Genomic DNA, 57,671 nt, shown 5'->3' with positions numbered 1-57,671 from the left:
ATATTTGAATATAGTTCATCATCTTTTAAACCAATATTTTTAAGTGTTGAGCTAGGTTTCCCAGATGAGCTTGAACAAGCACTTCCACTACTTATGGCTATTTTATTTTCTGACATAAAATTAACAATCTTATAGGCCCTTATAGGCTCAAATATTTTATTTAATAGTAGAAAAGAAATATGACTGGGAAGTCTATGGTTAATACTACCGGTAATCTTTATATGATTATTATCTTTAATTTTTTGAAAAAAATAATTTTTAAGTTTATTAATATTATTAGAAGGAAATTCAGTTATGTAATCATATAGTTTTATTTTTCCTTCAATATTCTTTAGTGATTCATACATTCCAGCGATTAATGGCAAAGCTTGTGTACCTTGTCTAATTGAAAATTCCTGAGTAAGTGATATGTCATTATTTTTTAAAATTTGTCTAGACTTTTCTTTTGTTAAAAGAATACCGATCCCTTTTGGACCTCCAAATTTATGAGCGGATAGACTTAAAAAATCACATTTAAGATCTTTCCAACTGAATATTCCATTACTTAATATTTGAGTTCCATCTAAATGAAACATTATATTTAATTCTTCACATTTGGAACCAATAAATTGGACAGGTTGTATTGTCCCAATTTCACTTTGTCCCCAAATAATTGATACAAGCTTAGTATTATTGTTTAAAAATTTTTCGATATTAGAAATATTTAAAATTCCATCATTATTTACCGTCCATTCGTAAATATCCCAATTTTGTTTTCTTAGTTTATTAGCACAAATAGTTGTTGCTTGATGTTCAACATTTGAAATAACAACCCTACCATTTTTAAATTTCTCATAAATATTATCAAATACAATATATGTCGATTCTGAAGAACCAGATGTAAAAATTATATCCTCTGGATCTGCTTCAAATATACAAGCAATTTTAGATCTAATTTTTTCAAGATATGTAGAGCATTTTATCCCTAACTCATATGTAGATGAAGGGTTATGCCAATAATCCCTATAAGTTGAATTTATTATATTTAAAACATTCTCAGATAATGGAGTTGTGGATGCATTATCTAAATAGATAAAATTATTTTCCATTAACTTACTAACATTGATCCTGAGAAAACCTTTTTAGCATTACCAGTCATCATTACTTCACAATCGTCTTTTGACCAATCAATTTTAAGATTACCTCCTGGTAAGGTTACTATGGTTTGTGAATTACAAAGGCCTAATTTATAAGCTGCCACATGGATAGCACAGGCACCTGTTCCACAAGCTAAGGTTGGTCCTGCACCCCTTTCCCATACTTTTACTTTGATATTATCTCTATTTAAAATTTGACAAAAATGGACATTAGTTTTTTCAGGAAATAATTCATTTTTTTCAAATACAGGACCAAGTCTGGAAAGAACAATTGACTCTATGTCTTTTACAAAGAATATTAAATGAGGATTTCCCATTCCTACTGCATAACCCATATTATTAAAATCTTTCTCAATAAATTCTTGTGAAGGAATTGAATTTATTTTTTTTTCAATTGTTGTTGGAATATTTTGACATTCTAAAATTGGAACTCCCATTTTTACTGTAATTTCATCATTTATATATTTTGCAATTTTTAAACCTGCTTTAGTCTCAATTTTATATTCTATATTTTTATTATTCATTGAATCATTTACGTGGAGATACTCAACTAAACACCTAATTCCGTTTCCACACATTTGTGCTTCAGAACCATCAGAATTAAAAATTATCATTTTTGCATAATTATCTTCATTAGGTTCTTCTATAAAAATTACACCATCTGCTCCAACACCAAATTGCCTGTTGCAAATTTTTTTTATATCAAATATTTTATTTGTCTTGTAATTTTTATATAATTCATTTCCTCTAGAATCTATTATTACGAAATCATTTCCGTTACCTTGATATTTTTCAAAATTTATATTTTTCATTTGTAATTCATATATCTTAAATTTTAATTATAAATTATTCCTTTTAACAATCTATTTCTATTTTATACAATGGATATTAAAATAATAATTTAACAAATAAAAATTAAGTGATTTCTCCCGATAAACAATATGAGGCTGATACCAATTTATATAATCCATCTGAAATAGAAAAAAAATGGCAGTTAATATGGACAGAAAACAATTTATACAAAACCGATGAATTAACTGAGAATAGCGATAAGTTTTATGCCTTATCCATGTTTCCCTACCCTTCAGGTAATCTTCATATGGGACATGTTAGGAATTATGTTATTACAGACTTAATAGCGCGATTCCAAAGGTTTAAGGGTAAATCTGTCTTACATCCAATGGGTTGGGACGCTTTTGGTTTGCCTGCTGAAAATGCTGCGATTGAAAGAGGAATTAGTCCAAGTGTCTGGACTAAAAAAAATATTTCTCATATGAAGTCACAATTAAAGCTTTTGGGACTATCAGTTGATTGGAATAGGGAATTTGCAACATGTGATGAAAATTATTATATTTGGACCCAATATCTATTTTTAGAGTTATACAAGTCAGGTCTTGTATATCAAAAGGAATCAGAAGTTAATTGGGATCCTATAGACAATACAGTCCTAGCGAATGAACAAGTTGACTCAGAGGGTAAATCTTGGAGATCTGGGGCAGTAGTTGAAAAAAAATTATTAAAGCAATGGTTTTTAAGAATTACTAATTATGCGGATGAGTTATTGAAGGATTTAGAAAAATTAGATAACTGGCCAGAAAGAGTAAAAATAATGCAAGATAATTGGATTGGAAAGTCAATTGGTGCAAATATTAATTTCAATATCAATACCAATCCAGAAAAGAAAATAACTGTATTTACAACAAGGCCAGATACTTTATTTGGAGTTACTTATTTAGCAATTTCTGTAAATCATTCCTTAATTAAAAAAATTACTGATCAAGAAACCATACAAGATATAGAAAATCTTAAACAATATTTGAAAGATAATAAAAATAATGAACTTGAAAAAATTGGAATAAAAACTAGCTTAATGGCAATAAATCCAGTTAATTCTGAATCTATACCTATTTGGGTGGCTAGTTATGTTCTTGATGAATACGGTACAGGCGCTGTTATGGGTGTACCTGCTCATGATTTAAGGGATTTTGAGTTTGCTAAGAAAAACAACATAGATATTAAACAGGTAATAGTAAAGGATAAAAGTGAACAAAGTAGTGAGCTTGATAATGCTTATGTAGAAAATGGATATCTAATTAATTCAAATCAATACAATGGTATAGCAAATACTATTGCTAAATTAAAAATTTCAGAGGAGGGAGTAAATAATGGATGGGCCGAAAATAAAATTCAGTATCGTTTAAGAGATTGGTTAATATCTAGACAAAGATATTGGGGATGTCCGATACCCATTGTTAATTGCAAAAAATGTGGAGCTGTTCCTTTAAACCAATCGGATTTGCCTCTTTCATTACCAAAAGATATAGAAATCTCCGCTAACAAGATTAATGCCTTAGGTAATAATAATTGGATAAATACAACATGTCCAAAATGTGGAATAGCGGCAAGAAAAGAAACTGATACTATGGACACTTTCATGTGTTCATCTTGGTATTTTTTAAGATACCCATCTTCAAAATGTTCAACTAAGCCATTTGAAAAGAATGAAATTAATAAGTGGTTACCTGTAGATCAATATGTTGGAGGAGTAGAGCATGCAATATTGCATTTGTTATACGCAAGATTTTTCACTAAAGCTTTGCGAGATAATGAACTATTTGATATTGATGAACCTTTCAAAAAACTATTAACGCAAGGAATGGTTCAGTCCGCAGCATATAAAAACAATAAAACTGGTAAATATGTTTCTCCTTCCGATATTACTGACTTATCAAATCCTACAGATCCAATTGACAATACTAAACTTGAAGTTCTTTTCGAGAAGATGTCTAAGTCTAAATATAATGGAATAGACCCTGAATCAGTAATTAAAAAATATGGAGCCGATACAGCAAGAATGTTTATATTATTTAAAGCCCCACCAGAAAAAGATTTGGAATGGGGAGATACAGATGTTGAAGGACAATTTAGATTTTTAAGTAGGATTTGGAAGCTTTATATAAATTGTGCAAAAGATATAAATAGTAAATCTAATTCCTATCCAGATAAAGAAAAAAGTTTAATAAAGTCAATGAATATTGCTATAAAAGAAATTTCAAATGACATATTAAATAACCAATTTAATACTGCGATTTCAGAACTAATGAAGTTTTATAATTCATTATCAAATTCCATTAATGATGTAAACAATAATTTAAAAATTGATGCTTTAAAAACATTTTGTATTTTGTTGGCTCCATTTGCTCCTCATATTGCAGAAGAAATATGGCATCTTATAGGATTTAAAAAATCTGTACATTTAGAACACTGGCCTTCCTTTAATGCCGAGGCACTAAAGGAAGATTCATATGAACTAGTAATACAAGTGAATGGAAAAGTTAGAGACAAAGTAAATATTAATAATGATATGAGTGAAGATCAAATTAAAGAATTGACTTTTAAAAGACCTAACATACTAAAATGGACTCAAGATAAGGAAATAAGAAAAATAATTATTGTTAAAGGAAAAATAATGAATATTGTTGTTTAAGAATTTATTTTTTGAATAACTAATGAATTTGGATTTGACCAATCGCCCTTAACTAAATAATTATCATTACCGAAACACATTTCACGGAGTATAAAAAATATAGGTTCACTAACTGAATTATCAAATAATGAAGTTATGTCATTTATAGAATATTCTCCACCTTCATCTAATAAATTACTTACTTTTTGTTGATACTCAATAATATTTGCAGCTGCTTTCTTTCCAGCTTCAACTCCAGGTTGATCATATGCATTTATATTTACCAATTCAGCGTAGAAGGATACAGCCCTCTCAAATAAAGCGATTAAGGCACCTAGTGAAAAACAATTTAACTTTTCTAACGTAATAGTGATACTTTGTCTGTTTTCACTAGAGAGTGCTGATCTGGTTCCTTGCAAAAAACCAGAAAGATATTCTTTAGGATTCTCTTTTTCATCAAATATATTAGTAGATGGAGAATCTAATAATTCAATAAAAATACAAAAGAAATTATCAATACCATCTCTAAGTTGCTGAACATAAGCATGCTGATCTGTAGATCCTTTATTACCAAAAACGGAAATACCTTGATTAACTACTTGACCATTCCTATTAAATTTCTTTCCTAATGATTCCATTACTAATTGCTGAAGATATTTACTAAAAACCTGTAACCTATCTCTATAAGGTAATACGACCATATCTCTCTTTCCAGTACCATCCCCAGTTAAATACCATGCGGATGATAATAGTGCTGCTGGATTATTTTTAAAATCACTTATACGTGTGGCCTCATCCATTAATGATGCACCTCTGATAAATTCAGAGATATTTTCATTAATAAGAGCTAATGGAAGTAATCCCACAGAGCTTGTAATACTAGTTCTTCCACCAACCCAATCTTGCAAATTAAATATTTTTAACCAATTTTCAGAAGTAGCTTTTTTAAATAGCTTACTACCTTTCATAGTTATAGCTATAGCATTAGAATTCCATTCAAGAGAATTGTTTTCGCAGTAACTTTTAATAATTTCCATAGCAATTCTAGGTTCAGGCGTACCACCTGATTTGCTTACTACTACAAATAATGTTGTTGATAATTTTTCAGATAACTCTTCTAACTTTTCGCTAATTAAAAAAGGATCAACATTATCGATATAAGAAAAATTTAAGCCTTTAGAACACTTCTGCAGTGACTCTGTAATAAGTAATGGTCCTAATCCACTTCCACCAATTCCTATCCATAGAACATCAGTATAATGCTGATTATTCTTATTCTTAATATCCCCATTTAAAATTTGTTTTCCAAATTCAGAGATTGAATTAATATCTGCTCTAATTTCTTCTCCTATTTTTAAAGAGGGTGAAATTGATGGATTTCTAAGCCAATAATGTCCAACTTGTCTATTTTCATCAATATTTGAGATTGCACCATTTTCTAATTCTTTTATTGATGAAAAAACGTCTTTAAATTTATCTTCTAAATTTTTTATCTCTTTACTTGTGAAATTAATTTTGCTTATGTCTAACCAAATATTTAGTTTTTTATCAAACCAAAGATAATTACAAAATTTATCCCAAGATTTTAAATCTCCATTCATTTTATATATTTGTTTCTTTTATTTATTATTCAATTATATCTATACGGATCGTACATAGATTTGAATCATTTAAATTTGTTTAAATTATTATCTTCAAATAAATATGTTTTTGAATATAAACAATTAACATTGAGGGTTTTTTTTATTTCATATGAATTTATCATTAGATAAAATAAAAAAAATTGGAAAGATCTTTTAATTACATAATTTCGCCTGAGATATCTGAATTTAGAAGATTTTCACCAAAATTAAAAATAGGTGTACTTGCTTCAGGGAAAGGAACAAACTTTCAGGAATTAATTAATCTCTCAGAAAAAGGAGAATTAGATATAGATATAAAAGTTTTAATTACTAACAAAGATGAAGCCGGTTGTATAAAAAGAGCTGAAAGTAAAAAAATACCTCACAAAATTATAAGAGGCAAAGACTTTCTGCAAAAAGAAGCTTTTGAATTAGAAATTGTAAATACTTTAATTCATTACGATGTTGAACTTGTTGTTATGGCAGGCTGGATGAAAATTGTTACTCCATTTTTTATTAATAAATTTAAACATAAGATAATAAATATTCACCCTTCATTACTTCCCGCATATAAAGGTGGTTCTGCGATAAAGGACTCTATATTAAATGGTTCAAAAATAACTGGTTGTTCAGTACATTTTGTAGAAGAGGAGGTAGATAGTGGATCATTGATAATGCAAGCTGCATTATCAATTAGAGATGATGATGATATTGAATCACTTTCCAAAAGGATACAAATGCTTGAGCATAAAATTTTACCTTACTCAATCTCTCAAGCTGGTTTCTTGATAAGAAGTAATCTTATGGAAAATTATTAATTAAATCAAGACCTTCATCCATTGAAAATCCACTCATAATATTTAAATTTTGAATTGCTTGCCCAGTTTGACCTTTTAACAAATTATCAATTGCAGACAAAATAATAATCCTTCCGTTTCTAGTATCAACTTTAACAGAAAGGAAAATTTGGTTTGTATTTTTAACCCATTTTGTTGAAGGGTATGTATCTACAGGTAATACTTTAATATTTTTAAAATTTCTGTAATAATTATCCAAAAGAATTCTGCAATCATCAGAGGTTAATCCTGGATCTCTTAATCTCCCATATATAGTCGAATGCATACCCCTTGAGATTGGAACCAAATGAGGTGTAAAAAGCAGTTCAATTTTATTTCCAGAAATTATAGATGCTACTTGCTCGATCTCAGAGGTATGTCTATGGTTTATCAATCCATATGCTGATAAGCCTTCACCACATTCTGATAAGAGAAGGTTTTGGTTTGGTTCTCGACCTCCTCCAGAGGTTCCGCTTTTAGAATCAATAACTATTCCTTCATTTTCAATAATTCCTTGCGATAGATAAGGAACTAATGGAATAAGAGCAGATGTTGGATAGCATCCTGGACAGGCAATTAATCTTCCTTTTGAAATGGCTTCCTTATTTATTTCAGGAAGACCGTAGACTGCCTCTTTACATAAATCATCATCATTCCTTTTATAAATAGCAGCTTCTTTGGAATATACATTTTTCCATTCATCTAAGGACTTATATCTGTAATCTGCAGATAAATCTATAACTTTAAGTCCTCGATCTAATAATTTTCTTGTCAATGTTGAAGATAAGCCATTTGGTAAGCAAAGCAAAGCAACATCTGCATTTTTTGAAATATTATCTACGGAAATATCTTCTATAAAAGGATCATTATCTAGATAAATAAAAGGAAAATTATCATTCCACTTTGATCCAGATGTTTTATTACCTCCTAAAAATGAAATTTTGTGTTTTTTAATTCTCTTTAAGAGATTTACCGCTTGAATACCGCCGTAACCAGTAGCACCTACTATTGCAACATTCATTTCTTTGAATTGGCAGACTTTGAGATAGGATTATAAAGTGTTGAATTTAAGGTAACTAAAACACTATTTTTCTATATTGATAGGAATAATGAAAGAAACAAGTCCCAAATCAAATAATGGAACAATTTTGGATATAAATGAATCTTTTAAAATTGAATTTGATCCTATCAGCGATGCGTTGGCAGCTATAAGAAATGGTGAATGCATTATTGTTGTAGATGATGAAAGAAGAGAAAATGAAGGAGATTTAATATGTGCGGCTCAGTTTGCAACCCCTCAGCAAATTAATTTTATGGCTACTGAGGGACGGGGTCTTATATGCCTAGCAATGCAAGGTGAAAAACTTGATTCATTAGATTTACCATTAATGGTAGATAGAAATACAGATGAAAATCAAACAGCTTTTACGATATCAATTGATGCTGGTCCTGAAAATAATGTTACTACAGGAATTTCTGCTGAAGATAGGGCAAAGACAATACAAGTTGCTATAAACCCAAATACAAAGCCTGATGATTTAAGGAGGCCAGGACATATTTTTCCATTAAGAGCTAAAAAAGGTGGAGTTTTAAAAAGGGCAGGTCATACCGAAGCCGCTGTAGATATTGCAGCAATGTCAGGCCTTTATCCCGCTGGAGTGATTTGTGAAATACAAAATCCTGACGGTTCCATGTCAAGACTTCCCCAACTAAAAGAATATGCTAAACAGTGGGGAATGAAATTAATATCCATTGCTGATTTAATAAGTTATCGTTTTCAAACTGAGAGATTTGTATTTAGAAAATCTGATGCTGTTCTTCCAAGTATTTTTGGTAATTTTAAAGCATATGGATATATTAATGAACTTGATGGTTCGGAACACGTTGCTTTAGTAAAACAAAAATCATCAAAACTAAGCGAACCTGTGCTTGTAAGAATGCATTCAGAGTGCTTAACTGGCGATGCTTTTGGATCATTACGTTGTGATTGTAGACCTCAGTTAGAGGCTGCCTTATCAAGGATAGAGAAGGAGGAAGAAGGAGTTGTTGTTTACTTGAGACAAGAAGGCAGAGGTATAGGTTTAATAAATAAATTAAAAGCTTACAGTTTGCAAGATGGTGGATTAGACACTGTAGAAGCTAATGAAAAATTAGGTTTTCCAGCTGATCTCAGAAATTATGGAGTTGGAGCACAAATATTAACTGATCTAGGGATAAAAAAATTAAAATTATTGACCAACAATCCTAGAAAGATTGCGGGATTAGGTGGTTATGGAATAGAAGTTATTGAGAGAGTTCCATTAGTGATTTGTCCAAATGATAATAATGCAGAGTATTTGAGTGTAAAAAAAACAAAGCTAGGCCATATGATTGATGAAGATAATTTTAATTCCAGGAATATCGATCCATTTATATCAATTTTTCTTGACGGAAATTATAAATCTATTGATCTAGTTCCAATAAAAAATAAAGTTATTAAATTCTGTAGTGATCAAAAGATAAATATTAAACTAGAAAGTAGTCCAAGATTATTGGCTTTTTGGAACCGACCAAAATTAGTATGGCGAATTTTACACGATCAGAACAGAACCAATTCCAACATTACTGATGAGGAAATAAAGAATATAGAATTATTTATTCAGTTTTTATCCAAATATGAAAATAGTACAAAGATTGGCATTATTGTTTCTAGAAACATTGAGCAAGCATTACACCCAAAAAGTAGCATCAAACTAATCAATACTAAATTCACTATTAATAATGAAATCTTATATTCATCTACAAGAAAATTTAATCTAGATAAAGAGACATTTAGTATTGTTTTTGGTGGCTAAATTACTATTTTAAAGTTGCTTTTAGAATTTTTGATCCATTAGTAAGCTTTAACACTACATCCATATCATCTGTCTTACCAAAAACAGTATGAACTCCGTCGAGATGAGGCTGTGGTTCATAAACTATGAAAAACTGACTACCACCTGTATCCTTTCCTGCATGTGCCATAGAAAGTGAACCTTTTAGATGTTTTTTGGAATTAATTTCACATTTAATATTATATCCAGGACCACCAGTTCCAGGCATACCAGATGCTCCGTCACGGGTATTAGGACATCCACCCTGAGCCATAAATCCAGGTATAACTCTGTGAAATGCTAAACCATCATAAAAACCATCACTAATCAAATTAGTGAAGTTTTTAACTGTATTAGGTGCGTCTTCAGAGAAAAATTCAATATTAATGTTCCCAACTTCTGTTTCAAATAATGCAGTTGTCATGTTTTATTTGTTTAATAATTTATTGTTATTTTAATAGCTAAAGCAACTTTTCAAGGTTTTCCTTAATGGTATTTATATCAATGTTATCCTTATTATTATTATCTTGTTCCCAATTTTCAACTTCTAGATTTTTCTGAGGCGGTGAAATTAATAACCTGTCTTCGGCTGTTTTAGGAACAAAATTTTTCTCTACTAATTTAAATTCATAATCTAACTTAATACAGAAATCTTTTATATCATCTATGTCGATCATTTCAACAGTAGGTAAAGGAAAATCTTGAGCTTCTAGTAAACCACAATATCTTGTTGCATCGTCCTTATCTTCAAACATAAGAACAATTGTCCTTCCTTTAAGTTCGATTGAATGAATTCCTTCTTTATCTGTTCCTGAATTATATAAAAGAACAAATATGTTCATAAGTTGCAATTTTTTCTTTTTATATAATATTTGATTGGGAATCAGAAAGTGATAATTCTTGTAATCTTGTATATAAAGCAATTTCTTCATCATTAATATCGGCAGGAATGACTACCAAAATTTCAACATATTGATCACCTACGTTATCTTCGAATGTTAAACCTCTACCTTTCAAACGTAACATTCTTCCAGTAGATGATTTTGGAGGCACTTGAAGAGTGACATTTCCATCAAGGGTAGGAACCTCAACTGCACAACCGAGAAGAGCATCATGAGGAAATAACTCTAATTTATATAGAACTCTCAAACCATCGATTCTTAGGCCACTTTCCGTTTGAACTTTTAACTGTAGATAATGATCTTTCCCTCCCCTTGCAATATTTTCAAGTCTTAATCTCCAGCCATCTCCAGCAAAAGGAGGTGTGTCAACCTCAACTACTGTTTGATCTTCTAGTTCAATTAAAATTGAAGCTCCATTTAATGCCTCATCAGGTGATAATTCAATAATTGTTTCAATATCCTGGTGAAGTTTTACTGGAGGAGGCTCTTCTGGAGATGTTGTAGGGTATTCATAATTATTAAACTCATCACTATCTATATTTATCGATTCATCTTCTTGAGAATCATTATCATAATCGTTATAATTTCTAGATCTATATTCATATCCAAATAACGAATCTAGATAATCCTGAAAATCAGGAAACCCTGTATTGAAATTATTATTATTCTCATTCTGAATATTTAAATCTGGATTTTCAACTCTTTTGTTTGGATCACGTAGGTATTCGTATGCTTCATTAATTAATTTGAATCTTTCTTCTGCGTTTAGATCATTTTTATTTAAATCTGGATGCCATTTTCTCGCTTCTCTTCGAAAGGCCTTTTTAAGTTCTTTATCGTCGAAATCATAGGATAAACCCAAAATCGACAAATAGTCTTTTTTAGAGGAAGTAGTCATTGTCCCATGGATCATCGTCCCTAGAATTACCATACCTCGAATTTCTATAATTTCTATTCATTTGATTATCCCAAGGGTCTTCGTCCCAATAATCATCTGAGAACAATTCATCTTTTAATGAGCCAAATGTATTTTTAATGCTCTGTAATGGGTTATTCTCAGTTTTTCTTTCTGATGCAAATTTTCTGTTTAAACCAAATAATGCTTCTTGTAATGCACTTACTGAAAATTCTAATTCTCGAGGATCTTCATCATCTATAAATTCTTCAACATCTTGTATGGCTAATTCAACTGCACGTTGTTGTCTTTCAGCCCCATAAGGTCCAAATTCTAATGAAGCATCCCTAAGCCTTCTCTCAGCTTGTGCAATAAGAGTTAAAGCATTATTTTTTCTATCAATGACAGATCGTTTCTTTCTATCTTCATTAGCTTGTGATTTTGCCTCTTCAATTATCGAATTAATTTCTTGTTCATTTAAATTTGAGCCTCCAGAAATTGTTACTGTTTGTTTTCTTCCAGTAGTTCTATCAGTAGCACTAACTTCTAAGAGACCATTTGCATCAATATCAAATGCAACTTGAACCTGTGGAATTCCTCTGGGTGCTGGTGGTATTCCAGATAACCTAAATTTACCAAGTGATTTATTTTCAGCGGCTAATGGCCTTTCACCTTGCCTTACTTGAACGACAACTGATGACTGATTAGCTTCTGATGTACTAAAAACATCAGATTGCCTTACTGGTATTGGTGTATTACGAGGTATAAGCACTTTCATAAGACCTCCAATAGTTTCTAAACCTAAAGAAAGAGGAGTAACGTCATTTAACAGTAAATCTTGTAAATCACCACTTATTATTCCGGATTGTATCGCAGCACCAATTGCTACCACTTCATCTGGATTAACGGATTGACAGGGATCATTAGGAACAAGAGTCTTGACTAATTGTTGAACCATTGGAATTCTTGTGCTGCCGCCGACAAGAACTACCTCATCTATATCTTCTGCTTTCCATCCAGAGTCATCTAGGGCTATTTGAACTGGCTCTAATAATCTGTCTAATAGATCTTGAGATAATGATTCAAATATTTTTCTGTCTAAAGTCTCTTCAATATGTAATGGGCCTTCGTTATTTGTAGTGATAAAAGGTAAGGATATTTTTGTTTTTTGTAATCCAGACAATTCACATTTAGCCTTTTCAGCAGCTTCAGTTAACCTTTGCAAAGCTTGTCTATCCCTTCTTAGATCTATTTCATGTTTAGAAATAAATTTTTCAGCAAGCCAATCTACTATTTTTGAGTCAAAATTGTTTCCTCCTAGTTGAGTATCTCCACATGTGGCTTTAACATCAAAAACACCATTAGAAATTTTTAGTAAGGAAACATCAAATGTTCCTCCACCTAGATCAAAAACCAAAACATTATTTGATGAACTTTTTTCAAAGCCATAAGCTAGAGCAGCTGCAGTAGGTTCATTTAAGATTCTATCTACTTTGATACCAGCCAATATTGCAGAATCCTTTGTAGCTTGCCTTTGAGATTCATTAAAATAAGCAGGGACTGTAATAACAGCAGACTCTACAGTATCTCCAAGATAGGTTTCAGCATCATTTATTAATTTTCTAATTAATGAGCTGACTAATTCTTCAGGAGCATACTCTCTTTTTGTATTAGGACTAAGAACCCGGACACTGCCCGCATCATTCGCCTTAACATTATAAGGAACAGAAATACTTGTATCATCTAAATCGTCCCATTCGCTACCTATGAACCTTTTTAAGTTATAAAAGGTATTCTTTGGATTTAAAACAAGTTGTCTTCTTGCTTGGTCACCTATAACTATTTCTTTATCCTTTGTAAAACCAATTATAGAAGGTGTAGTTCTAGATCCCTCGGAATTTGCAATAACAATTGGACGACCAGCTTCTATAACTCCAACGACAGAGTTAGTAGTACCTAAATCAATTCCAACTATTTGCCCCATGATTTTAGATCGCTAAATTAAAGCAAAATTTACTAATAATTTAATTAATTTTTATCTTAGATATTTACATATAATAGTAAAAATCAAATATTTTCAACTTAATTTAAATAAATAAGATTATTTATTATCTCTCAAAAAGACTAAGGTCTATTTTTAAAAGTTCTATAAATACAATAATGTTGATGTAATTAACCAATATCAATTAATATGAAACGGAGAGAGAGGGATTCGAACCCTCGATAAAGTTGCCCCTATACAGCATTTCCAGTGCTGCGCCTTCAACCACTCGGCCACCTCTCCCAGGATCTCCCCATTTTAACTCTTTATCATCACATTTTTGAGGAAAGTTATTTGAATAAGACTTTCAAAGTCACGATTAAAAACAAAGAAACTGGAAAGGTTTACCAAGAGATGGTTAATTGTGACGAATATATTCTTAAGGAATTTGAAAAGAAAGGTTTTAAGCTTCCATTTTCATGTAGAAATGGTTGCTGTACGAGTTGTGCCGTTAAAGTAAGATCTGGTACATTGCAACAACCTGAAGCTATGGGGGTATCACAAGCCTTAAAAGATAAAGGTTATGCTCTTCTTTGTGTAGCAAAAGCCACTACAGATCTTGAGGTAGAGACTACATATGAGGATGAAGTATACGATTTACAATTTGGTCAATATTTTGGGAGAGGAAATACAAGAGTTGCTCCACCTTGGGAATTTGAGGAAGATTAATTATCATGTTTGAATCAAGTGAAATAGATCAACTTGCAAATCAAGTAAACTTTTCCTTTTTATATGAAATAGCTAAGAAAGCGGCACAAATTGGCAATGAAATTTTAAAAGTTAATTACAATAAAATTCAGAAAATATCATCAAAGGGTAGGAAGGGTGATCTAGTTACCAATGTAGATTTGGAAGTTGAAAATAAAATAAAAGAATATTTATTAGAAGAGACACCAAACATATCTATAAATGCTGAGGAATCGGGAAAATTAACTAAATCTTCTGATTTAACTTGGTGTATAGACCCATTAGACGGTACAACAAATTATTCCCATGGATATCCTTTTTTTGGAACTTCTATTGGTCTTGTATATAAAAATAAGCCAATTATAGGAGCTATATCAGTACCTTACTTAAATGAATTATATTCAGCCTGTATAGGTTTAGGCTCATTCTGCAATGATAGTAAACTTTTAGTATCGAATCCCTATAATCTTTCTGATAGTTTACTTGTAACTGGTTTCTCTTACGACAGATTTGAGACAGAGGATAATAATTATGCAGAATTTTGTTATCTAACACATAAAACTAGAGGAGTTAGAAGAGGGGGAGCAGCGGCAGTTGATTTAGCATTTGTTGCTGCAGGTAAAGTCGATGGATACTGGGAAAGAGGATTAGAAGTATGGGACCTAGCGGCCGGTGCTATTATTGTTAAAGAAGCTGGTGGTATTATTTCTGATTATCCATCAGGCGAATTTAATTTAAGTTCAGGACGAATTTTAGCTTGTTCTCCCAGCCTTGAGAATGAATTAAAAAATGAACTAGATAAAGTCTCTCCATTTAAAAAAAATCTCTATACCTAAAATCCGTTAAATATTAAAATGACAGATATAAAGGAAATTAAATTAGTCGATGTAAAAAATAACTCCAACATCATAAATAATTTAAATAGTATTTATAAACTATGGGGCTATGAAGAGGTTTCACCCTCATTTATTAATACACTAGAGACGATAAAAGGCCGTGGCGTTATTGATGAAAATCAGGTTGTGGGAATAGTGAGTAATAATTCATTATGTCTTAGGCCAGAAATGACAACATCTATAGTTAAATTGTCATCTACTAGATTAATAAATAAGAAAAGACCGATAAGATTATTCACCAATGGAATGGTCTTTGATAAAAAAGATAATAAAAACTCCATTAAGTTACAAGAGAAATTGCAGAGTGGTATTGAATTAATTGGATATGATACAAAATTCCCAGAAATTGAAGTGATTAATATATTGTTTGATGCAATCGATAATATTAATTTGAAGGATGGTTGTAATTTATGTCTACTAGTTAGCACTACAAAAATAATGGACTTGATATTGAACAAATATAAGAATAATGTTGAGGAAATTAAAAAAAGTCTAGTTAACTTTGATCAAGATAAATTATCTAAATTAAGTATTGATGATGATGATAAATATATACTTAAAGATTTATTATTCACACGAGGAGAACCAATTGCAGTATTAAACAAATTGAAAGTTATATTTGGCACTAGTAAAACTCTTGATGACTTAAATTCTTTATTTAAAACATTATCAAAAATATCAAATAAATATGATGTTAAATTGCAACTTGATCCTACATTTCAACCTCATTTGAATTTATACGAAGGAATAGTTTTTCAACTAATAGGGGACGATGGTAAAAATAAAAACGTGATCGCAAAAGGTGGAAGATATGATGAACTAGTAAGATTCTTTAGTCCAAATGAGAAAATCTTAAATGGAATTGGATTTTCAATTTCAATAGACGTCTTAAGAAATCTAATTAAGGACGAACAGGCAGATAAAAAAAGGATATTAGTAATGTTTAAAGATTCTTATTTATTAGAAAAAGGTATGAATGCACAAAAAGAACAACAGAAAATTGGAAATATTGCTGTCTTACACTTAAATCCTTGTGATAACTTGGCTAAAGCTAATCAAATTATGAAAGAAAACAATTGTAGTGAGATCTTATGGATTAAATAAATACTTTTAAAAGTTAATTTAGGTTTTTAAATTTAAATATTGTTCGGACAATACTCCTAATAAAACTTGATTAACTAGTTTTAAGGAAATAATATTTAATATGTTTGATTTTTTAAAATGGAAAAAGGCGAAATTCGTATTAATACCGAAAATATTTTCCCAATCATCAAGAAGGCAGTATATTCTGACCATGAAATCTTTTTAAGAGAACTTGTAAGTAACGGTGTTGACGCAATAAGTAAACGAAGAATGGCATCTATGGCTGGCGACTGTGAAAATACTGAAGAAGCTCAAGTAAAAATATCTATTGACCGTGAGAATAATACACTAACAATTTCTGATAATGGAATTGGAATGAATGATGAAGAAATTAAGAAGTATATCAACCAAGTTGCATTCTCAAGCGCAGAAGAATTCCTTACAAAATACAAAAAAGATAATGATGAATTTATAGGCCATTTTGGACTTGGTTTTTATTCAAGTTTTATGGTGGCAGATAGAGTTGATATATTAACTAAATCAGCAATTGGAGAATCAAAAGCATTCAAGTGGTCATGTGATGGATCGCCAAATTTCACTTTAGAAGAATCAGAAAGAGAGACAATTGGGACAGATGTGATTCTTCACCTACTTGATGAAGAAAAAGAGTTTATTGAGCCTGAAAGGATTAAATCATTAATAAAAAAATATTGTGATTTTATGCCAATAGATGTCTTATTGGAGGGTGAGACAATTAATAAGAAAAATCCTCCATGGAGAAAACAACCTAGCGAATTAAAAGATGAAGATTATATTGAGTTGTATAAATACCTTTATCCTTTTCAGGGAGATCCACTCTTATGGATTCATCTTAATACAGATTATCCATATGACATACAAGGAATATTGTATTTTCCTAAATTGTCTGGTCGTGCAGACTGGGAAAAGGGAGAAATTAAACTATTTTGTAATCAAGTATTCGTAAGCGATTCAATTAAAGAGATTGTACCAAAATACCTCTTACCTCTGAGAGGAGTAATTGACTCTACAGATATACCGCTAAATGTTAGTAGAAGCGCATTACAAACAGATAGAAAAGTTAGATCTATATCTTCATTTATTTCAAAAAAAATCGCTAATAAACTTAAGGATTTGATAAAAAATTCTCCAGAATTTTATGCTGAAATTTGGGATTCAATCTCTGCTTTTATTAAAATTGGCGCTATTGAGGATGAAAAATTTGCTGATTTAGTTGATAACAGTATAATATTCGAAACCATCATCAATTCAGAAAAAGACGTAATTAAAGATATTGAAAATAAATCCCTCATCAAATCCAATGATAAATATTTCACAACTCTCACAAATTACAAAGAACGAAATAATTTAACAGATTCTAAAAAGATAATTTATTGTTCAGATCCAATTGCTCAGTCAAGCGCATTAAATATCTGCTTATCTGATAACAAGGAAGTTATTAAATCAGATCCTTTAATTGATGCACAATTTCTTCCTTGGTTAGAAAGTAAAAACGAAGATTATCAGTTCCAAAGAGTCGATTCTGAAATAAATGAACTAGAAGATAAAGAATCTAAAGAAATTGTAGATAAGGATGGCAAATCAAATACAGAAAATCTTAGAGATACTATTGTAAAAGCACTTAACAATGAGAAAGTAACAGTTAAAGTTCAGTCACTTTCAAGTAAAGGTGCACCACCTGCGATCATCTTGCTTCCAGAGCAAATGAGAAGAATTAATGATATGGGTGCTTACATGGAACAAAAGATGCCTGGCTTACCTGAATATCATGTGCTTTTAATTAACAAGGAACATCCTCTTATCGTAGGTCTTAATAAAATTACAAGCAATAAAATAATTATTGATAAAAAAGACCCTATAGAAAATCCATTGGCATCTAAAATTGCAAATCATGTTTACGATATGGCTAAACTATCAGTGGGTGGATTAGATCAAGAACAGATTATCAATTTACAAAATAATAATGCCGAATTAATGTCAGAATTGCTTAATTCAACAAATTGAGTCGTGTGTTAGAATTTTAAATATATAATTCAAAATTATGTCAAGAGTTTGCGAACTGACTGGAGCAAAAGCTAATAATGGTATGGCTGTGAGTCACTCACACATTCGTACAAAAAAATTGCAACAAGTTAATCTACAAAAAAGGAGACTTTGGTGGGAAGAAGGCAAAAAATGGGTAAATGTAAAAATTAGTACCAAAGCACTAAAATCTATACAAAAAGTAGGATTAGATAAATTTGCTAAATCAAATGGAGTTGATTTAAAAAAATTCTAAATTTGATGAGAAATTTAGTTGTAAGTTTATTAATACCATTCATTCTTTTATTTAATTGTAATTCAGCAATAGCCTTTGACTTTGCTCCTGAAGTGGGAGATACAGCTCCAAACTTTCAATTAGAAGGTTTTAATAAAAACATTAAATCAAAAAAAATATGGGAATTAAATGATTTTCAAGGTAAGTGGCTTGTTATGTATTTTTATCCAAAGGACTTTACAGCAGGTTGCACTCTTGAAGCTAAAGGTTTTTCTGAATTAAAAAAAGATTTTTCAAAATATAATGCCGAAATTGTTGGGATTAGTGCTGATAATCAAGATTCTCATGAAAGATTCTGCAGTGAGAAATCCATAAACTACACTTTATTAACTGACCCTAATGGGATTATTAGTGATAAATATGGTTCTTGGATCCCTCCATTTTCAGATAGAAATACTTTTTTGATTTCTCCAGAAGGAGAAATTTCATATAGATGGATAAGTGTTTTACCTATAAATCATGCCAAGGAAGTACTTAATGTACTAAAGAAAAAAATTTAAATTTTGCACGAACTTTCATTTGGAACTTGGTTAATTCATATCTCTTCAGTCATTGAATGGATTTTTACAATCTTTGTCATATACAAAATTTCTACATTTAAAGAATATAATTTATTTTTTTGGTTATGCTTAGCGATGGTCCCAAACTTAATAGGAGCTATGTGCGCTATAACTTGGCATATCTATGATAATCAAGATGCATTATATGGATTAGTAACGCTTCAAGGGATATTTACATTTATTGGAAATTCAACATTAGCTGTTGCATCATTCACTATTTTTAGAAAGAAAGTGACTTATGAATGACTTATTTATAAAATTTATAGAAAAATTAGCTTTAATTGATAATACAGCTTTGTTCGCAGTATCAATAATTCCATATGCAATATTTTTGTTTTACTTATATAAAATCAAAACTGTTAATAATTTTGTAAAAACAGGATTTTCCTTAACTCTTTTATTTGTATTAATAACTATATTGGTATCATTATTCACACTAAATAATTATGATAAAACCCTTGTTGAGGTTGACTTCCTGCATGGTTTTGCAGAATCCTTCTTAACTCTAAGTGATTTTGTTATTTTGTTTGGATTTATAAAGTTGTTAAATAGTTTAGAAGTAAATAACTCTTAAGACCTTTTACAATTTTGTGTTTTTTAGGTAAAAGTATTAGAGAATATATGAAAATAACGATTTTTTATGTTTACTACATTATTTGCAGCTGCAGATCCAGCAACTTTTTCTTGGTCTCCAAAGTGTGCCGTCGTAATGATTGCATGTAATGTTTTTGCTTATGCTATTGCTAGAGCAACTATCAGAAAACCTAATGAAGGTTTTGAAATACCTAATTCGAAATTCTATGGTGGTTTAAGTCACGCATCTGTCGTAGGTGCTAATTGCCTAGGTCATATTTTCGGAATTGGTGCAATCTTAGGATTAGCCTCACGTGGTGTTTTATAAAAATTTATTTATTAAATTTTTAATTATTGAACTTGAATTTCTTAACAATTTTATCTGCCATCTGATCAGGCATAAGGCCTAATTTTTCTTTACTCTGGTCAGGTGAAGCATGGTCAACTAAAACATCCGGTATACCTATTCTGTATACAGGAATGTTTACTTCATTATCGTTAAGTAATTCAACTATTGCAGAACCAAATCCACCTATTAAAGTTCCTTCTTCCATAGTAACCACTTTTTGGATACTACTTGCTAAGGGCATAATAAGATTTTTATCTAGAGGTTTAACAAATCTTGCATTAACAATACATGCATTAATGTTAATATTTTTTAGGATCTTTGCTGTTTCGATAGCTGATGCAACCATCGATCCATAAGCAATAATTAAAATATCTTCTCCTTCTTCAAGTATTTCAGCTTCACCTATATTCAAAGGTTCCCAACCTTCATCCATTACAGCCACTCCTAATCCAGAGCCTCTAGGTATTCTAAGAGCAGTTGGTCCCTTATGGTTTATTGAAGTTATTAACATTCTCTGTAATTCAGACTCATCTTTTGGCGCCATCAATACAAAATTAGGTATGGATCTCATATAACTGATATCGTACTGACCTTGATGAGTAGGTCCGTCAGCTCCCACTATGCCAGCTCTATCAAGTACAAACGATACAGGTAAATTTTGTATCCCTACATCATGAATTAATTGATCAAAAGCACGTTGAAGAAAAGTACTGTATATAGCTACTACAGGTTTAAGACCATCGCAAGACATTCCTGCCGCAAGAGTAACTGCGTGTTGTTCAGCTATTCCCACATCGATATATTGATCTGGGATATTTTTTTGCAATATGTCTAAACCAGTACCAGTAGCCATTGCTGCAGTAATACCAATAACTTTGCTATCTTGTTCACATATTTTCAATAAGGTTTGACCAAATATTTTACTATAACTAACAGGCTTAGGTTTCTTTGATGGAATAGATTTCCCAGTTGTCAAATCAAATGCAGACTGCGCATGATATCCAACTTGATCAGCTTCTGCATAAGGGTAACCCTTCCCTTTTGTTGTAACAACATGAACAAGTACAGGTTTTTTAAGTTTATGAGCAGCATTAAAAGTATTAACTAAATTTCCAATATCATGACCGTCAATTGGACCCATATATGTGAATCCAAGTTCTTCAAAAACAGCACCAACCTTAGGTACAGATAGTCGTCTAACGCTTCCTTTGATATTTTTTAGTTCTTCTGGAATATCCTTACCAATTAAGGGAATATTTTTTACACTTTCTTGAACACTATCGGATAAAAATTGCAATGGTGGACTAACTCTTACCTTATTTAAGTAAGTTGAAAGGGCTCCAACTGGAGGTGAAATAGACATATCATTATCGTTTAATATCACAACTAGAGGAGTATTTGGTAAGTGACCTGCATGATTTATAGCTTCTAATGCCATTCCTCCAGTTAATGCTCCATCTCCAATAACAGCAACACATTTATAATTCTCACCTTTTTTGTCTCTTGCTATTGCCATTCCTAAAGCAGCAGAAATAGAAGTGCTCGCATGTCCTGCACCAAAATGATCAAATTTGCTTTCACTTCTTTTGAGATATCCAGCTACTCCATTTTGTTGCCTAAGGGAATCAAATTGTTGGAAGCGTCCTGTTATTAATTTGTGAGGATAACCCTGATGTCCTACATCCCAAATAACCTTATCGAAATCTAGATCAAGAGTTTGATATAAAGCTAACGTTAACTCAACTACACCTAATCCAGGTCCAAGATGTCCACCACTAGTAGATACTACTTGAAGATGTCTTTCTCTAATTTGACAAGCAATTTCCTCTAATTGTGAAACTGTTAAGCCATGTAGTTCATTTGGGTGACTTAACTCACTTAAAAGCATTGAAAAAAAATTGTTATCTATCTAATTTAAAACGCCGAGGTGCAAAATGAGTATTTTTTATGAAATAGATCATGTAATGTTTTATTAGATTAATAATTAATGCTAAAAATATATATATGAATGATTATTTTGAAAAAATACTTCAAGCTGAAGTCTATGAAGTAGCAAAAAAAACACCATTAGAGAAAGCTCATAATTTAAGTAATACACTTAATAATGAAGTTTTCCTAAAAAGAGAAGATCTCCAAGATGTATTTTCATTCAAAATAAGGGGTGCATATAACAAAATGAGTAAGCTCTCTAATTCACAGCTTGCTCAAGGAGTAATTACTTCAAGTGCCGGCAATCATGCTCAAGGGGTTGCACTTAGTGCACTCAAGTTAAATTGCCAAGCAACCATATTAATGCCCATAACAACACCTCTAGTGAAAGTTAATGCAGTAAAAAATTTAAAAGCAAAAGTTATATTACATGGTGACAATTATGATGAAACTTACCAAGAGGCACTAAGGATAAGCCACGAAAGAAATTTATGCTTTATTCATCCATTTGATGATCCAGATGTAATTGCAGGACAAGGAACTATAGCTATTGAACTTGAACAGCAACTAAAGGACAAACCTTATGCGATTTATATTGCTGTTGGTGGTGGTGGATTGATATCAGGAATTTCTTTATATATTAAAAAAATATGGCCTGAAGTAAAAATAATTGGCGTAGAACCTGAAGACGCAGACGCTATGACAAAATCGTTGGAGGAAGAAAAAATTGTGGAATTACACTCTGTTGGTCAATTTGCGGATGGAGTGGCGGTTAAAAAAATTGGTAAAAATACTTTTGATATTTGTAGAAAATATATAGATCAAATGATTAGGGTTAATACTGACGAAATATGTGCTGCTATAAAAGATGTTTTTGAGGATACTAGATCAATATTAGAGCCCGCAGGTGCCTTATCAATTGCAGGAATGAAAAAAGATATTTTAAATTCGAATCATTCAAATAGAAAAATGGTTGCGATTGCATGTGGTGCAAATATGAATTTTGAGAGGCTTAGATTTGTAGCAGAAAGAGCAGAACTTGGAGAGTGTAAAGAAGTAATGATGGCTGTTGAAATACCTGAACGTGCTGGTAGTCTAATTGATTTTTGTAAGTTACTTGATAACAGAAATTTAACCGAATTTAGCTATAGGATGGCGAATTCTAAGAATGCCCAGATTTTTATAGGAGTTCAAGTCTATGGGTTAAATGATAAAAATAATCTTTTAAATGAATTTAGAAATTCGGAATACGCATTTATTGACATAAGTGATGATGAACTATCTAAAAATCATCTCAGACATATGGTAGGTGGAAGATTACCAGTGAATTTTAAAGAGATGGATAATAGAAACTTTGTAGAACTTCTATACAGATTTGAGTTTCCTGAAAGACCTGGAGCATTAATAAATTTCTTAAATAATATGAAATCTAATTGGTCTATAAGCGTATTCCACTATAGGAATTATGGTGCTGATGTAGGGAAAATTGTTATTGGAGTTTTAATTGATAGAAATGAAATTTTAGAGTGGAATAAATTTGTAAGAATTCTAGGCTATAAATTCTGGGACGAAACTCAAAACGATACATATAAATTATTCCTTGGTGCAACAGAATATATTTAAGGTAAATTAGGAATGATTTAGGTAAAAAAAATCAATCAATCTGATCTAAATACCACGCCAAAATCTGATATAGATCTAGTTACAAAAGTTGAAGCTGTTCTATATTTGAAAGGCAGACCAATAACAAAAAAGGATCTTTCAGAAATTACTAATTCTGATATTAACTCGATTAATGATGCAATCATAGATCTTAAAAATAAATACTCTAATCCCAACTCAGCTATTGAATTAAATGCAGTTAATAATAGTTATTCTCTCGAATTAAAATCCAGTCTTAATGAATTCGTCGATGATTTACTTCCTTCTGATTTGAAAACATCCGAATTAAGGACATTGGCAACTATTGCGATCAAAAAAAAGATCCTGCAATCGGATCTTATACTTCTTAGAGGTTCAGGAGCCTATGATCATATTAAAGAATTATTAGAAAAGAAATTTATCGTCAAGCGGAAGCAGAAAGATGGTAGATCATATTGGTTATCATTATCAGAAAAGTTTTTTCAAACTTTTGCTGTAAGTAATGAATATCTCTCAAATATAGGTGGCAGTAATAATAAGCAGCAATAATAAGTAAATGTTAGGATGTATTAAATTTCCAAAAATAATGTTATCTGAGATTTTTGCAGTTCTGGGCCAAACTCTATCAATTTATTCATTCATATTGATAATAAGAATTTTACTTACATGGTTTCCAGGTATTGATTGGAGTAACGGTGTTTTATCTGCATTAACTTCTATCACAGATCCTTATTTAAACATTTTTAGAGGTATTATCCCTCCAATAGGTGGATTTGATATTTCATCATTATTAGCTTTTTTACTTTTAAATGTTATTCAAAACTTAATTACAAATCTCCAGTATGCAAGTTTGGGTTATAGCTAAATTTATCTATCGTCCCCAGAACCGCTTATCAACCCTTTAGAAGCTCTTAATTTCAATTTTTCTAGGTTTTGTATAGCAACATCCTCTAAATTAAAATTTAATTCAGTACAAAGATTTGATATGTACCACAAAACATCTCCCAACTCTTTTTTAATACCTAATTTTGATTCTTTATCAAATATTCCATTTTTATCTCTTATAACTTTTTTTACTTTTTCTGCTACCTCACCAGCTTCTCCAACTAAACCAAGAGTTGGGTAAATATTATTTGAACCTAAATCTGGATATTGTGCAGTTTCTCTAGCTTTTTTCTGATAAGTTTTAAAATCCATGACTTAAATAACTAACTTTGGATATGGTAAATTTATTTATATCTAGCAATATTATCTATATATGTCGAATATTGATTTAAAAAGAAGAACAAAAATAGTAGCAACTATTGGCCCTGCAACTCAAACTGAAGAGATAATTACAGATTTAATTAAAGCTGGAGTAACTACATTCAGATTAAATTTCTCACATGGAGATCATAAAGATCATGCTGAGAGGATAAAAACCATAAGGGAAGTATCAAAAAAGCTAGATATTGATATTGGAATATTGCAAGATCTTCAAGGACCCAAAATAAGATTAGGGCGATTTAAAGATGGTCCAGTAAAAGTTAAAAAAGGTGATAAATTCACACTTACATCGAATGAAGTCGAATGTACAAATACTATTGCAAATGTAACTTACGACAAACTTTCTCAAGAGGTTAGCGAGGGAAAAAGAATACTATTAGATGATGGTAAAATAGAAATGATTGTAGAAAAAGTAGATATAAAAGCTAATATTTTAGAGTGCCTAGTAACTGTAGGGGGAGTTCTTTCTAACAATAAAGGGGTTAATTTCCCTGATGTTCAATTATCAGTAAAAGCATTAACAGAAAAAGATAAAGAGGATTTAAAATTCGGATTATCTGAAGGAGTTGATTGGATAGCCTTAAGTTTCGTAAGAAATCCATCCGATATAAACGAGATAAAAGATTTAATTAACAAAAATGGACATTCCACTCCTGTAGTAGCAAAAATAGAAAAATTTGAAGCAATTGATCAAATTGATACAGTATTACCCTTATGTGATGGGGTTATGGTTGCAAGAGGTGATTTGGGAGTTGAAATGCCTGCTGAAGAAGTTCCTCTTTTACAAAAGGAATTAATAAGAAAAGCTAATTCATTAGGTATTCCAATAATTACAGCGACTCAAATGCTTGATTCTATGGCTTCTAACCCAAGACCAACTAGGGCCGAAGTTAGTGATGTTGCAAATGCAATTCTGGATGGTACAGATGCTGTAATGCTTTCAAACGAAACTGCAGTTGGTGATTATCCTGTAGAGGCTGTTGAAACGATGGCAACCATAGCAAGAAGAATTGAAAGGGATTATCCACTTAAGGCTATTGAAAGCCACTTACCAAGTACGATCCCAAATGCTATTAGTGCAGCAGTAAGTAATATAGCTAGACAACTAGATGCAGGAGCTATAATCCCTTTAACAAAATCAGGTTCTACCGCTCGAAATGTAAGCAAGTTCAGACCACCAACGCCTATCTTGGCAACTACTACAGAAAGGAGTGTAGCAAGAAGATTGCAACTTGTTTGGGGAGTTACTCCATTAGTAGTTAAAAATGATGAAAGAACAGCAAAAACTTTTAGTTTAGCTATGCAAATTGCTCAGGATATGGGGGTACTAAATCAAGGAGATTTAGTAGTTCAAACCGCAGGTACATTAACTGGAATAAGTGGCTCTACTGATTTAATAAAAGTCGGTTTAGTAAGAAAAATTGTATCAAGAGGAATTTCAATAGGAGAAATCGGAGTTACAGGTAAAGCAAGAATAATTAAAAATAATCTTGATTTATCCTTGATTTGTCCTGGAGAAATATTATTTGTTCCGAAGGAATTAATGAAAAATATTCCACTTAGTAAAAATATTGCAGGTATTGTTACGAACCAAAATGTAAATGATGTTTATGCTTTGTTTAACAAAAATAATAAAAAGATTTCTACAATTTGTAATTTAGAAAGTATGGATAAACATCAAATCAGTAATGGCGACCTTATTACACTCCAGCTTAATGAAGGTGTTATATACATGGGACAAATTGAAGATGATGATGCAATAGATAAATATAAATATGTCTAGGAATATCTCAATAAAAGAAGCCTTAGGCATGGCCACAAAAACATTAGTTTCGAACAAATTGAGAAGTTCGTTAACAATGCTGGGGATAATTATAGGGAATGCTTCAGTTATTACACTTGTTGGACTTGGTAGAGGTGCTCAAACATTAGCAAAAAACCAATTAAGTAATTTAGGTGCAAATGTTTTATTCATTGTTCCCGGTAATAATGACACAAGAAGAAGAGGTATTTCATTTCCTAAAAATCTAGTTTTAGAAGATGCAGTAGCAATAAACAATCAAGTACCAACAGTTAAAAAAGTAGCTCCTCAAATCTCTGCTAACGAAATAGTGCAGTCAAATTCTAAAAGTTTAAATATATCAATTGCTGGAGTTACTCCTGAATTCCTTGAAGTAAGAAGCTTTGAAGTAGATAAGGGTAGATTTTTATCAAAAAGTGATGTTAATAGTGCAAGAAGTTATGTTGTAATAGGTCCTGATCTTAAAGACGAATTTTTCAAAGATAAATCTTCATCACTTGGAAAAAAAATCAGAATTAAAGACCACACTTATGAAATTATCGGAATATTAAAACCAAAAGGTGCTGTATTTGGAAGTAATCAAGACAAAAATGCTTATATTCCATTAACAACCATGGTCAACAGGATTACAGGGAAGGACCCGACATATGGAGTAAGTTTAAGCTTCATCAGCGTTGAAGCGATAAATAAAAATTCAACTAGCGCCGCTAAATTTCAGATTACTAACTTATTAAGGCAAAGACATAAAATAATCAGAGATGATGACTTTGCGGTTAGATCACAAGAAGATGCATTGAATATAGTAACCAACATAACGAGTGGATTAACTTTTTTATTGGCTGGTATTGGGGCAGTATCTTTAGTGGTTGGAGGCATAGGAATCATGAATATTATGCTTGTTTCTGTAAGCGAAAGGACTGAAGAGATTGGACTAAGAAAAGCAATAGGAGCAAAACAGTCAGATATATTAATTCAATTTTTAATTGAGGCATTGATTTTGTCTACAATTGGAGGATTAATAGGAACAACGACGGGATTGTCGGGTGTTTTTCTTCTATCTCTGATAACACCACTTCCTGCATCAGTAGGAATTACAACTACTTTTTCCACCATGATCATTTCAGGATCAATTGGTTTAATCTTTGGCGTTTTACCAGCAAAAAGAGCTTCTAAATTAGATCCAATTGTTGCATTGAGAAGTTTATAAATAGAATTTATAATAATGCTCAATTTTTATAAATTAATTGAGATACTGGTGAGTCTTCAATCATTAGTAATAACATCAATGTTACCTGTTTATATTCCACTACCTTTTATCTATAAATCTAGTAATAACATTGAGTTTCCTATTACATGGCAAATTCCAGCCATAATTTTATTAACTCTTATATTTCATAGAAGAGTTGTTTTTAGAGCATTATCTATATATTTAATTTTGGGATTGTTTATTTTTCCTGTATTTTATCAAGGAGGTTCAATAGGTTATTTGCTCACTCCAAATTTTGGTTATTTATTAGGTTTATATCCATTAATAAAAATAATTGATGATTTAAATAATAGAAATAAGATAAAAGTTGGAAACTTTTTAAAAAATGGATTTATAGCAATAAGTGCTATGCATTTAACTGGAATAGTTTACAACTTAATACAAATTATATCCTACAGTAAATTTAATTTATTTTTATATAATTTAGGGAAATACTCCTTAGGTAAGATTGGATATCATTTTTTAATGCTTTTTCCACTTTTATTACTTATTAAACCTATAGAACGTTTAAAACGGAGCAATTAATGATCAATAAAATACAAACAAAAATATATTTTTTATCTTTAAGTATTTTTATTGTCCTAATAGATCAATTTACGAAATATTTAATGATTTATAATAAAAAATTATTTATTAATAAAGATTTTCTTTTATTCAAATTAGACTTTGTAGAAAATTACGGGGCAGCATTTAATATATTTAGTGGTAGTAGAATATTTTTATCTTTTATAAGTATTTTGTTTTCAATAATACTTATTTATTTAATATTTAGGAAAAATACTTTAAACTTATTCGATCTGTATTCTTATAGCTTTATTCTTGGCGGAACTATTGGCAATGGCATAGATAGGATATATAAAGGTTTTGTTGTTGATTTTATAAATTTAAATATTGTAAATTTTCCAGTATTTAATATTGCTGATATATCTATTAATATTGGTTTTATTTTTTTAATTTATAACATTTTTAAAAATAATAGATAATATGAATTACTTGAAATTAAAATATATAAAATATACTTTTTTAATATTATTACTTTATATTTTATTATCGATAATTATAAGAATAGTAAATATTTATACCCTTATATTATTAATAATAATAATTTATATCTTTTATAATATTGATAAAAAATTATTTAAGAAAATAGTTTATAAAGTTATATATAAAAATAAGAAAAATACACTTTCATTCAAAAACACATATGGTGCTGCCAAGATAAGTTTAGAAGGGGTCGAGAAAATTAATAAAAAAATTAATGATAAAGTAAAAGTTGAATTGTTAAATTACCAAAAAAATAAACTAGAGTCCCAATTAAAAACAGGAGATTATAAAGTTACTCTTTTTGGAGCAGGTTCCTCAGGAAAAACTTCTATAGCAAGATCTTTATTGAAAAATATTGTCGGACAAACTTCCGCAAAAATAGGTACAACAAAGCAAATTAATAGTTATAAAATTCGCATCCCAATCTTAAAAAGAAATATTAATATAGTGGATACTCCGGGTTTGTTCGAACCATCTAAATTAGGAGAAGAAAGAGAAAAAGAAACGATTATACAAGCATCAAATTCCGACTTAGTTCTTTTTGTGTTAGATCAGGACATAAATAAATACGAAAACTATTTAATTAAAGAATTATTAAAATTAAGAAAAAAAATAATAATAGTTCTAAATAAATGTGATTTAAGGTCTAGAGACGAAAATAACCTCATTGAAGAAAATATAATCTCTATAACTTCCGCTAGAAAAAATAGAATTACAGTTGTTCAAACAATTGCAGTACCTCAACAATCTCCCTATATAAAATCAGATGCTATAAATATAGTTCCAGATGTAGGAAGTTTATTTAGAGAAATAATTGAAACGCTCGATAATAATGGTGAAGAGTTATTGGCGGATAATATTCTTTTTCGATCAAACAAGTTAGGTATTAAAAGTAAAAATTTCGTGCAAGAACAAAGATATTTAATGTCAAATAAAGTGATTAATAAATACATGTGGATTACAGGAGGAGTAATACTAGTTAATCCACTACCAGCTGTTGATTTCCTTACTACTACCTCAGTAAACATTCAAATGATAATGGAATTATCAAAAATATATGAAATAAAGCTTACAAAAAAAGATGCAAAAGATTTGGCAACATCATTGCTGAGTGCATTGGCTAAACAAGGAATACTAAAAGGGGGGCTCGCCATTATTTCTCCTGCTTTAGCTACAAGCTTGACTAAGATATTATTATCTAAATCTATACAGTCAGTTACAGCAGGCTGGCTAATAAGAATAGTAGGACTAAGTTTGATTGAATATTTTAAAAATGGGCAAGATTGGGGAGATGGAGGAATTCAAGAAGTCGTAGATAAAATCTATAGGATAAGTAAAAGAGAGGAAATTTTAAACAACTTCGTAAAAGAAGCCATTTCTAAAATTGAAATGAAAAATTATTTTAAATCAAATAAAAGTTTACCTCCATTTACTATGTAAAATTGGATAATTGATCATTTAGATAAGTTCTGAAATCAAAGATAGTTATTAGGAGTAAATAAGCAATACAAATAGCTATAGATATAAACCCTGTTACTATTGCAATAATTTTTGGTCTACCCATATTCATAAGTTAAGTATCTAAAAGTCTCAAAAGTTCTTCAATATGAGATTCTTTTGTATTGTAATTTCCCATTACAACCCGTAAAAAATATTTACCTTTAAATTTTGGTCTAGAAAGCATAAAATTATTTTTAATTAGTTCATTAACTTTAGTTTGAGTCCATGTATCAGAGTCTTTTGGCTCAAGTTTCTTTGGTATGAATGAAACAATATGAAGAGGACCAGAATATATGTCAAATTTATTTTTACTGATATTTTTTATAAAAAAATCTTTTCTTTTAATTGATGAATTTAATATATTTTCTATTCCATTCAAACCTAAAAAACGTAACCCAAGCCATAGTTTGATAACTTCTGCAGGTCTAGAACCTTGTATGCCTATTTCTCCTCTATTTATAATATTATCTTTAGATGATATATATGGTAGTCCTGTATTATAAGTATTTTCTAAAGTACTCATATTTGAAACCAATAACAAGGATGAAGTCTTTGTAATGCCAATGATTTTTTGTGGATTTATCGTTATCGAATTAGCCTGATTAATATTATTTAAACCTTCTATTGGAAAAGAAGTTATAGCAAAAATCCCTCCAATTGAACCATCAATATGAAACCATATGTTCCTTTGTTTACAGATTTCACTAATTTCTTTAATAGGATCAATGGCTCCTCTTATAGTCGTCCCAAGGGTGGCAACAATAGCAAATATTTTTTTATTTTCTATTGAACATTTTTCTAAAGACTTTCTGAGATCATTTATATCCATTCGACCTTGATTATCAGTTTTAATCCTGACAAGATTAGTAGTATCTAGACCCATCACTCTTATACATTTAACGAAGGATGAATGAGCATCTTCACTAAGAAGTAATACAGAATTAGGATTTGTACCTAATCCAGCATTATTTCTAGCAGCTATAAGTGCATTCAGATTACTTAATGTACCTCCGCTAGCAGCTATACCTCCTGAGAAATCATTAAACCCTATTTTCTTGGCAAACCATTTGCATAATGAATCCTCAAGCAAAGTTACACTTGGTGATAACTCGTAAGCTAAAAGATTATTATTTAGACCAGCAGCAATTAAATCTCCCAAAATAGAGAAAATCAAAGGTGGGGGATCAAGATGAGCTAGTGAGCCAGGATGAACAGGATTAAATGAATTATTTAAAAGAGATTCAATCTCAGGAAACAAATCGTCTTCAGAATTACCATCTTCTGAAGGCATAATATACTTGAAACTCTCATCACAAGGTAAAGGACCATTTTTATCAGCTTTAGAGAACCATTCACAAAGAATTTGACTTGTTCTATTAAGAAGAGTAATCAATTTGTCATTAGTCCCTAAATATGAGGGGAAATATATATCTTTATTATTAATTAAATCTTCAGCCATCAGATAAGATATCTATTAATAATTCTATTCTTAATATTGGTAAATGAGATATATTTTTGAAAATGAAAATAGTAATAAAGATCAACAAAAAAAAACAAATATTGCGAAATACACTTTGTGGATGAATTCGATATTAAGAAGATCCAATGAAATTGGAAAAGTTGAGCTACCAATCTGTGCAATAATTTTGGATGAAAGAGGAAGATGTATCGGGAGAGGGGTTAACAGGAGGAATACAAATAGAGACCCATTAGGTCATGCAGAGATAATGGCACTTAGGCAGGCATCTCTTATAAAAAATGATTGGAGATTTAATGAATGTACTATTATCACAAATTTAGAACCTTGCACTATGTGTTCCTCTGCTCTTATACAAGCGAGGATGGGTATAGTAATTTTCGGGGCTTACGATAAGAAAAGAGGTGGATTAGGTGGCTCAATTGACCTATCAAAACATAAAAGTGCTCATCACAAAATGGAAATTATGGGAGGTATTCTAGAAGATGAATGCAGTAAAATTTTACAACTATGGTTTAAAAAGTTGAGGACTCAAAAATAGAAAATTTCTTTAATTCAGTATCAAAAAGGTTTAATAATCTATCAACATTCTCATCGCTTGAATTAAAACCCATTAAACCTATACGCCATACCTTACCAGACAATTCTCCAAGTCCATTTCCTATCTCTATTCCAAAATTTCTTAAAAGATGGTTCCTAAATCCATCTCCGTCAACAGCTGGAGGAATCTTAACTGTTGTTAAAGTTGGTAATCTATAATCGTTTGCTACATGTAATTCCATGCCTAAACTTTCTAAACCATTCCATAGTTTCATTGCATTACGATTATGTCTATTCCAAATATTCTCTAAACCCTCGTTTGCGATTAATCGTAAACCTTCGCGTATAGCAAAATTCATATTTACGGGCGCAGTATGATGGTAAACACGATCAGAACCCCAATATTTATTTAATAGGGATAAATCTAAATACCAATTAGGTACTTTTGTTTTTCTTGAACTTAGTTTTTCTTCGGCTCTTTTATTCATTGTAAAAGGGCTTAATCCTGGGGGGCAACTTAATCCCTTCTGACTACAACTATAAGCTAGATCAATTTTCCATTCATCAATTAATAATTCTAATGCTCCAAGTGAAGTAACAGCATCAACTAAAAATAAGCAGTTATTTTTTCTACATATATCTCCAATACCATCAAGAGGTTGTAAAACACCACTTGAGGTTTCAGCATGGACAATAGCAAAAATAGCAGGTTTTTTAGTCTCTATTTCATACTTAATTTCCTCATAAGTAAAAGCCTCACCCCATGGTTTATCCATAACAGAAACTTGAGCTTTATATCTAGTTGCCATATCAACTAATCTATTTCCAAAATATCCTTTTTTAGCAATCAAAATTTTTTCGCCTTCTTCAATAAAATTAGCTATTGAAGCTTCCATAGCTGCACTACCAGTACCACTCATTGGGAGTGTAAGACGATTATTGCACTGCCAGGTATACCTTAAAAGTTGCTGTACATCAGACATCAATGAAATATATGCTTCATCTAAGTGACCAATAGGATTCAAAGAAAGAGCGCTTAAGACTTCTGGATGAGCATTGGAAGGCCCTGGCCCTAATAAAAGTCTAGAAGGAACATAAGTCTTTGAAAAATGAGATAGATTCTCTTTATTTAAAACTGGAAAAAGTTTTGCTTCTGTCAAAGCATTATATTCAATTACTTTTAAATTAGACTAATATTGTCACTTAAGCGATGTTTATTTATAGAAATTAATTCAATTTAAATAATTAAGTAAATAATTATTAAAGTTATAACTTGAAACACTGAAAGAAGACATCTAGTGTTCAAAAAAGTTACGGTTGATACAAAATAAGAGTCATCAAGTAATTAATTTCATAGAAGGTATCTCAAAAGTTATGTCTAAATCTCCACAAGATGTTTTAAGTCAAATTAAAGACGAAGGAATTGAACTGATCGATTTAAAATTCACAGACATCCATGGTAAATGGCAACATTTAACTCTTACGTCAGACATGATAGAAGAGGATTCATTTACAGAAGGTCTAGCATTTGATGGTTCATCAATAAGAGGTTGGAAAGCAATTAATGCCTCAGATATGTCAATGGTTCCTGATGCAAGTACGGCATGGATAGATCCTTTTTATAAGCATAAAACTTTAAGTATGATTTGCTCTATTCAAGAGCCTAGAAGCGGTGAGCCATATGATAGATGTCCAAGATCATTAGCTCAAAAGGCTTTAAAATATTTAGAATCTACCGGGATAGCCGACACAGCATTTTTTGGACCAGAGCCAGAATTCTTCTTATTTGATGATGTCAGATATGATTCAAAAGAGGGTTCTTGCTTTTATAGTGTAGATACTATCGAAGCTCCATGGAACACAGGAAGAATTGAAGAAGGTGGAAATTTAGGATACAAGATCCAATATAAAGAGGGTTATTTTCCAGTTTCTCCAAATGATACTGCTCAAGATATCAGATCTGAAATGCTTCTTTTAATGGGTGAATTAGGTATACCTACTGAAAAGCATCACCATGAAGTTGCAGGTGCCGGTCAACACGAACTTGGAATGAAATTCGATTCGTTAATAAATTCTGCTGATAATGTAATGACTTATAAATACGTTGTTAGGAACGTTGCAAAAAAATATGGAAAAACTGCAACGTTTATGCCTAAGCCCGTTTTCAACGATAATGGTACAGGAATGCATGTTCACCAAAGTTTATGGAAGAGTGGGCAACCACTATTTTTTGGTGAAGGAGCATATGCAAACTTATCTCAAACAGCAAGATGGTACATCGGAGGCATACTTAAACATGCCCCTTCTTTCTTAGCATTTACTAACCCAACTACAAATAGTTATAAACGATTGGTTCCTGGATTCGAAGCACCTGTAAATTTAGTTTATTCTGAGGGCAATAGATCAGCTGCAGTAAGAATACCTTTAACAGGTCCAAGCCCCAAAGCTAAAAGATTAGAATTCAGATCAGGTGATGCACTTGCCAACCCTTACTTAGCATTCTCTGTAATGATGCTTGCTGGTATTGATGGAATTAAAAATCAAATTGACCCTGGTGATGGAGTAGATGTAGATTTATTTGAACTTCCAGCTGATGAACTTGCAAAAATTGATACAGTACCTTCATCTTTAAATGATTCACTTAATGCTCTAAAAGCAGATAAGGATTATCTATTAGCTGGTGGCGTATTTACTGAAGATTTTATTGATAACTTTATCGATATAAAATACGAAGAGGTTCAACAATTAAGACAAAGGCCTCATCCACATGAATTCTTCATGTATTACGATGCATAATTAAAAGAACGCAATAGTTTAAATTAATCAATTTGAGAAATATCACAAAATATTCTCAAATTGATTTTTTTTTTGTTGGAATATAGATATATAAATTTAAAAATGGCTAGGGAATCTATTTCAAAAATTGCATATAAAACGCTACAACAAAGTAAAAGCATTGCAGGTTTCGCTCACAAGCAGATCAGTTCAAGATTAATGAATTTTATTCTTCCCGATGCGAAGCTTGAAAATTTTGATATAGATAAGGTTCTTCTAATGCAAATCCAAAATTCAATGGATAACTTAAGAGAAGAAGACTGGAATGATGCAGAAAAAAATATATATCCAAAAAAATTATTGTTTGACGAACCATGGCTTAGATATCTAACTCAATATCCTAAAATTTGGCTCGATATGCCAAATACATGGGATAGGCGCAGAAAACAAAACTTTGATGATCTTCCAAAATCAATTGATAAAGATAATTATCCTCAATATTACTTAAGAAACTTTCATCATCAAACTGATGGTTATTTATCAGATTTTTCAGCTAGCATTTATGACCTACAAGTAGAGATACTATTCAATGGAAGTGCCGACTCAATGAGGAGAAGAATAATTAAGCCAATAAAAGAAGGTCTTAAATTTTTTAACAATAGAAAAAAAAGTTCTATAAATATACTTGATGTGGCTACAGGATCAGGAAGAACATTAAAACAATTAAGAGCCGCATTTCCAAAAGAAAAAATTACAGGAATTGATTTATCTGATTCATACTTAAAAGAGGCAAGTAGATATATTTCAGATTTAGATGGGGATTTAATTCAGTTAATAAAAGGTAATGCTGAAGAATTACCTTTTGAAAATGATAGTTTTCAATGCATTTCTTGTGTTTACTTATTTCATGAATTACCTAGAACAATTAGAGCTAAAGTATTAAATGAATTCTTTAGAGTTCTTGAACCTGGAGGGATATTAGTATTAGCTGATTCAATTCAAATAAGTGATTCACCTGACTTTACATCAGTAATGGAAAGCTTCTATAAATCCTTTCATGAGCCTTTTTATTGTGATTACATAAAAGAGGATATAAATTCCAAAATAGAGGAAGTTGGGTTTAAAAATGTAAAATCAAATTCCTTTTTTATGACCAAAGTATGGTCTGCTGTAAAGTAAATAAAAACATCTATGACCTATTGGGATAAAGATACTATTCAGCTTGTTCAAAGTCTTAATGACAAATTAAAGATAGATCATTCTAAATGGCATAAAGATAAAGGGAATAAATATAAACGATCTGCAGAACTAATTTCGGCGGGATTATGCCATTTAATTATTTCTTGTAATGAGAATCAAACTATTGAGTATATAGAAGAAAGTGTTAAATGGTTAAAAGAAATTAACGTGGATCAACCTTGCCCTAGCAAAAATCACCTTTTTAAAGCTAACTGAAGCCTATTACCTTTACTACTCCATCTAATATCATCAAAACATTCATTAATAATGTATAGGCCACGGCCACTTACACTACTTATTTTTTTTGGTAATTTATACTCTCTTTTTTTAATATCTAAACCATTACCTTGATCTTGAATTTGCCAAACACACCAATTAGGAGTAATTATTCTTCTTACTCTAATATTTTTTTTAGGGTCCAATTTATTTCCATGTTTTACTGCGTTAACTAGAGCTTCATGTAAACCAAGTTTAATAAGATAGCTTGATTGAGAATTATTAATAGGTTCTAATAATTGATCAACAAATTCATTTAACTGTAATGATGATTCGAATTCGTAGTGTGACCAGTTAATTCTTGGTCTTTTAAAAAATTTTTTTAAAATATTTTTGCCCCGAAGTAAGGACATAATAATATTTTGATACTTTCTTAATTTTAACTTATTGAATACCTCAATTTAAAGAATATTATTATGTCTATCTGCTATAGCAGGATGCCGTAGGATGGAGTCCATAAGTCTTACTCCTCTAAGTTGATTTATTAAAGGCATATGTCCATCAGGAGCATCCAATGACCAGCAAAAAGATCCAGGATATCTAGTCCATAAGCCGTCTTTTTTCCAACCTATTTTCGGCCACATTAATTCATATTTTTTACCTACTGATTTTAATATCTTTGCCTGAATTGAGAATCCAAATCTTCCAGTAGAATAAATTGTCCATAATCTATCTATTGTTTCTAGATCTTTACCTGACATATTCTTAACTTCACTATAGAAAACATATCCACGTTTTTCAGCTAATTTACCAGCTAATTTTCGTAAATAGGAACTTGTTAATCTATCTGCCTCTTCAAATTTTTGCTCAACCAACATCAATTGCAAATCATCATAATTAATTTCAATATCTGAATATGTATTAAACCAATTCTTAAATTTTGAGTTTTCAAAGAATTCAGGCTTAGATTTTTTTAAAACTTGTAATATCCACCCAGCAGCCCAGTCATCTCCATCACTATCAAAGATATCAAACAGTGAAGGTCCAAGATTAAAAATATTTTCGACTTCAGATTCTATTTGAGTTAATGAATTTATTCTTTTTCTTTGATTAGAATCTACAAATTTTTTTATAAAATCTAATGTAGCATTATTATAGTTATCTTGTTCTTTGTTATTCATTTTAAAAAATCAATCTAAAAAAATAAAACTATCCATGTATTTCAAAAGAAAAGAACTAGAGAAATTTAGAAGTTTTAAAGGACCACTTATAGATGTTAGAAGCCCGAGTGAATATTATAAAGGACACCTGCCTAATTCTATTAATATTCCACTATTTGATAATGATGAGAGATCTATAATTGGCACGATTTATAAAAAAGAAGGAAGAAAAACAGCAGTCATAGAAGGATTAAAATTTCTTGAAAAAAAAATAAATTTACTTCTTGATATGTTCTTCATGAGTATTGAGTCTTATAAAACTATTCCTAATAGTAAAGAATTTTTTGTCAGAATATATTGCTCTAGAGGAGGAATGCGTTCACAAAGCATTGCTTGGCTTCTAGAAAAATATAAATTAAATCTCATTACACTTAATGGAGGATACAAAATATATAGAAGATGGGTATTAGATAGTTTTACAAAAAAGTTAAAAATTGTTGTTATTGGAGGGAAAACAGGCACTGGGAAGACAAGATTATTATCATTACTAGAGAAAAATAAATATCAAACTATTGATCTTGAAGGATTTGCTTGTCATAGAGGAAGTACATTTGGAGGTTTAGGAATGAAAGAACAACCTTCAAATGAACAATTTGAAAATAAAATTGCAGAAAAATTAAATTCTTTTAAATACTCTAATAATATTTTTGTAGAAGCTGAAAGTGCTAATATAGGAAAATGCAAAATCCCTCATGAATTTTTCAATCAGATGAAAAATTCTAGGAGGATTGAAATTATAAGGAGCGAATCTAATAGGTTAGATGAGTTAATAAATACGTATAGTGTTTTTAAGAAAGAGGAACTCCAAGAATCTGTATTAAGAATAAAAAAAAGATTAGGACCGCAAAGAACAAAAATAGCTCTTGAATCAATTAATACTGAGAAATGGGACTTAGTTTGCAAATCAGTTCTGGATTATTACGATAAATGTTATGAATATGAAAAGGTTGGCAAAAAAAATATAGAGTTAATAGATTTAACAGACAAAAAATATGACGAAAGGATCTTAGAGTTAATAAATAATGTTTTATAAAATAATTACAAACGAATGCGAAAAAAATTTCTTAGTATAAAAAATTATTAACCGAATATTATGACAGCAAATAAAACCGCAAAAATACAATTTTATGAAGGAACTAATGAACCAGTAGTACCTGAAATAAGATTGACTAGGAGTAAAGATGGTACTACCGGCCAAGCATTATTTTTGTTCGAAAAACCTCAGGCATTGTCTTCAATTACAGACGGTGAAATCACGGGTATGCGTATGATTGATTCTGAAGGTGAGATACTTACTAGGGAAGTTAAAGTAAAGTTTGTTGATGGAGAACCCATATTTTTAGAAGCAGTTTATATTTGGAAGAACACATCAGACTTTGACAGATTTATGAGATTTGCAAATAGTTATGCCAAATCAAATGGATTAGGATATTCTGAGAAGAAGTAGAATATATTGAAAATTGAATAGTTCATCATATTTCAAGTTAGTAGTAATTTTAATCACTTCGTTAATAATTTGGACTTTGAGAGATTTTCTACTCTTAATTATTTGTTCTTTAGTAATTTCAAATATCGTATGTAATTTATGTAATCAAATTCAAAAGGGTTTGAAAATTCCCCGATGGTTTTCTTTGTGTCTTGTCTTAACTGTTATATCGGTAATAGTATTTACTATTTTCATTCTTGTATTGCCTCCATTTATAAAAGAATTCAATGAAATTCTGGTTGATATTCCAAATGGCTTATCAAAAATAAATATATTGATAAATACAAATCTGAATAAATTTAATAGTTTTTTTTATGGAGAACAATCAGAAAATGTTATAGACATTTTCAACCTTATAAATAATATAGTTGCTATTCCAGATGCCTCAACGATAGCAAAAGCTATTCAAGAAAGTTTTAAGAATTTAATAAATATAGCTGGAAATCTGGGTTCAGGTCTTTTGAAATTAATATTCGTATTAGCAGTGAGTTTGATGATTTCTATTGAACCAAAACAATATAAAGAAAATATACTTTTATTAATTCCAAAAAATTATCGCAACAAATTTAGAAATATTCTAGAAAAATGCAATATTGCATTAGCAAATTGGACCTTTTCTATGGTGATAAGCTCATTATCAGTAGGTCTATTATCATTAATAGTTTTATCCATATTAGATGTCAAATATGTTGTCTCAAATGCTTTAATAGCAATGGTTCTTAATATAATTCCAAATATAGGTCCAGTTATTAGTGGTATATTTCCAATCTCAATTGCACTACTAGATAATTTTTGGAAACCACTGGCCGTTTTAGGAGCTTATGTAATCATTCAAAATATTGAAAGTTATATAATAATGCCATCTATAATGAAGAAAAAAGCAAACTTACTTCCAGGGTTGACATTAATATCACAATTTGGGTTTACCTTCATTTTTGGTCCATTAGGCTTAATACTATCTCTTCCATTAGCTGTAGTAATACAGGTTTTAATCAAAGAATCATTTAAAGATATTTAAAAACTACTTTGTTAATTTTTTGTATAAATATGGGTAGGAAAAAAGTATAAAGAAAGCTAAAGGATGTTTACCTAAAGCAAAATTTAGTGAACTAAAAGTAAAATGATCAAATAATATTCTTAACTCAGTAGAAAGATCTATCACCACTAACGAAAATAAAATTATCAAATAATAATTAAATTTCATAAAACTAGAAACTTAAACTCAGTCTTTAAGTAACAAACATGGGGCAAGTAAAATACTTGAATAACTTCCAACTATAATACCTAATGATAAGGCCAAAGAAAACCAAAATAGCGAGTACGAACCAAAAAATATTATACTTATTAAAGGGATAAGGGTTGTAATACTGGTAAACGTTGTTCTCCTAAATGATTCGTTTACTGATAGTTGAATAGTTTTGTTATAGTCTTCCATTGATTTTAAATTCTCACGAATTCTATCAAAAATAACGACAGTATCATTTACAGAATAACCAGCAATAGTTAATAAGGACACAGCAAATAAACTATTAACCTCGACAGAAAATATAATACCCAACCAAGAGAATATACCGAAAACAATTAATAAATCATGGAATAAAGCTAATAATGCATATAATGCATATTTTTTATCAAATCTAATAGTTATATATAAAGATATTGCAAATAAAGAAACTAACAATGAAGTAACACAATTAGTAAGCAATCTTTTCCCAAGCTTTGGACCTATTAATCTTGAATCCTTACTCTCATAATTTAGAGGACCAATAATATTATCAAGATTAGTAATAAGATTATTTGATTCTTCGATACTCAAATAAGGTGTTCTTATTGAAATTAATTTATTATTATTTTGGAATTGTAATTTAATATTATTTAAAACTTTTTTATTTTTTGAGATCTCTCTTAAATTTTTTAAAACTGAATCAGGAGAAATATCAGAACATTCTTCTTCACAAACTCTCTCAATTCTTAATTCATTTCCACCAACAAAATCCATCCCTAAATTTATAGGTTTCTTATAAGAAGTATTAAAAGTTGAATATAAAATCCCTAAAAGACTCAACAAAATAAGAACAACTGAAAAAATAATTATCTTTCTTTTATTTTTTATTAGTTCAAGATTGTATTTCATGGAAAAAATTAGAAATTAAAAATTTAATTTGAAAAATTATTATTGGGTAGATAGAGATTTTTTTGTCTTAAAGATTGATATGTTGTAAAAAATCGCAAAATAGTTTTAGAACAATTTAATGAGGTAAACAAGCTTATTAAAACTCCTATACCTAATGTTGCCGCAAAACCTTTAACAAAATTTGTTCCTAATAAAAACAATACAAAACAACTTAGAAGAGTAGTAATATGACCATCAACTATGGATGAATTAGCTCTTTGAAAACCGCTATCAATAGATCTTGTAAGAGTATTACCGTCATATAATTCTTCTCTGATTCTCTCAAAAATTAAAATATTTGCATCAACAGCCATACCAATACTAAGTATAAGTCCAGATATTCCAGGTAAAGTCAAAGTCACAGGAATTAACGAATATAGGGCTAAGTTAAAGAAACCATAAAGTACTAAAGAAAGAACTGAAACAAAACCCAGAATTCTATAATTAAAAATCATAAATATACCAACAAAAATTAATCCGCTAATAGCTGCATAAAGACTTTTTAAAATATTTTTAGATCCCAACAAAGCTCCTATACTATTAGTCTCTACTATTTCAATTGGCAATGGCAATGAACCTCCTTTAAGTTGAACTTCTAATTCCCTAGCATTTTCAGCACTAAAATTACCGCTTATTGTTGCTGCTCCACCTGTGATCCCAGTATTAGCAAACTGATTGCCAACACTAGCTTCACTTATTGATTCGCCATCAAGAATGATTGCCAATAGTTTATTAGTGCCAGCAATTGACTTAGTAATTTCTGCAAACTTTTCACCTCCTGAATTACTAAAAGTTAATAAAACTTCCCAATTACTATTAGTTTGTTCTTGTCTCCTTCCTGCGTTAATAAGATCTTTACCAGATAAATCTGTTTTAATAAATAAATTTGTAATTTCTTTATCAACATACTTTTTAATTTCAATTAATTTTTCATATAAATCAACACTAGTAGATGAGTAATTTAATTCTTGCTCTATCTCTTTAAGATCATCTTGAATAATCTTTAAGAAATTTTCATCATATTGACTTTTTTCTGAAGAGGAATATTGTTCAATTAATTCCTTAATATACAATCTCTTAAGTTGCAAGGTTTTTAATTCTGTAGATGTTCCTTCTTTTTGAGTCCTAAATTCTAATAAAGCAGTCTTACCTAAAACTCTTGAAGCTACTAATGGATTTTGTTCTCCAGGTAATTCTAGAATCAATTGATCTCCACCAAGGGTTTGCAAGTTAGACTCTGAAACCCCCAAATTGTTTACACGTCTATCTATAACCGAATTTACAGCTTCAAGTTCTTCCTTCGTCACCTTACCTTCCTCTTTTATTATTTGTAGTGTAAGTTGAGAACCCCCTTTTAAGTCCAATCCCAACTGTAAGGGATAATTTATTAATAGATAAACAGATAACGTAATTAGAAATATTATAAAAAAAAGCCAGCCTTGCCTTTTTTTCATTGCCTATATACTCCCACTAAATAAATCTTCAACTTTTTCAACTATTTGATGTGGTTGGATTATTGTCAAATTCTCTAGATTTCCATTATACGGAGTTGGAATATCTTGACTAGATAATCTAATTGGTCGGGCGTCAAGATCATCGAAACACTCTTCTGTTATCAAGGCAATTAATTCTGCACCAATACCACCAGTCTTCATACATTCTTCAACAATAATTACTTTATTTGTTTTTCTTATTGATTTTGAGATGGTTTCCATATCAAATGGTTTTAAACTTATTAAATCGATTAACTCAACATCTATTCCTTTTTTTTCTAATTCTTCAACAGCTTTAAGGCAGTGATGTCTCATTCTTGAATAAGTCAATAAAGTAATATCTTTACCATCTTTTACAACGTCAGCCTGATCTAAAGCGCAAGTATAGTCGCCATCAGGTAATTCTTCAGACAAGTTGTACAGAAGAACATGTTCGAAAAACAAAACCGGATTATCATCTCTTATAGCGGCTTTCATTAAACCTTTAGCATTTGTAGGGGTGCTGCATGCCACAATCTTTATACCGGGAACAGCATGAAAATATGCTTCAAGTCTTTGACTGTGTTCAGCACCAAGTTGACGACCAACTCCTCCAGGTCCTCTAACAACTGCTGGTATTTTATAATTTCCTCCGCTTGTATATCTAAGCATACCCATATTATTTGATATCTGATTAAAAGCTAAAAGCAAAAACCCCATATTCATTCCCTCTACTATTGGTCTTAACCCAGTCATTGCTGCACCCACAGCCATACCTGTAAAACTATTCTCTGCAATTGGAGTATCTAATACTCTTAACTCTCCATATTTTTCATATAAATCCTTAGTTACCTTATAGGATCCTCCATATTGACCGACATCTTCACCCATAACGCAAACATTTACATCATTTGCCATTTCTTCATCAATTGCCTCTTTCAAAGCATTAAATAATAATGTTCCAGCCACAATTAATTACCTAATTAATCACATATACAATCCTACCACTTTGATTAATTTAACCTCCTTCAGCAAAGGTAATAAGTAGTAATACTGACAAAATCATTCCTGGTGAAAGCAAAAGTATTAAAAGTCCCAGATCATGTAAAGACATTCAAAGAAAGTATTTACCCAATAATATTGGCAATTTAACTGTTCTTCAGAAAAAAACTGCGAATAAATACAATAAAAAGTCCTATACCTATAAAAGCAAAAGAAAAAGTCAGCAAAAATGATAATCCAATTATTAAGGTATTAATACTAGAAGAAATATTTTGGACTATTTCAGAAGAATTAGATGGTTTATGTAATGAAAAATAAATTGCAATTTTATTACTTAAAAAATAAAAAAATATAAATAATAAAAAACTTGTAAAAGATCCTACAATAAAGTTTAACGGTCCTTTTTCGGGAATGTTTTTTTCAATATTCTCATTACTATTATCAGCCACAATAAATTTTTGTATAAAAAAATTTAAATGAATGTTATTCCCTTTTCAAGGAAAGTGCAAACCCACGAATCGTAACCTTTATTTCTAAATAATTTATAATTAGTAGTTAATTCTTTTTTAGCAATCTCTATATCTTTAAAGAGTGCAAAGCATGTAGGTCCTGATCCACTCATTGAAAATGTGAGACAATTTTTTAATTTAGAAAGTAAATATAATGCCTGCTTTACAGAATCATTTTCATTTTCAACAACTAACTGCAAATCATTTTTAATAGATAAATGTTGATTATTAAAATTTAAGTTGTTTAAACCATTATCTCTTAAATTTTCTCTTATGTTCTCAATCATTTCTCTATCAGTAAGATATTGATCACAAAATCTATTACTATATTTTTTATAAGTTTCAGCTGTAGATACTGATACATCTCGATTTTTTATAAGAATTACTCCATATTCAAAGTTTGAATCTAATTTCTCCAAAATTTCTCCTCTTCCAAAACATAATTGAATACCACCATTTATAAAAAAGGGAATATCAGATCCTAAAGTTGATGCTAATGAACATAATGTTTCTTGATCAAAGTTCAAATCCCATAATTTATTAAGACCAATTAATGTTGCTGCTGCATTACTGGATCCACCAGCTAATCCTGCGCCAATTGGAATATTTTTTCTTAAAAATACATTTGCACCGTAATTTGTATTTGATTTTTTCCTTAATAGATTTGCCGATTTAACAATTAAGTTATCATCAGATAAGCTTAAATCATTACAATCAGACTCAAGTTTAATTAAACCTTCATTATTAATTTCAAATTCTAAATAATCAGAAAGATCGATATTTTGCATAATCATTGCTAACTCATGAAATCCGTCCTCTCTTTTACCAATAACTTCAAGGTGCAAATTTATTTTGGCAGGAGATTTTATATTAATTTTCGTTTTAGCTGAATCTTGCATATACTTAAATTTTTATTTTTTAATTTTAATACAATTTTCTGCAAGCTTAATCCATTGGTCAATTGAAATATCTTGTGGTCTTAAATTAAAACAAACTTTTGAAGATTCAGATAATTCATTTATCTCTTCATTTGAAAGTATTGAATTAAGAGTATTTCTAAGCATTTTTCTTCTTGAATTAAATGAAATCCGAAGAAGTTTATCTATATATTTTTCTAGGCTAATTTCTAATCTTAAATCATTTTTAATTGGTTCGAAAACTACTAAAGAAGAAAAAACTTTTGGAGGCGGACTAAATGATGAAGGCGGAACATCACATATTCTTTTTATTTTTGATAATAGTTGCATCCTTATACTAAGCGCCCCAGCATTGGGACTACCTTCTTTTGACAAAATCCTATCTACAACGTCTTTCTGCATCAAAAATATTATTTTTTCGTAATTATAGTTTCTTATAATGCCCAATCGACCTATGAAAATATCCAATATTGGTCCAGTTATATTGTAAGGAATATTTGCAATCACTTTTGTAATCTTCTTATTAATCGAATCTAAATTTACAGAAAGAATATCTCCCTGCTGCAGCGAAAACTTATCATTATTATTGAATTTATCATTTAATAAATTTATTAAATCTTTATCTAATTCAATTGCATGTAATTTTTTAATTTCTGAATTTAACAACTTAGACGTTAAAGCTCCTTTGCCAGGACCAATTTCTAAAATAAAGTCATTTTCATTAAGAACAGCAATTTCTTTAATTTTTTCTAATATTTTTTTATTTACCAACCAGTGTTGTCCAAATCTTTTTTTTTGATGATAGTTTTTAGAATTCATCTAAAAGATAAATAATATGTTTAAATTAAATATGAATTTATTTAATACTTTATATCATGAGCTTATCAAAAAAAAATTTAGATAAACTCAATAAATTAAAAAAAAAGAAAAATTTAAATAACGAAAGTAAAAATATAAATAATTACACAAATATAACTAATAATGATAATTTAATCCCCAATCCACAAAATTCAGAAGATCCCAATAAAATTTTTTATTCGTTAATTGATAATTCAGAATCTTTAGAAGAGACTTCTAATATTAATAACTCACTAAGAGAAAGTGAGATTAATCAAATTAATATGAATTCTAAAAAACATAATTTATCCAAGAAATTAACAACCGAAGAGGAACTATATGATGAATTTAATTATCTTCTTGATGAATAATTATTTTTAATATTTACTTATGCTTCAGAGTAATAGATTAGCAATTTATGCTATTGGCAAAATAAAGAAACTTTGGATTAGAGATGGAATTAATCAATACAAAAAAAGAATGCCTGAACTTGTCATTAATGAGTTAAAGACTTTTAATTTAAATAATCTTAGATCCAATAACAATATTATTATCTGCCTAAGTGAAGAAGGGAAACAGTTTAATTCAGTTGAACTATGTTCCTTACTCTTGAATTTTAAAAATAAAAAAATTAATTTCTTAATCGGTGATACTGATGGAGTTAGTTCAGATATAAAAGAAAAATCAGATCTTGTACTAAGCCTATCTCCTTTAACTTTTCCTCATGAATTAGCCAGATTAATCCTAATCGAGCAAATCTATAGAGCTATTTCTATATCTAACAACTCCCCTTATCATCGTTCTTAAAAAGATTAGATTCAATCTAAAATTAATCTATAAAAGTTTAATAACTAACTATTTTTTGAGTTTTTGCTATATAGTACATATATACTATTAATTTAACCTTGGATTCCTTTGATTCAACTATTAAAAAATTTAAAATCCCCTTATTAACTGATTCGGTATCAGCAGGGTTTCCTTCTCCTGCAGATGACTATACAGAAGAAAATATTGATTTAAACGAACATTTAATATCTAATCCGTTTAGCACTTTTTTTCTTAGAGTTAAAGGTGACTCAATGATAAATGCAGGAATTAAAGATAAAGATTTAATAATAGTAGACAAGAGCTTAACAGCCAGGCCAGGGAATATCATCATTGCAATGATAGACGGAGAATTTACAATAAAAAGATTATCTATAAAAAATAATGAATTATATTTAAAAGCAGAAAATCATAATTATCCTGATTTTAGATTTAAAAACCATATTGATGTACAGATATGGGGAGTTGTTATTTATTCAATACATAGCTATTTATGAAAATTTCAAATATTGATGCAATAGCTCTTATAGATGCTAATAATTTTTACGCATCATGTGAACAAAATATTAATCCTCATTTGAGAAATAAACCAGTAGTAATTTTATCTAATAATGACGGATGTATCATTGCAAGAAGCCCTGAAGCGCGAGCTTTAAAAATTAAAATGGGAACTCCGTATTTTAAGGTCAAAGAAAGACTAAATAAATTAGATGTAGCAGTCTTAAGCTCAAACTACTCGCTTTATGGGGATATGAGTAGAAGACTAATGAATTTACTGAAAAATTACTGTGAACAGATAGAAATTTATTCTATTGACGAAGCATTCGTCTCAATTTCTAGACCTAATGATGAAAATCTATATCCTTGGGCAAGAAGCATAAGATCATTAATATATCAGAATCTAGGGATTACCATAACAGTAGGAATAGGAGAAAATAAAGTAAGAGCAAAAATTGCTAATAAACTAGCTAAAAATATTGATTATTCAGCTGGAATATTTGATTTAGCTAGAACCGAAAATGAGAATAATTATTTAAAAAGAATTAGTATAGATAAGATATGGGGAGTCGGGAAACAAACCTCTAATTGGTTGCAAAGTAAAGGTATTAAAAATGCCAGAGAACTAAGAGATATGGAAGAAAATGAAATCATTAAGAAATTAGGCATCGTAGGGAAAAGACTGCAATTAGAACTGAAAGGCCATAGATGCCTGCCCATAGAAAAAAACAAGAAATCAAAAAAAGAAATTCAGGTGAGCAGGAGTTTCGGTACTCCTGTCACAAAATTAGAAGACTTAACTCAAGCACTGGCGACTCACGCAATAAAAGCATCTGAAAAAATGAGAAGTCAGAATTTGCAATCATCCGATATTAGAGTATTTGCCAGAACCAGTAAATATTCAAATCAAAATTATCAAAGAAGTGCTCATAGAAAGCTTACAAATGCAACAGACGACACAAATAGCATTTTAAAAATAGTAGTTGAATTATCTAAAGAAATTTATAATCCCGAATATAAATTTTCAAAAGCTGGTGTTTTAATGCAGGATTTAACTAATAGCGAATACTTACAGCAATCAGTTATCAATTACAAGTCTCAGAAAGACCTGAAAAAATCAGCAAATCTAATGAGAACTATTGATTTATTAAATAAAAGATTTAATAACAATGCAATTACATGGGCTATTACAAAAAAAGCACAAAGTTGGACTATGAACAAGAATTTCTTAAGTCGCTCATCTACAACTGATATAGAAAAAATCCCAACTATAGTGAAGTAAACAAAATTAAATGGAATTTATAATATTTTTGAGCAAATTAGATAAAGAAATTCTTGACTTATTAATAAAAGCAAACTATATAGTTGAAGAAAATAAAATTGAATGCCTTTTAAACAAAGAAATAAAAGGACTACATAACTTTGAAGAAAATAAAATAATAATATGTACTGAAAATGCAAAAAGGAAAACGAATTATAGAAATAAAAAGCATGGACCAAACAAAGATAACTTCAAAACAGAATTGGCAATAAGAAAAGCATTAAGACATGAAGCAGCTCATGCTATACAAAAATGTAATAACAATAAAATAGTAGGGGATATAAAAAAATTAGAAAGCAAATTGCATCAAAGTAAAAGAAAAGCATTAGAGTTCTCTAGTTCAAATTTTTCTGGTACTTATGCAAAAGAAGTAGAAGCTTATGTTCTTGAAGATAAACCCAAAAAAGTTAAAAACTTGATTAAAAAATACTGCCTATAAATTAAAAATTTTTATATTAACTAGCGATGAAATTGCCACAACGTTGTTTGTCTAAAAAATTTATATGTTGTCTTTCTAAGTAATATAATTCCTGAAATTTAATGGCATCTGAGTTTAAATCCTTAAAAAGATCATCTATTTCTTTATTTGTATTTGAGGAACTTGAAGATGAATTATCAATTAAGATGGATATACAGTTTTCTAAGGTTTTTAATCTTTGAGATCCCCAAGATTCGATCAAGTGTCTACATCTTTTTAGAGAATTATATTTTTCAAGAAGTGATAAAGTTCCAAGTAAATTGTCTTTAGGATTACTAAGCAATGTTAAGTACAACTCATTTGGATTAACAAAAATATTAATTTTATTTGATGATTCCGGATTATTAATAGCTAAGTAGTCAGGCAAAAGTGAAATTAGATTAATAGCAGAAAGATCTTTTTGAAGAATTTGATTATTTGTTTGTTTTAATTCATTTAAATAATTTAAACCCAAATTATTTTGTTCAATTGTTGAAATAGATTCCCATAAATTTTGAATATATTTAGTATTAAAACCATTAATTTCTCTTTTAAGAAATTCATCACGAATAAAGAGTCTAAGATCAGGACAATGCAAATAATAAAAGATTATTTCCGATTCATTTTTCTCACGACGAGAAATTTCATTTGGTTGTTCAAATTTTTTTGATCTACCATGCCAACGAAATCCCTTAACTTGATTTCTTAAATCTTGTTCAAACTGTATAGCTAACCTGGCTTGACCCTTACTTAATCGTTCGGAAACTTTTTGTAGGTAATGAGTCCTGGTTGATGATTGAGGTAATTTACTCAGCAATTTTACCAATGAAGAAATAACACTCTGGAAAATTTCTGACTTAGTTAAATCTTTATCTTTAAAGATCTGATCAATCTCCCAATCAATCCAAAAGGATGAATTATCAATCAAATTAAAATAATCTTCAGGAGTATGACTATTTAAATATTCGTCAGGATCTTTAAAATCACTTAGTTGAAGTATCTTAAGATTAATTTGATCATGAATGGATAGACTCTCGACTTCTTTAATTACTCTTTTTGTAGCTAAAATTCCTGCATTATCAGAATCAAAATTCAAAATTATATTTTTATTATCTGTACATCTACAAAGTTGAGAAATTTGATACTTATTTAATGCAGTACCAAGGGAAGCTACAGAATTATTAATACCTTTTGCATGAAGAGAAATTACATCAAAGTATCCTTCAACAATAATAGCTTTATCTCTTTTCCTAATATTGCTAGAAGCTTTTTCAAATGCAAACAACATTTTGCCCTTTTCAAATATCTCTGATTCAGGAGAATTCAGGTATTTAGGTTCCTGAGCATCAAGAGATCTTCCTCCAAAAGCAACTACTCTTCCCTGCATATCATGAATTGGAACAATTAATCTATTTCTAAAACGATCATAAATCTTGTCAGAATTATCTTTAGATATTGCAAGACCGGAAGCTAATATTAAATTGATAGGAAATTTTTCTACCTTGGATAGATATTCAAATAAATCATTCCATGAATTTGGGGCAAAACCTAATTCAAAGTTATCAATAATCTTGTTACTCAAGTTTCTCTTTGATGTTAAATATTTCATAGCTTCAACACCAAGAGAATTATTTAATTGAGACTTAAACCAATTTTTAGTAACTCTTAATATTTTATAAAGCTCTTCCTTTCTAGATAATTGTTTTTTATAAGCTTCTAATTGGGGACCCTCGAGATTTTCAACATTTATATTATTTTTTTTAGCGAGAGAAAGTACAACATCTGAAAAATTTGCACGAGTAAATTCCATTAAAAATTTAATAGAGTTACCACCAGCACCACAAGAAAAACAATAATAGAATTGTTTACTAGGTGATACCGTCATAGATGGCTTAGTATCATCATGAAAAGGGCAAATCCCAACAAATTCCTTGCCTTTCTTCTTAAGAACAATATGTTCAGATATAACGTCAACAATATCTGCTTTTTCCTTAACCTCTTGAATAGTTCTTGGGTGTATAGAATGAACCATTGAGATTATTATCGAAAAATAAATAATGATTTATTCGTTATAGGTCAAAATCAAATAAGAATCTACTTAATTTCACAATAAAATTATTTTTTTAAATGATAAATATCGAAAAATTAGAAAAAAGACTTAATTCATTAAAAAAGTATAATTTGGTATTTGCCTCATTCTTCTTCAGTTTGATGACTTTGTGCGTAAAAAATATTGATAAAAGGATACCTATTTATGAATTAGTTTTATTTAGATCATTGATAAGTTTAATAATTACATTATTTATAATTAACATAAAAAATATAAATCCTTGGGGCAAAAATAGGCCACTACTTATCTTAAGAGGTTTTTTAGGAACTTTAGCTTTAATTTGTATTTTTTATGCGATAAGAAATATGCCTCTTAGTATATCTACAGTCATTCAGTACACATATCCTATTTTTATATCTATATTTGCTGTCATATTTATAAACGAAAAAATAAAGCGTAATATAATTTTTGCATTAATTATTGCCTGGATTGGAATATTAGTAATATTGAATCCAAGCCAATTATCAAATATAAACGTTGAAATTGAAATTATTTCGATTTTGATAGCATTTCTTGGAGCAATCTGCACTGCATTAGCTTACGTTACAGTTAAGAAACTTTCAATTAGTGAAGATATTTATGTAATTATTGAATATTTCCCACTTGTTTCTTTTATAACTCTATTGCCAATAGTATTAATCAATTGGGTTACCCCAAATTGGAGTGAATTAGTTTGGATATTAGGAATTGGTTTATTTACTCAATTAGGTCAGACTTTCTTAACTATAGGATTAAAGAATTTACCTGCTTCTGAAGCATCAATAATTAATTATTTACAAGTATTATTTGGTTCAATTTGGGGGATTTTGTTTTTTAGTGAAATAATAAACATAAATTTTTTATTAGGCGCCTCACTAGTTTTATTAGGAACTATTATATCTACTACCAAAATAATCAAAAGGACATAGAATACAATTAGTTTAAAAATGATGATGAAATTTCACTATTTAGCTTTATTATTTTGTTTTTCTCCTATTGCTCAAGTTAATGCAACAACCCCAAAATCAGTAACTTGTACAAGAACTGAATATAGAGAAGAATACATTCCTGGAACGAGATCAAACCCAGGCTACGTAAAAAGTTATGAGGTAGACGTTGTAATACCTTGTGGAGGTCAAAACAAAGCTGAAAAAATAGATGATAATGACTGTAGTGAAGGTTCTGTTATAGGGGGTCTTCTTGGTGCTGGAATTGCATTATCCTCATCTAGAGGGAAAGACAGGTTTTGGGCCGTACCAGCGGGAGGTACTGCAGGGGCTCTAATTGGATGTCAAGTGGATGGTGGTTAATTGATTAGTTGGATAAATGGAGATTTAGTTGATTTATGGCAAACTAATCAAAAATTTTTTGTTTTAATAAATTGCCAAGGATTAGGATACGAAATACAAATACTAGAATCTTTTTTTCTCAAGTTAAAAACAAATCAGATATCTACTAAAAACATCAATCTTTGGATAAAGCATATAAAAAAAGAAGATTCAGATTTATTATTTGGCTTTACATCAAAGGATCAAAAAAATTTCTTCATTGAAATTTTAAGTATTCGAGGTGTTGGATCTCAAATTGGTATTGGGATATTAAACAAATTTTCTATTAGTGAAGTTATAAATGCAATACAAACACAAGACAAAAAATTAATTTGTTCTGTACCTGGTATAGGACAAAAAATGAGTGATCGGTTAATTTTAGAATTAAAAAGCAAATTTAAAAGCGAAATATTACATGAAGAAGAAAAAAACAAAGATGAATTTGAGATTAAGGATCCTGAGATAAATAAAATGATAGAAGACCTTCAGTTAACCCTTCAATCATTAAGTTACAAAAACAAAGAAATAAATACTATTTTGCCAATTATTATTAAAGAAATAGATCTCCTAGGTAAAAAAGAAAATAATTTATCATTTGAAAAACTATTGAAATTAGCTATGCATTATCTGGATGAGGATAGTAGTAATATAGCTAGATGACGTAGTATCATAGATAAAAAGAAATAAATTTTATGTCATTAGATACAGCTGAAAAACAGAAGCTGATTGAAAATCATCAGGTGCATCCAACTGATACAGGTTCAGTTGAAGTTCAGGTAGCAATGCTTTCTAAAAGAATATCGAAATTAAGTGATCATCTTCAAGGAAACATTCATGATTTCGCTTCAAGGCAAGGATTATTAAAAATGATTGGTAAAAGGAAAAGATTACTATCTTACATAAAAGACAAAAACGTTCAAAAATATCAAGAACTAGTTAAGAAAATTGGAATCAGAGGATGATCTCAATTAATGAAAAAAAAGCAATCAAAAAAAAAGACACAAAATAAAAAGAAAAAAAACTATTCTGAAACAACTGCTTTCGCTAATCTAGAAAAAACATCTATTCCTGTAAGTAAGCCAAATCCATCATCTAGTGGCATCCCAAAATATGTTGCTGACAGAATGGCAAGAAGAATATTCTTTACAGCTGGAATACCGACAATATTAGGAATGTCTGTTTTTGTCGTTAGCTACATTATAGTTACAAGAAATATTGCTGAAATACCTCCTTCCTCAACCATTGCAATTTCAGCATTGTTTTTCTTGTTAGGTCTAGCAGGATTGAGTTTTGGAATATTATCAGCTAGTTGGGATAAAGAGCCTGGATCTTTTTTTGGTATTGAAAATATACCAATGAATATACAACGTGCAAAAGCTGCCTTTAAACCTGCAACTCAAAATTATGAGGATAAAAGTTAATTTAGGAAACTAAAGATTTCAAATTAACTTGGAATGATTTATCTTCTAATAATTTGCGAGCTCCTTGAATATCTCCAATACAGAATTGTTCACCAAATTTAACGTAGGTAACACTATTTTTATTTCTTACAGCAGCTAAAACTGGAGTCTTGATTCCACATTTACCTTTATCGGGTTTAAATTTAATTAAGCAGTCTCTCAAGGTATTTTGTACCCTTACATCTGATGCTTGAGAACTATCAAGATTAATGATAAGTAGTTTAAGGTTATCTATTTCTCTACAATCATCAATTATTAATTGAGTTTTATCACTTTTTTTGTCTATCGTTCCCCAGACCAATAGCCTAATATCAGTCAAAAGAAATTCTGATAATCTGACATAGGTTTTTGGAAAAACTATTGCTTCACAACTTCCAGAAAGATCTTCAAGTTGAACTATAGCCATCCTATCTCCTTTTCTCGTAGTGATTTGCTTCAACTCAGGGATCATTACAACTAAAGAGACTTTGGTTCTATCTTTTGTTTCATCTAACTGTGAAATACTAATTGGGGATACAAGTTTAGCTGGCTTAGTTAAATGTTTTAAAGGATGATCAGATAAGTAAAAGCCTAAAAGCTCCTTTTCTAACTTTAACTTTTCAATTAATGAATAATCATCAACCTTAGCTAGTTGTGAATCTGAAAATGCTACATTTGAAAATTCTTCTTTGCAATCAAATAGATTTCCCTGCCCGGATAATCTATCTCGATTTCGTGAAGAGGCCCATTCCATGACATGTTCGAGATCTGACAATAATTGAGCTCTATTATTGTCATTAGAAAACTCATCAAGTGCTCCACAATGAATTAAAGATTCAATGCTTCTTTTGTTAAGTACATTAGAAGGTAAACGATCGCACAAATCTGATAATGATTTAAAACTTCCAAAATTATTCCGATTTTCAATAATATTTCTTATAGCAGAATCTCCTAAATTTTTAATTGCAGAAAGGCCAAATAAAATCTGATTATTCTTTATTGTAAAATCAATTCCAGAAAAATTAATACTAGGTGAAATAACTTCTATACCCATCGAATAACAATTAGAAATATATCTTTGCATCTTGTCAGTAGATCCAGAATTTACGCTTAAAAGTGCCGCCATATATGCAACAGGAAAATGAGCTTTTAAAAATGCAGTTTGATAAGTTACTGCACCATAAGCAGTTGAGTGGCTTTTGTTAAAACAATATTCTGCAAATAAAACCATTTGATCAAAAAGATCATTTGCTAATTTTTCATTTACACCCTTCTTCATTGATCCCTCTACAAAAATATTCCTATGCTTTACCATCTCTGATACTTTCTTTTTTCCCATTGCTCTACGAAGTAAATCCGCATCACCCAAAGAATAACCGGCTAAGTCTTGCGCAATTTTCATAATTTGTTCTTGATAAACCATAATTCCATAGGTTTCGGTAAGAATTGATTTTATAGAAGGATGAGGGTAATCAACCTTTTCGTTCCCATTTTTTCGATTTATGAATTTTGGTATGAGGCCAGCATCAAGAGGTCCAGGTCTATAAAGAGCTAAGATCGATGAAATATCTTCAAGAGAGTTAGGTTTAAAGTCCTTTACAACTTGCTTCATCCCAGAAGATTCAAGTTGAAATATACCTTCAAGATCGCCGCTACCAATCAGCTCAAATGTTTTAGAGTCATTTTGAGGTAAATTATCAATATTTATTATCTTTCCACTGGATTGACTAATCAGTGAAACTGTCTTTTCAATCATAGTAAGATTTTTAAGACCTAAAAAATCCATTTTCAATAATCCAAGTGATTCAATATCATCCATAGAGTATTGAGTTATTATTTGTCCTTCATTATTTCTTTGAAGAGGTACAAGTTCATCAAGAGGATCTGATGAAATAACAACACCTGCAGCATGGACCCCATATGTTTTATTAGTACCTTCAATTCTCAAAGCCAAATCAATCCATTTTTTTACCTTATTATCATTGATATATTTATCCCTAAACTCTTGGCAAGGCGAATTCTTATCAATCATTTCTTTAAGTTTATAAGGTTTCCCTCTTACAACTGGAATTAACTTGGCTAATTTATCGGCCTCTCCATAAGGAATATCTAGAACCCTTGCAACATCTTTTAAAACTGCCTTAGAAGTCATTTTATTAAAAGTAATTATTTGGGCAACCTTATCCTCTCCATATCGATTAGTAACATAATCAATAACTTCATTTCTCCTATCAATACAAAAGTCGGTATCAATATCTGGCATAGACTTTCTTGCAGGATTTAAAAATCTCTCAAACAATAATCCATGCTCGACAGGATCTATATTCGTGATTTGAAGAGCGTAGGCTACTAATGAGCCTGCTGCAGATCCTCTACCTGGGCCAACTGGGATAGAACTTTCTCTAGCAAATCTGATATAGTCCCAAACAACCAAAAAATAATCTGGGAAACCCATATCCTTTATAATTTCCAATTCGGAAGATAGTCTTTTTTTATAATTGTCATCTATTTCTGTGAGCGAATTTTTTTTAAGTCTTTTTAATAGACCTTCATTAGATAATTGTGTTAGGAGAGAAAAAGAATTTGTCTCGTCTTTGAGGGGAAATTTTGGCATTCTATATTTTCCAAATAAGTCAAATACTTCAATTTTTTGAGATATTTCTACTGTATTGTTAACTGCCTCCTTAATTGATTCATCATCAATATGATCTTTAAAAAGTTCAAGCATTTCATTTTCACTTTTAATATATTCTGTTCCTGTGTATCTCAATCTTTTTTCATCGCTAATAAGTTTTCCCGTTAATACACAAAGCAAAGCATCATGTGCTTCAACATCCATATTTGATATGTAATGGGCATCATTGGTAGCAATGACTTTAATTTGATGCTTCTTCCCAATTTTTAATAATTCGGTGTTGACGATTCTATCCTCAATAGAGCCATGATCTTGTATTTCTAAATAGAAATCATCTGCAAATAATTTTTTATACCAAAGGGCTATATCCTCAGCTATGTCAAATCTTCCTTTTAAGATGGCTTGGGGTATCTCACCACCAAGACAAGCTGTAGAAACTATAAGACCATCCTTATATTTATTTAAAAGAAATTTATCAATACATGGTCTAGAAAAAATACCTCGGCCTCTCATA

At 30.0% G+C, this 57,671-nt stretch carries 59 protein-coding genes and 1 tRNA gene (2 of these 60 only partly in view); 37 read left to right on the top strand and 23 right to left on the bottom strand.

All coding sequences use genetic code 11. The features are described 5' to 3' along the window. Positions 1-1,088: the 5' portion of a cysteine desulfurase family protein gene (locus HA151_RS04825; protein WP_011862943.1), read on the bottom strand. 85 nt of this gene lie to the left of the window's left edge; the window shows 1,088 of its 1,173 coding nt (coding positions 1-1,088); the start codon lies at positions 1,086-1,088; its stop codon lies off the left edge, out of view. Next, the gene (dapF, locus tag HA151_RS04820) at positions 1,088-1,948 is read right to left on the bottom strand and encodes a diaminopimelate epimerase (protein ID WP_209106369.1); all 861 of its coding nucleotides are present in this window, start codon (positions 1,946-1,948) and stop codon (positions 1,088-1,090) included. The genes HA151_RS04825 and dapF overlap by 1 nt, the downstream gene beginning before the upstream one ends. A gap of 107 nt (positions 1,949-2,055) precedes the next feature. On the opposite strand from dapF, the gene leuS reads away from it, so the two are divergent. Next, positions 2,056-4,623: a leucine--tRNA ligase gene (gene leuS, locus HA151_RS04815; protein ID WP_209106368.1), complete on the top strand. Its 2,568-nt coding sequence runs from the start codon at positions 2,056-2,058 to the stop codon at positions 4,621-4,623. Here the strand turns inward: leuS and HA151_RS04810 are convergent. Further along, on the bottom strand, positions 4,620-6,203 hold the full coding sequence (locus HA151_RS04810; RefSeq protein ID WP_209106367.1) for a glucose-6-phosphate isomerase: 1,584 nt from the start codon (positions 6,201-6,203) through the stop codon (positions 4,620-4,622). The two genes, leuS and HA151_RS04810, sit on opposite strands and share 4 nt — an antisense overlap. A gap of 182 nt (positions 6,204-6,385) precedes the next feature. On the opposite strand from HA151_RS04810, the gene purN reads away from it, so the two are divergent. Continuing rightward, on the top strand, positions 6,386-7,042 hold the full coding sequence (purN, locus tag HA151_RS04805; RefSeq protein ID WP_209106366.1) for a phosphoribosylglycinamide formyltransferase: 657 nt from the start codon (positions 6,386-6,388) through the stop codon (positions 7,040-7,042). Here purN and argC read toward each other — a convergent pair. Next, complete coding sequence (argC, locus tag HA151_RS04800; protein ID WP_209106365.1) at positions 7,026-8,081, bottom strand: N-acetyl-gamma-glutamyl-phosphate reductase; 1,056 nt, start codon at positions 8,079-8,081, stop codon at positions 7,026-7,028. The genes purN and argC overlap by 17 nt on opposite strands. Before the next feature lie 88 nt (positions 8,082-8,169). Between argC and ribBA the strand changes: the two genes are divergently transcribed. Next, entirely contained in the window at positions 8,170-9,894 is a 1,725-nt protein-coding gene (gene ribBA, locus HA151_RS04795; protein ID WP_245151593.1) for a bifunctional 3,4-dihydroxy-2-butanone-4-phosphate synthase/GTP cyclohydrolase II, read from the top strand. Positions 9,895-9,898: 4 nt separating this feature from the next. On the opposite strand, the gene HA151_RS04790 is transcribed toward ribBA, so the two are convergent. The 5 genes from HA151_RS04790 to HA151_RS04770 form a co-directional block, all read right to left on the bottom strand. Continuing rightward, positions 9,899-10,336 (bottom strand): peptidylprolyl isomerase, encoded by a 438-nt coding sequence (locus HA151_RS04790; RefSeq protein ID WP_209106364.1) that lies wholly within the window; start codon positions 10,334-10,336, stop codon positions 9,899-9,901. A gap of 37 nt (positions 10,337-10,373) precedes the next feature. Further along, entirely contained in the window at positions 10,374-10,754 is a 381-nt protein-coding gene (locus HA151_RS04785; protein ID WP_209106363.1) for a DUF3110 domain-containing protein, read from the bottom strand. A 19-nt stretch (positions 10,755-10,773) separates the two neighbouring features. Then, positions 10,774-11,745 carry a DnaJ C-terminal domain-containing protein gene (locus tag HA151_RS04780; RefSeq protein WP_209106362.1) on the bottom strand — a complete coding sequence of 324 codons (972 nt, stop codon included), beginning with the start codon at positions 11,743-11,745 and terminating at the stop codon, positions 10,774-10,776. Then, positions 11,696-13,693, bottom strand: a complete 1,998-nt coding sequence (gene dnaK, locus HA151_RS04775; protein WP_209106361.1) for a molecular chaperone DnaK — start codon at positions 13,691-13,693, stop codon at positions 11,696-11,698. Before dnaK ends, HA151_RS04780 begins: the two co-directional genes overlap by 50 nt. A gap of 213 nt (positions 13,694-13,906) precedes the next feature. Next, positions 13,907-13,993: transfer RNA gene (locus HA151_RS04770), tRNA-Ser, on the bottom strand. Between the two features lie 51 nt (positions 13,994-14,044). Here HA151_RS04770 and HA151_RS04765 point away from each other — a divergent pair. From HA151_RS04765 to psaK, 9 genes are all read left to right on the top strand, one after another. After that, positions 14,045-14,419: a 2Fe-2S iron-sulfur cluster-binding protein gene (locus HA151_RS04765; RefSeq protein ID WP_209106360.1), complete on the top strand. Its 375-nt coding sequence runs from the start codon at positions 14,045-14,047 to the stop codon at positions 14,417-14,419. Positions 14,420-14,424: 5 nt separating this feature from the next. After that, positions 14,425-15,273, top strand: a complete 849-nt coding sequence (locus tag HA151_RS04760; protein ID WP_209106359.1) for an inositol monophosphatase family protein — start codon at positions 14,425-14,427, stop codon at positions 15,271-15,273. Between the two features lie 18 nt (positions 15,274-15,291). Next, positions 15,292-16,437: an ATP phosphoribosyltransferase regulatory subunit gene (locus HA151_RS04755; protein WP_209106358.1), complete on the top strand. Its 1,146-nt coding sequence runs from the start codon at positions 15,292-15,294 to the stop codon at positions 16,435-16,437. Positions 16,438-16,554: 117 nt separating this feature from the next. Beyond that, on the top strand, positions 16,555-18,459 hold the full coding sequence (htpG, locus tag HA151_RS04750) for a molecular chaperone HtpG (protein WP_209106357.1): 1,905 nt from the start codon (positions 16,555-16,557) through the stop codon (positions 18,457-18,459). A gap of 37 nt (positions 18,460-18,496) precedes the next feature. Further along, on the top strand, positions 18,497-18,733 hold the full coding sequence (rpmB, locus tag HA151_RS04745) for a 50S ribosomal protein L28 (RefSeq protein WP_209106356.1): 237 nt from the start codon (positions 18,497-18,499) through the stop codon (positions 18,731-18,733). A 5-nt stretch (positions 18,734-18,738) separates the two neighbouring features. After that, complete coding sequence (locus HA151_RS04740; RefSeq protein WP_209106355.1) at positions 18,739-19,272, top strand: peroxiredoxin; 534 nt, start codon at positions 18,739-18,741, stop codon at positions 19,270-19,272. Positions 19,273-19,275: 3 nt separating this feature from the next. Next, positions 19,276-19,578 (top strand): DUF2499 domain-containing protein, encoded by a 303-nt coding sequence (locus HA151_RS04735; RefSeq protein ID WP_209106354.1) that lies wholly within the window; start codon positions 19,276-19,278, stop codon positions 19,576-19,578. Further along, positions 19,571-19,906, top strand: coding sequence for a DUF3593 domain-containing protein (locus HA151_RS04730; protein ID WP_209106353.1), 336 nt, complete (start codon positions 19,571-19,573; stop codon positions 19,904-19,906). The genes HA151_RS04735 and HA151_RS04730 overlap by 8 nt, the downstream gene beginning before the upstream one ends. Before the next feature lie 66 nt (positions 19,907-19,972). Continuing rightward, positions 19,973-20,233, top strand: coding sequence for a photosystem I reaction center subunit PsaK (gene psaK, locus HA151_RS04725; RefSeq protein ID WP_011818394.1), 261 nt, complete (start codon positions 19,973-19,975; stop codon positions 20,231-20,233). Positions 20,234-20,252: 19 nt separating this feature from the next. Here the strand turns inward: psaK and dxs are convergent, their stop codons facing one another. Next, positions 20,253-22,142: a 1-deoxy-D-xylulose-5-phosphate synthase gene (gene dxs, locus HA151_RS04720; protein WP_209106352.1), complete on the bottom strand. Its 1,890-nt coding sequence runs from the start codon at positions 22,140-22,142 to the stop codon at positions 20,253-20,255. Between the two features lie 116 nt (positions 22,143-22,258). Between dxs and ilvA the strand changes: the two genes are divergently transcribed. The 3 genes from ilvA (at position 22,259) to HA151_RS04705 (ending at position 24,689) form a co-directional block, all read left to right on the top strand. Further along, complete coding sequence (ilvA, locus tag HA151_RS04715) at positions 22,259-23,806, top strand: threonine ammonia-lyase, biosynthetic (protein WP_209106351.1); 1,548 nt, start codon at positions 22,259-22,261, stop codon at positions 23,804-23,806. Between the two features lie 69 nt (positions 23,807-23,875). Then, positions 23,876-24,373 carry an SMC-Scp complex subunit ScpB gene (scpB, locus tag HA151_RS04710; protein ID WP_209106579.1) on the top strand — a complete coding sequence of 166 codons (498 nt, stop codon included), beginning with the start codon at positions 23,876-23,878 and terminating at the stop codon, positions 24,371-24,373. Positions 24,374-24,410: 37 nt separating this feature from the next. Beyond that, positions 24,411-24,689 (top strand): YggT family protein, encoded by a 279-nt coding sequence (locus HA151_RS04705; protein WP_002807500.1) that lies wholly within the window; start codon positions 24,411-24,413, stop codon positions 24,687-24,689. Positions 24,690-24,691: 2 nt separating this feature from the next. Here HA151_RS04705 and HA151_RS04700 read toward each other — a convergent pair whose 3' ends face one another. After that, positions 24,692-25,021: a nucleoside triphosphate pyrophosphohydrolase family protein gene (locus tag HA151_RS04700; protein ID WP_209106350.1), complete on the bottom strand. Its 330-nt coding sequence runs from the start codon at positions 25,019-25,021 to the stop codon at positions 24,692-24,694. A 61-nt stretch (positions 25,022-25,082) separates the two neighbouring features. Between HA151_RS04700 and pyk the strand changes: the two genes are divergently transcribed. From pyk to HA151_RS04675, 5 genes are read left to right on the top strand one after another with little or no spacing between them, the layout of a single operon-like run. Beyond that, complete coding sequence (pyk, locus tag HA151_RS04695) at positions 25,083-26,873, top strand: pyruvate kinase (RefSeq protein WP_209106349.1); 1,791 nt, start codon at positions 25,083-25,085, stop codon at positions 26,871-26,873. Continuing rightward, positions 26,866-28,098, top strand: coding sequence for an ABC transporter permease (locus HA151_RS04690; RefSeq protein ID WP_209106348.1), 1,233 nt, complete (start codon positions 26,866-26,868; stop codon positions 28,096-28,098). Before pyk ends, HA151_RS04690 begins: the two co-directional genes overlap by 8 nt. Before the next feature lie 15 nt (positions 28,099-28,113). Beyond that, positions 28,114-28,683, top strand: a complete 570-nt coding sequence (locus HA151_RS04685) for a biotin transporter BioY (protein WP_209106347.1) — start codon at positions 28,114-28,116, stop codon at positions 28,681-28,683. Then, positions 28,683-29,141, top strand: a complete 459-nt coding sequence (lspA, locus tag HA151_RS04680) for a signal peptidase II (protein WP_209106346.1) — start codon at positions 28,683-28,685, stop codon at positions 29,139-29,141. Before HA151_RS04685 ends, lspA begins: the two co-directional genes overlap by 1 nt. A gap of 1 nt (position 29,142) precedes the next feature. Beyond that, positions 29,143-30,642: a GTP-binding protein gene (locus HA151_RS04675; protein WP_209106345.1), complete on the top strand. Its 1,500-nt coding sequence runs from the start codon at positions 29,143-29,145 to the stop codon at positions 30,640-30,642. A gap of 133 nt (positions 30,643-30,775) precedes the next feature. Here HA151_RS04675 and HA151_RS04670 read toward each other — a convergent pair whose 3' ends face one another. Beyond that, entirely contained in the window at positions 30,776-32,161 is a 1,386-nt protein-coding gene (locus HA151_RS04670; RefSeq protein WP_209106344.1) for a pyridoxal phosphate-dependent decarboxylase family protein, read from the bottom strand. A 43-nt stretch (positions 32,162-32,204) separates the two neighbouring features. Here HA151_RS04670 and HA151_RS04665 point away from each other — a divergent pair, with 43 nt between their 5' ends. Then, entirely contained in the window at positions 32,205-32,720 is a 516-nt protein-coding gene (locus HA151_RS04665) for a nucleoside deaminase (RefSeq protein WP_209106343.1), read from the top strand. Here HA151_RS04665 and HA151_RS04660 read toward each other — a convergent pair. Next, complete coding sequence (locus tag HA151_RS04660; RefSeq protein WP_209106342.1) at positions 32,695-33,879, bottom strand: pyridoxal-phosphate-dependent aminotransferase family protein; 1,185 nt, start codon at positions 33,877-33,879, stop codon at positions 32,695-32,697. The genes HA151_RS04665 and HA151_RS04660 overlap by 26 nt on opposite strands. 214 nt (positions 33,880-34,093) lie before the next feature. Between HA151_RS04660 and glnA the strand changes: the two genes are divergently transcribed. The 3 genes from glnA to HA151_RS04645 all read left to right on the top strand — a co-directional run bounded on the left by glnA (position 34,094) and on the right by HA151_RS04645 (position 36,949). Next, the gene (gene glnA, locus HA151_RS04655) at positions 34,094-35,515 is read left to right on the top strand and encodes a type I glutamate--ammonia ligase (RefSeq protein WP_025881370.1); all 1,422 of its coding nucleotides are present in this window, start codon (positions 34,094-34,096) and stop codon (positions 35,513-35,515) included. A gap of 102 nt (positions 35,516-35,617) precedes the next feature. Further along, entirely contained in the window at positions 35,618-36,673 is a 1,056-nt protein-coding gene (locus HA151_RS04650; RefSeq protein WP_209106341.1) for a class I SAM-dependent methyltransferase, read from the top strand. A gap of 12 nt (positions 36,674-36,685) precedes the next feature. After that, on the top strand, positions 36,686-36,949 hold the full coding sequence (locus HA151_RS04645; RefSeq protein ID WP_209106340.1) for a DUF6439 family protein: 264 nt from the start codon (positions 36,686-36,688) through the stop codon (positions 36,947-36,949). On the opposite strand, the gene HA151_RS04640 is transcribed toward HA151_RS04645, so the two are convergent. Together HA151_RS04640 and HA151_RS04635 are read right to left on the bottom strand one after the other, a co-directional pair. Beyond that, on the bottom strand, positions 36,928-37,362 hold the full coding sequence (locus HA151_RS04640) for an ATP-binding protein (RefSeq protein WP_209106339.1): 435 nt from the start codon (positions 37,360-37,362) through the stop codon (positions 36,928-36,930). The genes HA151_RS04645 and HA151_RS04640 overlap by 22 nt on opposite strands. 48 nt (positions 37,363-37,410) lie before the next feature. Then, positions 37,411-38,130: a GUN4 domain-containing protein gene (locus HA151_RS04635; RefSeq protein ID WP_209106338.1), complete on the bottom strand. Its 720-nt coding sequence runs from the start codon at positions 38,128-38,130 to the stop codon at positions 37,411-37,413. Positions 38,131-38,164: 34 nt separating this feature from the next. Here HA151_RS04635 and mnmH point away from each other — a divergent pair, with 34 nt between their 5' ends. From mnmH to HA151_RS04620, 3 genes are read left to right on the top strand one after another with little or no spacing between them, the layout of a single operon-like run. Then, complete coding sequence (gene mnmH / locus HA151_RS04630; protein WP_209106337.1) at positions 38,165-39,202, top strand: tRNA 2-selenouridine(34) synthase MnmH; 1,038 nt, start codon at positions 38,165-38,167, stop codon at positions 39,200-39,202. Positions 39,203-39,262: 60 nt separating this feature from the next. After that, a complete protein-coding gene (psb28, locus tag HA151_RS04625; protein ID WP_209106336.1) occupies positions 39,263-39,616 on the top strand; it encodes a photosystem II reaction center protein Psb28 in 354 nt (117 codons plus the stop codon). A 13-nt stretch (positions 39,617-39,629) separates the two neighbouring features. Next, positions 39,630-40,673 carry an AI-2E family transporter gene (locus HA151_RS04620; protein WP_209106335.1) on the top strand — a complete coding sequence of 348 codons (1,044 nt, stop codon included), beginning with the start codon at positions 39,630-39,632 and terminating at the stop codon, positions 40,671-40,673. A 204-nt stretch (positions 40,674-40,877) separates the two neighbouring features. On the opposite strand, the gene secF is transcribed toward HA151_RS04620, so the two are convergent. The 6 genes from secF to rsmA form a co-directional block, all read right to left on the bottom strand. After that, positions 40,878-41,789, bottom strand: coding sequence for a protein translocase subunit SecF (gene secF, locus HA151_RS04615; protein ID WP_209106334.1), 912 nt, complete (start codon positions 41,787-41,789; stop codon positions 40,878-40,880). Positions 41,790-41,812: 23 nt separating this feature from the next. Continuing rightward, positions 41,813-43,282 carry a protein translocase subunit SecD gene (gene secD, locus HA151_RS04610; RefSeq protein ID WP_209106333.1) on the bottom strand — a complete coding sequence of 490 codons (1,470 nt, stop codon included), beginning with the start codon at positions 43,280-43,282 and terminating at the stop codon, positions 41,813-41,815. Positions 43,283-43,285: 3 nt separating this feature from the next. Next, on the bottom strand, positions 43,286-44,269 hold the full coding sequence (locus HA151_RS04605; RefSeq protein ID WP_209106332.1) for a pyruvate dehydrogenase complex E1 component subunit beta: 984 nt from the start codon (positions 44,267-44,269) through the stop codon (positions 43,286-43,288). A 179-nt stretch (positions 44,270-44,448) separates the two neighbouring features. Continuing rightward, entirely contained in the window at positions 44,449-44,751 is a 303-nt protein-coding gene (locus tag HA151_RS04600; RefSeq protein ID WP_209106331.1) for a DUF3082 domain-containing protein, read from the bottom strand. A 23-nt stretch (positions 44,752-44,774) separates the two neighbouring features. Next, positions 44,775-45,710: a 4-(cytidine 5'-diphospho)-2-C-methyl-D-erythritol kinase gene (ispE, locus tag HA151_RS04595; RefSeq protein WP_209106330.1), complete on the bottom strand. Its 936-nt coding sequence runs from the start codon at positions 45,708-45,710 to the stop codon at positions 44,775-44,777. Between the two features lie 12 nt (positions 45,711-45,722). Then, positions 45,723-46,547: a 16S rRNA (adenine(1518)-N(6)/adenine(1519)-N(6))-dimethyltransferase RsmA gene (gene rsmA / locus HA151_RS04590; protein ID WP_209106329.1), complete on the bottom strand. Its 825-nt coding sequence runs from the start codon at positions 46,545-46,547 to the stop codon at positions 45,723-45,725. A gap of 56 nt (positions 46,548-46,603) precedes the next feature. Between rsmA and HA151_RS04585 the strand changes: the two genes are divergently transcribed. The 5 genes from HA151_RS04585 (at position 46,604) to HA151_RS04565 (ending at position 49,648) form a co-directional block, all read left to right on the top strand. Next, positions 46,604-46,936, top strand: a complete 333-nt coding sequence (locus HA151_RS04585; protein ID WP_209106328.1) for a hypothetical protein — start codon at positions 46,604-46,606, stop codon at positions 46,934-46,936. Positions 46,937-46,955: 19 nt separating this feature from the next. Next, a complete protein-coding gene (locus tag HA151_RS04580; RefSeq protein WP_025881345.1) occupies positions 46,956-47,372 on the top strand; it encodes a 23S rRNA (pseudouridine(1915)-N(3))-methyltransferase RlmH in 417 nt (138 codons plus the stop codon). A gap of 98 nt (positions 47,373-47,470) precedes the next feature. Beyond that, positions 47,471-47,887 carry a LexA family protein gene (locus tag HA151_RS04575; protein ID WP_209106327.1) on the top strand — a complete coding sequence of 139 codons (417 nt, stop codon included), beginning with the start codon at positions 47,471-47,473 and terminating at the stop codon, positions 47,885-47,887. Further along, positions 47,884-49,170, top strand: a complete 1,287-nt coding sequence (locus HA151_RS04570) for a Y-family DNA polymerase (RefSeq protein ID WP_209106326.1) — start codon at positions 47,884-47,886, stop codon at positions 49,168-49,170. The genes HA151_RS04575 and HA151_RS04570 overlap by 4 nt, the downstream gene beginning before the upstream one ends. A gap of 10 nt (positions 49,171-49,180) precedes the next feature. Continuing rightward, positions 49,181-49,648, top strand: a complete 468-nt coding sequence (locus HA151_RS04565; RefSeq protein WP_209106325.1) for a serine hydroxymethyltransferase — start codon at positions 49,181-49,183, stop codon at positions 49,646-49,648. A gap of 16 nt (positions 49,649-49,664) precedes the next feature. Here HA151_RS04565 and dnaG read toward each other — a convergent pair whose 3' ends face one another. Further along, positions 49,665-51,698, bottom strand: coding sequence for a DNA primase (gene dnaG, locus HA151_RS04560; protein ID WP_209106324.1), 2,034 nt, complete (start codon positions 51,696-51,698; stop codon positions 49,665-49,667). 95 nt (positions 51,699-51,793) lie between these two features. Between dnaG and HA151_RS04555 the strand changes: the two genes are divergently transcribed. From HA151_RS04555 to HA151_RS04535, 5 genes are read left to right on the top strand one after another with little or no spacing between them, the layout of a single operon-like run. Then, positions 51,794-52,684 (top strand): DMT family transporter, encoded by an 891-nt coding sequence (locus HA151_RS04555; RefSeq protein WP_209106323.1) that lies wholly within the window; start codon positions 51,794-51,796, stop codon positions 52,682-52,684. A gap of 18 nt (positions 52,685-52,702) precedes the next feature. After that, positions 52,703-53,065, top strand: a complete 363-nt coding sequence (locus HA151_RS04550; protein ID WP_209106322.1) for a glycine zipper 2TM domain-containing protein — start codon at positions 52,703-52,705, stop codon at positions 53,063-53,065. Continuing rightward, on the top strand, positions 53,066-53,743 hold the full coding sequence (gene ruvA, locus HA151_RS04545; RefSeq protein WP_209106321.1) for a Holliday junction branch migration protein RuvA: 678 nt from the start codon (positions 53,066-53,068) through the stop codon (positions 53,741-53,743). A gap of 32 nt (positions 53,744-53,775) precedes the next feature. Further along, the gene (gene rpsO / locus HA151_RS04540) at positions 53,776-54,045 is read left to right on the top strand and encodes a 30S ribosomal protein S15 (protein WP_209106320.1); all 270 of its coding nucleotides are present in this window, start codon (positions 53,776-53,778) and stop codon (positions 54,043-54,045) included. 9 nt (positions 54,046-54,054) lie between these two features. After that, entirely contained in the window at positions 54,055-54,504 is a 450-nt protein-coding gene (locus HA151_RS04535; protein WP_209106319.1) for a PAM68 family protein, read from the top strand. Position 54,505: 1 nt separating this feature from the next. Here the strand turns inward: HA151_RS04535 and HA151_RS04530 are convergent, their stop codons facing one another. After that, positions 54,506-57,671: the 3' portion of a DNA polymerase III subunit alpha gene (locus tag HA151_RS04530; RefSeq protein WP_209106318.1), read on the bottom strand. It continues 332 nt past the right edge of the window; only the last 3,166 of its 3,498 coding nucleotides appear in the window; its start codon lies off the right edge, out of view — the gene reads right to left on this strand; it ends in the stop codon at positions 54,506-54,508.

Source organism: Prochlorococcus marinus XMU1419, from assembly GCF_017695955.1.
In the GTDB taxonomy this organism is placed as follows: Bacteria; Cyanobacteriota; Cyanobacteriia; order PCC-6307; family Cyanobiaceae; genus Prochlorococcus_A; species Prochlorococcus_A marinus_AD.
This window is presented reverse-complemented; position numbering and strand designations above follow the sequence as displayed.

Coding starts and splice junctions, on each gene's coding strand:
- dapF (WP_209106369.1), bottom strand. CDS start 1,948: ATGAAAAATATAAATTTTGAAAAATATCAAGGTAACGGAAATGATTTC.
- HA151_RS04810 (WP_209106367.1), bottom strand. CDS start 6,203: ATGAATGGAGATTTAAAATCTTGGGATAAATTTTGTAATTATCTTTGG.
- argC (WP_209106365.1), bottom strand. CDS start 8,081: ATGAATGTTGCAATAGTAGGTGCTACTGGTTACGGCGGTATTCAAGCG.
- ribBA (WP_245151593.1), top strand. CDS start 8,170: ATGAAAGAAACAAGTCCCAAATCAAATAATGGAACAATTTTGGATATA.
- HA151_RS04790 (WP_209106364.1), bottom strand. CDS start 10,336: ATGACAACTGCATTATTTGAAACAGAAGTTGGGAACATTAATATTGAA.
- HA151_RS04785 (WP_209106363.1), bottom strand. CDS start 10,754: ATGAACATATTTGTTCTTTTATATAATTCAGGAACAGATAAAGAAGGA.
- HA151_RS04780 (WP_209106362.1), bottom strand. CDS start 11,745: ATGGTAATTCTAGGGACGATGATCCATGGGACAATGACTACTTCCTCT.
- dnaK (WP_209106361.1), bottom strand. CDS start 13,693: ATGGGGCAAATAGTTGGAATTGATTTAGGTACTACTAACTCTGTCGTT.
- HA151_RS04760 (WP_209106359.1), top strand. CDS start 14,425: ATGTTTGAATCAAGTGAAATAGATCAACTTGCAAATCAAGTAAACTTT.
- HA151_RS04755 (WP_209106358.1), top strand. CDS start 15,292: ATGACAGATATAAAGGAAATTAAATTAGTCGATGTAAAAAATAACTCC.
- htpG (WP_209106357.1), top strand. CDS start 16,555: ATGGAAAAAGGCGAAATTCGTATTAATACCGAAAATATTTTCCCAATC.
- rpmB (WP_209106356.1), top strand. CDS start 18,497: ATGTCAAGAGTTTGCGAACTGACTGGAGCAAAAGCTAATAATGGTATG.
- HA151_RS04740 (WP_209106355.1), top strand. CDS start 18,739: ATGAGAAATTTAGTTGTAAGTTTATTAATACCATTCATTCTTTTATTT.
- HA151_RS04730 (WP_209106353.1), top strand. CDS start 19,571: ATGAATGACTTATTTATAAAATTTATAGAAAAATTAGCTTTAATTGAT.
- psaK (WP_011818394.1), top strand. CDS start 19,973: ATGTTTACTACATTATTTGCAGCTGCAGATCCAGCAACTTTTTCTTGG.
- dxs (WP_209106352.1), bottom strand. CDS start 22,142: ATGCTTTTAAGTGAGTTAAGTCACCCAAATGAACTACATGGCTTAACA.
- ilvA (WP_209106351.1), top strand. CDS start 22,259: ATGAATGATTATTTTGAAAAAATACTTCAAGCTGAAGTCTATGAAGTA.
- HA151_RS04705 (WP_002807500.1), top strand. CDS start 24,411: ATGTTATCTGAGATTTTTGCAGTTCTGGGCCAAACTCTATCAATTTAT.
- HA151_RS04700 (WP_209106350.1), bottom strand. CDS start 25,021: ATGGATTTTAAAACTTATCAGAAAAAAGCTAGAGAAACTGCACAATAT.
- pyk (WP_209106349.1), top strand. CDS start 25,083: ATGTCGAATATTGATTTAAAAAGAAGAACAAAAATAGTAGCAACTATT.
- HA151_RS04690 (WP_209106348.1), top strand. CDS start 26,866: ATGTCTAGGAATATCTCAATAAAAGAAGCCTTAGGCATGGCCACAAAA.
- HA151_RS04685 (WP_209106347.1), top strand. CDS start 28,114: ATGCTCAATTTTTATAAATTAATTGAGATACTGGTGAGTCTTCAATCA.
- lspA (WP_209106346.1), top strand. CDS start 28,683: ATGATCAATAAAATACAAACAAAAATATATTTTTTATCTTTAAGTATT.
- HA151_RS04675 (WP_209106345.1), top strand. CDS start 29,143: ATGAATTACTTGAAATTAAAATATATAAAATATACTTTTTTAATATTA.
- HA151_RS04670 (WP_209106344.1), bottom strand. CDS start 32,161: ATGGCTGAAGATTTAATTAATAATAAAGATATATATTTCCCCTCATAT.
- HA151_RS04665 (WP_209106343.1), top strand. CDS start 32,205: ATGAGATATATTTTTGAAAATGAAAATAGTAATAAAGATCAACAAAAA.
- glnA (WP_025881370.1), top strand. CDS start 34,094: ATGTCTAAATCTCCACAAGATGTTTTAAGTCAAATTAAAGACGAAGGA.
- HA151_RS04650 (WP_209106341.1), top strand. CDS start 35,618: ATGGCTAGGGAATCTATTTCAAAAATTGCATATAAAACGCTACAACAA.
- HA151_RS04645 (WP_209106340.1), top strand. CDS start 36,686: ATGACCTATTGGGATAAAGATACTATTCAGCTTGTTCAAAGTCTTAAT.
- HA151_RS04640 (WP_209106339.1), bottom strand. CDS start 37,362: ATGTCCTTACTTCGGGGCAAAAATATTTTAAAAAAATTTTTTAAAAGA.
- HA151_RS04635 (WP_209106338.1), bottom strand. CDS start 38,130: ATGAATAACAAAGAACAAGATAACTATAATAATGCTACATTAGATTTT.
- mnmH (WP_209106337.1), top strand. CDS start 38,165: ATGTATTTCAAAAGAAAAGAACTAGAGAAATTTAGAAGTTTTAAAGGA.
- psb28 (WP_209106336.1), top strand. CDS start 39,263: ATGACAGCAAATAAAACCGCAAAAATACAATTTTATGAAGGAACTAAT.
- secF (WP_209106334.1), bottom strand. CDS start 41,789: ATGAAATACAATCTTGAACTAATAAAAAATAAAAGAAAGATAATTATT.
- secD (WP_209106333.1), bottom strand. CDS start 43,282: ATGAAAAAAAGGCAAGGCTGGCTTTTTTTTATAATATTTCTAATTACG.
- ispE (WP_209106330.1), bottom strand. CDS start 45,710: ATGCAAGATTCAGCTAAAACGAAAATTAATATAAAATCTCCTGCCAAA.
- rsmA (WP_209106329.1), bottom strand. CDS start 46,547: ATGAATTCTAAAAACTATCATCAAAAAAAAAGATTTGGACAACACTGG.
- HA151_RS04585 (WP_209106328.1), top strand. CDS start 46,604: ATGAGCTTATCAAAAAAAAATTTAGATAAACTCAATAAATTAAAAAAA.
- HA151_RS04580 (WP_025881345.1), top strand. CDS start 46,956: ATGCTTCAGAGTAATAGATTAGCAATTTATGCTATTGGCAAAATAAAG.
- HA151_RS04570 (WP_209106326.1), top strand. CDS start 47,884: ATGAAAATTTCAAATATTGATGCAATAGCTCTTATAGATGCTAATAAT.
- HA151_RS04565 (WP_209106325.1), top strand. CDS start 49,181: ATGGAATTTATAATATTTTTGAGCAAATTAGATAAAGAAATTCTTGAC.
- dnaG (WP_209106324.1), bottom strand. CDS start 51,698: ATGGTTCATTCTATACACCCAAGAACTATTCAAGAGGTTAAGGAAAAA.
- HA151_RS04555 (WP_209106323.1), top strand. CDS start 51,794: ATGATAAATATCGAAAAATTAGAAAAAAGACTTAATTCATTAAAAAAG.
- HA151_RS04550 (WP_209106322.1), top strand. CDS start 52,703: ATGATGATGAAATTTCACTATTTAGCTTTATTATTTTGTTTTTCTCCT.
- rpsO (WP_209106320.1), top strand. CDS start 53,776: ATGTCATTAGATACAGCTGAAAAACAGAAGCTGATTGAAAATCATCAG.
- HA151_RS04535 (WP_209106319.1), top strand. CDS start 54,055: ATGAAAAAAAAGCAATCAAAAAAAAAGACACAAAATAAAAAGAAAAAA.